This window comes from Mesorhizobium sp. BR1-1-2 (genome assembly GCF_020165435.1).
In the GTDB taxonomy this organism is placed as follows: Bacteria; Pseudomonadota; Alphaproteobacteria; order Rhizobiales; family Rhizobiaceae; genus Mesorhizobium.
The window spans coordinates 447,634-504,303 of sequence record NZ_JAIUID010000002.1 but is presented as its reverse complement, the minus strand read 5'-3'; the positions used below and the strand labels follow the sequence as shown (position 1 = coordinate 504,303).

The following is a 56,670-nucleotide window of genomic DNA, read 5'->3' as shown; positions in this document are numbered from 1 at the left end:
CCGTAAACCTGGCTGGAGAAGATCGTATAGGTCCAGCTTTGGCCGAGAGTCGGCAGCGCGGTCGACTTGCCTTCGTTGATGATCTGGATCAGCCCGCGCAGCAGGAAGTTCATGCCGAGCGTGGCGATCAGCGACGACAGGCTGCCATAGACGACCAGCACGCCGACCAGGAAGCCGAGCAGCATGCCGGTGGCGAGTGCCGCGACGATGCCGAGGAACGGATCGTAGCCGGCCTGAACGACCAGCGCGAAAACCCAGGAGGCAAAACCCATCGTTGCCGGAAACGACAGGTCGATCTCGCCGGCGGTGACGACAAAGACCAGCGGCACGACCACGAACAGCGCCACCGGCAGCGTGGTCAGCACGGAGCTGTAAAGAAACCAGGTGGTGAACACGGTCGGATTGGCGATGGTGAAGGCGACCATCATCACCACGAACACGCCGAGCGTGCCCAGCGCCGCGCGATTGTCGAGAACGAAGCCGCGCAGCAAATGATCGGACGGGTGCTTCCACGCCGCTTCACCCATTTCGGTATGGGGCGAGGGGGCTTGGCGATTGGGTTCGGCGATATTGCTCATGGCCTTGTGTCCTCCGCGCGCTGGGCTTCGCTCAAGCCGGGCAGTCCGCCGGGATGCGCGAGGTCTTCCATGAAATTGACGAGCGTGTCGGCCGACTTGATGTCGCGTTTGTCGACCTGAAGCGCCACAGTGCCACGATCGAGCACGACGAAACGGTCGGCGATGTCGAAGACATGGTGGATGTTGTGGCCGATGAACAGGATCGAGCGCCCGCTCGCCCGCACCTGGCGCACGAAGTGGAAGACCTTGGCGGTTTCGGTCAGCGACAGAGCCGTCGTCGGCTCGTCGAGGATGATCAGGTCGGCCTGCTTGTAGATGGCGCGCGCGATCGCCACGCCCTGGCGTTCGCCGCCGGAAAGCTGGCCGACGACGGACTGCGGCGTGAACACTTTCGAGGTGAAGCCGATCTCGCGCATCAGCCGGCTCGCCTCCTTGATTTCGGTGCCGACCTTCAGCCAGCCGAGGAAGCCGGTGAGTTCGCGTCCCATGAAGATATTGCGCACGATGGTCTGCTGCACGGCCAGCGCACGGTCCTGGAATACGGTCTCGATGCCGGCGTCGCGCGAGCGCGACGCGTTCCAGCCGGTGACCGGCTTGCCGCGAACGAGGATCTCGCCACTGGTGGGCTTGACCGCGCCGGCAAGAATCTTGATCAGCGTCGACTTGCCGGCGCCATTGTCGCCGATCAGTCCGACCACCTCGCCGCGGCCGACGCTGAGATTGACCCCGCCAAGCGCATAGACCTGGCCGTAGGATTTCGTGATATCGCGCAGTTCGATGATGCGTTCGGCCATCGGGTCCTCGCTTGCTTGTCGCATGCCGGCTCTCGCCGGCGGTCCCGCCGGCCGGGCCTGAGCCCCCCGGCCGGCGGCTTGGGAGGTCAGCGCAGTGCCTGCTTGGCCAGTTCGGCGACGATCTTGTAATTCTCAGGCGTGACGAAGCCGGCGCCGGTATCGACATTCATCGGTGCCAGCCCCAGCACCACTTGCTGGCAGAGGCTGAGGATCGGCAGATAGCCCTGCATGAACGGCTGCTGGTCGGCGGTCAGTTGCACCCAGCCGCCCTTGAAGGCCTCGACGATCTGCGGGCTGGTGTCGAAGCCGAAATTGAAGATGTCGCCCGGCTTCCGGCCCGCCGCCGTCATGTAGGTCTGGACGTTGCCGAGCATCTGCCCGCCGGGATAGCCGACGGCCTTCACGCCGGGATTGTTGAGCAAGGCGGCGGTGATCACCGGGATCGCCAGATTCGGATCGGCTGCCCACTCGGTCGCGGAATTGATTTGAACGACATCGATGCCGGCCTCTTTCAAGGCGGAGACGGTCCCACGTTCGCGCGCCCCGCGGCTCTCATTCTCGAACGGGCCGATCATGATCGCCTTGTCACCGGCCTTGAGCTTGGCGAGCTTGAAGGCTTCCGCGCCGAGCGCGCGGCCCTGCTGTTCCTGCTGGGCGCCGACATAGCCGCCGCCGAAGGCCGCCACCACCGTCGGCACCGGCACGTTCTGGTACATCATCTTGATGCCGTCCTTATGCGCCTGTTCGGCCAGCGGCATGATGGCGGCGTCGCCGGGGTGGCCCATCATGGCAATGCCGTTGGGCTTGACGGCGACCGCCTCGCGCAGCTGCTGGACCATCTTTTCGATGTCCCAGCCTGAGAAGATGTAGTCGACCTTCGGTCCGAGATCGGCCGCAGCCTGCTTGGCGCCATTGTAGACGATGGTGCCGAAGGCGTCGCCCTCGGCGCCGCCGACGAAGAAGCGAATGTGGACGTCCTTGCACCATTGCGCGTCGAGCGCCTGTGCCGGCAAGGTGGAGATGGCGGCGGCGAGCGCCGTGGCGGCCGCCACGACGCTCGTGCGCAGAAGTGTCGTTCTGTTGGCGATGCTCATGCACGTTCCTCCCTTTTGTCCTCGCGAGCGAGGGTTTCGACATCTGCTTCGGCAACCCTGGCCGGCTCCTCCCGCCGGCCAATCCTCACGTCGGGTTCGGCAGGTAGCTCACGCCTCCCCTGCATTGCTGGAGGTATTCCAGCGCGCGGACCTGGCCCGTCATTTCGAGATCGTCGCGGTAGACCGGGTCGTGCCAGCCTTCGATGTCGATGGCGCCGCGATAGCCGGCCAGGCGCAATTCGCTGATCACGCGCGTCCAGTCGCTGTCGCCGAAGCCGGGCGTGCGCATCTGCACGAAGGGCAGGCGGCCGAAAACGCCGTGCTCGCGGATGACATCCCAGCGCACCGTCGCGTCCTTGCCGTGGACGTGGAAGATGCGCGGCGCCCATTTGCGGATCTGCGGGATCGGGTCGATCAGATAGACCAACTGATGGCAGGGCTCCCATTCCAGGCCCAGATTCTCATCCGGCAATTCGTTGAACATCAGTTCCCAGGCGTCCGGATTGTGGGCGATGTTCCAGTCGCCGGCGGCCCAGTTGCCATCCATGGCGCAATTCTCGAAGGCGATGCGCACGCCCTTGTCGGCCGCGCGCCTGGCCAATTCTCCCCAGACTTCGCGGTAGCGCGGCAGGCTGTCTGTCAGCGGCTTGCCGCGGATGCGGCCGGTAAAACCGCTGACCAGATTGGTGCCGAACAGATGCGCGCTGTCGATCACCGTTTCCCAGGCCTTGAGCACGCCGCGGTCGGTGTCGCCGCTCTCGAGTGGATTGCCGAACACGCCGATCGAGCTGACGCTGACATCGGCATCGCCGATGGCGTCGCGGATTTCGCCGGCGAGCCGCCCCAGATCCTTGCCGCCCAGCGTCTGCCAGAAGAAGGGCTGGACGCTCTCGAAACCGAGCGGCAGGATCTGCCTGATATAGGCGGCCGGATCTTCGAGATTGGCCCGCACCATGGTGCCGATCCTGATGTCGAGAAGCGGGTTCGGCATGGTCATCCTTCCTGCCTGGGGATTTCGATCCGGCGCCCGGTCTCGGCGCTTTCGATCGCCGCGAAAACCATGGCCAGGCTCTTGATGTTGTCGGCGCCGCGCGTCTCCGGTTCGGTGCCGGTTTCCACGGCGCGGACGAAATCTTCTATGACGCCGAGATGCCCGCCGATGCGGTCGGCAGGGTCGAGCGGCGGCACCGCTACCGGCACGACCTTGTCGAGCAGGCCTTCGCGTTCCGGCAGCACGGCTTCGGCCTTCAAGTCGTCATGACCATCCCAGGTCAGGCTGCCGCGTTCGCCGACGATGCGCCAACTGCCTTCCCAACTGGTGCGGAAGCCGTCGGCGCACCAGCTGCCGCGATAGGTGAACATCTTGCCCTGGCCGAGTTCGAAGGTGGCGCTTGCCGACGATCCCTGCCTGTACCACGAATTGGCCGGCTCCCATTCCCGGCAATACACTTCGGTCGGCTCGCCATCGACCATGTAGCGGGCGGCGTCGAATGTATGGATTGCCATGTCGAGCAGCAGCACGTGGCGCATGTCTTCGCGGAAACCGCCGAAATGCGGCGCAACGAAAAAATCGGCATGGATGCTGGTCGCAGCGCCGATGGCGCCGGAATCGAGGAAGCGCCGGATGCGCCTGACATTGGCGACATACCGGCGGTTCTGCACGACGGCATGAACACGCCGGGCGCGCTGGGCCGCGCCGATGATGGCGCGCGCATTGTCCGGGCTGTCTGCGAGAGGCTTTTCCGTCAAAAGATGACAACGATGGGCGAAGGCGGAGTTGGCGACGTCGCGGCGGGCGGCGGGCACGACCACGTCGAACACTGCATCGGGTCTGGTCTGGTCGAGAATGGCGTCGAGATCGGTCCCGATCGCGACCCCGGCGAGGTCATATTCGCGGGCCCGCTGGCGCGCCCTGTCGGCGTCGAGGTCGACGAGGCCGACGATCCTGACGGCAGGGGATTGGCGGGCGGCCTCGAGCCAGGTTTTGCTCATGGCTCCGCACCCGACCAGGACGACGTGCATCATCCAGCGCTCCTCCGGCCAACCTCTCCTGGCTGGCACCACGGTAGTCCGTAAATGACTTCCGTAAACGTTTACGATGACACACCCGATGGCGTATATTGTCAATCGGATTTGTACCGTCGGTTCTGAAACGCCTTGGCCGCACGACCGGCTGGTGCTAGCCAGAAGCAGGAGGGGGAGGTCTTGGCATCCAGCATTCACGATCTTGCACGGCATCTGAATATTTCGATCGGCACGGTCTCGCGCGCGCTTAACGGGCGCGCCGACGTCAATGCCGAGACGCGCCAGCGCGTGCTAGACGCGGCGCGGCAACTCAACTATTCGCCGAACCAGTCGGGCAGGAACCTTCGTCGTGGCACCACGCATGCCGTGGCCTTCATGCTCCAGCCGCATCCGGGCGACCAGGAATATGGCGAGCCGTTTTTCATCCCGTTTTTGAGTGGGCTGCAAGCGGCACTGGCCGAACATGGGCTCGACCTGATCATCGTCATGGGCGCGCCGGGCGACTATCAGCAGGAGCGCCTGCGCCGTGTCGTCGAGACACGTCGTGCCGATGCCGTCGTGCTGGCCTGGACGCGGCGCGAGGACGATCGCATCGACTATCTGAGCAAGGCAGGCTTTCCCTTCGCGACGCTCGGCCGAAGCCGGTCCGGCGACGACAACTATCCTTCTCTGGACCTGGATTTCGAGAAGGCGGGCGCCGATGCAGTCGACCGACTGGTCGCGCGCGGCCACCGCCGCATCGCCGCCATCCGGCCGTCGCTTGACCTGAATTTCGGTTATCTGTTTCTGGAGGGCTATGGCAAGGCGCTGCGGCGGCACGGCATCGAAGTCGATCCCGCCCTGATTGTGGATGGTTTCATCAACGAAGCCGGTGGCTACGCGGTGACACCGCAAGTCATGCGGTCGAAGGATCCGCCGACCGCGATCATCTTCAACAACGACTCGATGGCGCTCGGCGGCTGCAAAGCGCTCGCCGAAATGGGGATCAAGCCCGGCCATGATGTCGCGGTGATCGTCATCGTCGACACGCCGCTCTGCCGTTATTTCTCGCCGGCGCTGACCGGCTTTCGTCCGAGCCTGGATCCGATGGGGCGGCGGCTTGGCGAAATCCTGCTCGCCTCGCTCCCGGCTTTCGCCGGCGCGAAAGGGCCAGAGATCATTCGCGAGGTCTGGCCGCTGGAACTGGTGGCACGCGATAGTGATTGACCATGCGAATGTATTGTTATAACAGAACATACATCGACCTTGCCTTGACGCTGCCTGCATCCTAGGCTGCGACTCGTGATGGTCCCCGCGCCGCAAGGCGAGGGGTGAAAAGGGAACATGGTGAGGCCCACCTTTCGGGTCGAAGCCATGGCTGCCCCCGCAACTGTAAGCGGCGAGCAAAATCCGAAAAAGCCACTGGCCGGCAAGGCTGGGAAGGCAGGATGGCGCAACGACCCGCGAGCCAGGAGACCTGCCATCTGCATGAGTTGACCGGACGGGGTGTGCCGGGAGGAGACGCGGGTTCGGTCTTGTCGACCGGTTCAAGCCAGCTTCCTTCCGTCGCCATTTTTGAAAGTGACGGAAGTTGGACGGCGCCATCGATCGCATTCACTGCATTCCCATGCATCGCATCGTCGTGTGCACGCTTTGCCGCGATATCGCCACCGAGGTGAATTCAGGCCAGCGTCCAGCAGGACTGGCAGGCAAGACGCTGGCCCGTATTCCGGCAGGCCCTGCAAGGAATTGCCCATGACCGCGCCGCTTCTCGAGGCCCGCGATCTGGCCGCGGCGGCGGATGGCCTGCATCTGGTGCATCCGGTCAGCCTTTCGGTGGCGGCGGGCGACCGTCTCGCCATCATCGGTCCCAACGGCGCCGGCAAGACGACATTGCTGCGCATGCTGTCGGGCATGCTGCGGCCGAGTTCGGGCGAAGTGAAGCTCACCGCGCGCCGGCTCGACAGGATTTCGACCGCCGAGCGGGCGCTGCACATCGCCGTCGTCGGCCAGACCGATCAACCCGATCCACGACTGGCGGTCATCGACTATGTCGAGCTCGGCCGGGTTCCGCATGCCGGCCGCAGGCACAGGAGCGAGGAACGCGACATTGTCGTCGAGGCGCTGCGCCGGACCGGGCTGTTGCCGCTGCTTGGCCGCACCATCGGCTCGCTGTCGGGCGGCGAGCGCCAGCGCGCCCAGCTTGCCCGCGCCATCGCGCAGGAGCCGAAGATCCTATTCCTCGACGAGCCGACCAACCATCTCGACCCGCGGGCGCGCAGCGAGTTGCTCGAACTGGTGGCAGGCCTCGGCATGACCGTGATCGCGGTGCTGCACGATCTGGCGCTGGTGACGCCTTTCGCCACCAGGGTCGCGGTGATGAGCCATGGCCGCTTGCATGTGCTGGCGCCGCCACGCGAAGCACTCACCCAGCAGCTGATCCGCGAGATCTTCGGTGTCGACGTCTTTAGGTTGCGCCACCCGACGGAGGACCGCGAGCTGACGGTGTTCGAGGTTCCGAACCGTGCCGCGCCATCTTCGTGATCGAAGCCATTTCCGGCAGATCCTGTTCAACAAAGGAGCAATATCCGTGAAACGCCTTGCCGTGTCTCTTGCCTTCTCCCTGCTGGCCTCTACGGCCTTCGCCTTTCCGGTGACGGTCGACAGCTGCGGAAAGCCGCTGACGTTCGACGCGCCGCCCAAGCGTGCCGTCATTCACGATCTCAACATGGCCGAGATGGCCTTCGCCCTGAAGCTGCAGCCGTCGATCGTCGGCCTGACCGGCATCACCGGATGGTACAAGGTCGGCCCCGAATTCAAGGCCGAGCAAGGCTCGATCCCGGAACTGGCGCCCAAATATCCGACGCTGGAAAACCTGGTCGCTGTCGAGCCCGACTTCTTCTTCGCCGGCTGGTACTACGGCATGAAGCCGGGCGGCGAGGTGACGCCCGATACGCTGGCGCAACACGGCATCAAGACACTGGTGCTGACGGAAAGCTGCGTCCATCTCGACAAGAACCGGCCTGCCGCTTCGATGGAGCTGCTCTATGGCGATGTCGAGAAGCTGGGCAAGATCTTCGGCAAGGAGGCCGAGGCGGATAAGCTCGTCTCCGGCTGGAAGGCGCAGCTCGCCGAAATCACGGCCAAGGTCGGCGACCGCAGGGGAACGCGCGTGTTCCTCTATGATTCCGGCGAGGACAAGCCGTTCACATCAGGCAAGTTCGCCATTCCCAACGCCATGATTTCCGCGGCCGGCGGCGACAACATCATGGCCGACATGAACACCAGCTGGGGCAACACGGATTGGGAGACGGTGGCCTCGCGCAATCCGCAATTCCTCATCCTGCTCGACTATCAGGATGGCGGCGGCTACCGGAAGCTGCTCGATTTCCTGAAAGCGCATCCGGCAATGAAGGAGACGGACGCGGTCAAGAACGAACGCTTCGTGGCGCTTCGCTATGCCGAACTGACACCCGGGCCGGCCAACATCGAAGCGATCGGCAAGATCGCCAGGGCGATGCATCCGGAAGCTTTTTGACCGGGAACATGACCTTGCGGCACAAGGCATTCCTATTGGCCATTACGGCGGCCGCGTTGGCAATCGCCGTGCTCGCGCTGCTGTCGATCGCCTATGGCTCGACGATGATCCCGCTGGGCGACGTCGTGGCAGCGCTTGGCCATGCGATCGGATTGAAGGGACATGACGTGTCCGGCCCGGTCGGCAGGATCGTCGTCGACCTCAGGCTGCCGCGCACCATCCTGGCCATCTGTGTCGGCGGCGGCCTGGGCGTGGTCGGCGCGCTGTTGCAGACGGTGACGCGCAACGATCTTGCCGATCCGTTCCTGTTCGGCCTCTCGTCGGGAGCCGCCGCCGGCGCGGTCTCCGTCATCACCGTCTTCGGCGACAGTTTCGGGATCTGGACGCTACCGGTCGCCGCATTCACCGGCGGTATTCTGGCGGCTTGCGTTGTGCTTTTGCTGGTTGCGCGGGTGAGGGGACAAGGCCCCGAACGGCTGATCCTCGCCGGACTTGCGGTCTCCTTCATGTTCACCGCATTGACCAATTACCTGGTCTTTGCCGGTGACCAGCGCGCCGCCCATTCGGTGCTGTTCTGGACGATGGGCGGTCTCGGCCTGGCACGGTGGGACAATATCTGGCTGGGGGCGCTTGGGGCCGGCACGATTGCGGCGTACGGGCTGTGGAATCATCGCCGGCTGGACGCTTTCCTGGCCGGCGAAAATGCCGCCGAAAGTCTTGGCGTGCCGGTGGCGCGAATGCGACGGACGACGTTTCTGGTCGCCGCGTTTTCGACCGCGATCCTGGTTTCGGTCGCCGGCGTCATCGGCTTCGTCGGCCTCATGATCCCGCATCTGTCGCGGCCGCTGGCCGGCGCGCTGCATCTGCGCCTGATCGTAAGTTGCGCGCTGTTCGGGGCGGTGCTGTTGCTGGCTAGCGATCTTCTGGCGCGCACATTGCTGCCGCCGCAGGAACTGCCGATCGGCATCATCACCAGCTCGCTCGGGGCTTTCTTCGTCGTCACCACGCTGATCCGCAACCGCCTGTGATGGGTGTGCGGCGCTGAAAATCATCCGACGCGGCCATGATTGTGCTGCACGGCTGCCATGCACGTTTGCCGGCTTCTGGAACAATGCCGGGCTTGAATAGTAAGCACGCTTATTATATATCCCACTCATGGTTTCCGAAGGCATAGACAGATTGGGATTTTTGATCCACGACGTGCAGCGGCTGATGCGAAAGCGCTTCGAAGCGCGCGCCAGCGGCCTTGGCCTGTCCTCGGCGCAATGGCGCCTGATGGTTCGCGTGGCCAAGGAAGCGGGCGTCTCGCAGGCGCGGCTTGCCGAACTGCTCGAAATCGAGCCGATCAGCGTCTCACGGCTGGTCGACCGGATGGAGGAGGGCGGCTGGATAGAGCGCCGCTCCGACGCCGCCGACCGCCGCGTGCGCATGATCTTCCCAACCCCCAAGGCAAGCGCCGCCTATGCGGAGGTCAAGAGCCTCGCCGGCGAAGTCTATGAGGAGTCGCTGACCGGCGTTTCGCCGGACGATCGCCGCGTCCTGATCAGGGCATTGGATGCGATGGCACAGAATCTCGCGGATGGCGATTCACCGTCCTGCGACAAGGTCAAGAATACGGAAGGCGCAGCAGCATGAACGCGGTAGCCAAGGTTGACGAAAACGCCGCCAAAGTGGAAATGGAAGCGCCGCAGCAGCCGGCCGCGGCCCCTGTTACAATGGCTCCTCCGGTGGAGCCGGCGCCGGCGCCAAAGAAGAAGCGCCGTCTCGGCCGCTTCTTGTTGATGTTCGCCCTGCCGGCGGCTCTGGTCATCGGTGGCGGCTATGTCTGGGTCACTGGGGGGCGCTACCAGGAGACGGAGAACGCCAACCTGCAGCAGGCCAAGGTATCGATCGCCTCGGATACGGCGGGCCGCATCGTTCAGGTCGCGATCTCGGACAATCAGAGGGTGAAGCAAGGCGATCTTCTCTTCGCCATCGACCCCGAGCCTTACCGGATCGCGCTTGCGCAGGCCGACGCGGCGGTGGCCGCCGCGCGGCTCAACGTCGAGCAGCTGCGCGCCGCCTACAGCCAGGCCATGGCACAGGAGAAATCCGCCAGCAGCGAAGTTGCCTATGCCCAGTCGCAATACGACCGTGCCGCCGATCTCGCCCAGAAAGGCATCAACGCCAAGTCTTCGCTCGATGAGGCCAGGAACGATCTCGACAAGGCAAAGCAGCAGCTTGCCGTTGCCGAACAGGGCATCGTCAGCGCCAAGGCCGCGCTTGGTGGCAATCCCGATATCGAGACCGACAAGCATCCGACCGTGATGTCGGCGCTCGCCGCGCGCGACAAGGCTGCCTACGACCTGGCGCAGACCACCGTGAAGGCGCCCGCCGATGGCGTCGTCTACCAGGCCGCGTCCTTCAAGGTCGGCCAGTATGTCGGCTCCGGCACGCCGCTGTTTTCGCTGGTCGAGACCGGCGATACCTGGATCGACGCCAATTTCAAGGAAACGCAGCTGACCAATATGAAGCCGGGCCAGAAGGCCGAAATCGTGGTCGACACCTATCCGGGCAGGACCTTCGAAGCGACGGTCAAGGCCATCGGCGCCGGCACTGGCGCGGATTTCTCGCTGCTGCCCGCGCAGAACGCCACCGGCAACTGGGTCAAGGTCACCCAGCGCATTCCGGTCCGTCTGGAGCTGAGCGATCCCGACGCCAAGATGATGCTGCGCACAGGCATGAGCGCGGCCGTCACCGTCGACACGGGCGTGGCGCGCGGCCTGCCTGGCATTTTCGGCCACGCCACGGCTGGCGAGCCCGCGAAGTAAATCAGCGGAAGCCCGGGTGGATCATGCGGGTGGACGCACAGAGCAGGGGATTGGTCTGATGGGAGGAGTGGAAGGGTCAGCCTTCGGGTCAAACCGCATCGCGGTTTGATCGAAAGCTGAGATCTTCGACACGGACCCGTCGGTCCTCATGTTTCCGGGCGGCAGGCATCCGCTCAATCGAGACTTTCGGTCGATGTAACCCCCACATCGATAATCGCGTCCCACCGCGATGAGGGTCTCTCAACGGAAGGCTTTGCCGCCCGGAAACCCTGTGTACACGTTTTTGTTACCGGCTGGAAGTTCCGCATCATGAGCACGCCAGAACCTTTCAAAGAAGTGCCGCATCGCGGCCTGATCACGGTTGCGCTCATGCTGGCGACGATCATGCAGGCGCTCGACACCACGATCGCCAACGTCGCGCTGCCGACCATGACGGGCGATCTCGGCGCCTCGCCCGACAACATCAACTGGGTGCTGACCTCCTACATCGTGGCGGCGGCGATCATGACGCCGGTCACCGGCTGGCTTGCGGACCGTTTCGGCCGCAAGGAACTGTTCCTGACGGCGGTGGTCGGCTTCACCATCTTCTCGATGCTGTGCGGTCTGGCCTGGAGCCTCGAAACCATTGTGTTGTTCCGGCTCATGCAAGGCGTGTTCGGCGCCGCGATCGTGCCGCTGTCGCAGACCTTCCTGCTCGACATCAACCCGAAGGAACGCCACGGCCAGGCAATGGCCATCTGGGGCGCCGGCATCATGCTGGGGCCGATTCTGGGTCCCACGCTCGGTGGGTGGCTGACCGAGAATTTCAGCTGGCGCTGGGTGTTCTTCATCAACCTGCCGGTCGGCATCGTCGCCTTCCTCGGCATGGCCGCCTATCTGCCGGCCATTGCGCGGCGGGTGCGAAGCTTCGATTTCTTCGGCTTCGCCATGATATCGCTCGGCGTCGGCGCGCTGCAGCTGCTGCTCGATCGTGGCGCCGAGGTCGACTGGTTCTCGTCAGTCGAGATCTGGATCGAGCTTGGCCTTTCGATAACCGGCTTCTGGGTGTTCATCATCCACACGATGACCGCGGAGCATCCCTTCATCGACCCCAAGATCTTCCTCGACCGCAATTTTGTGACAGGGCTGGCGTTCATCTTCGTCATGGGCGTGCTCATCCTAGCAAGCATGTCGCTGCTGCCGCCGATGCTGTCGACCATCTTCGGCTATCCGACCATCACCATCGGCATCGTGATTGGGCCGCGCGGCGTCGGCACGATGATCTCGATGCTCGTCGTCGGCCGGCTCATGAGCAAGGTCGACGCCAGAATCCTCGTCGTCATCGGCTTCCTCCTGACCGCGCAGTCGCTTTACACGATGGCCGGCTTCTCGCCCCAGATGGACAACTGGCTGATCATCACTTCCGGCATCATCCAGGGTCTGGGAATGGGAATGGTATTCGTGCCGCTGTCGACGGTGGCTTTCGCCACGCTTGACGTGCGCTTCCGCACCGATGCCACGGCTTTGTTCAGCCTTGTGCGCAACCTCGGCTCTTCCATCGGCGTATCGGTCGTGACGGTGCTCATGGTGCGCAATACACAGATAAATCACGCCGAGCTTTCCGCCTTTATCAATCCGTTCAACCCCAATCTGTGGGCGGTTTCGCCGGCGGCGGCCGGCGGCGACCAGATGGCATTGTCCCAGGTCGACAGGATGGTGAACATCCAGGCGATGATGATCTCCTACGTCAACGACTTCAAAATCCTGATGATCATGACGCTGGCCGCCATTCCGTTCGTGATCCTGCTGCGCAAGCCGAAGGCGGCGCCGGCCGGCGGCGCGCCGGCGGCACATATGGATTGATATTCGACGGCTGTCCGCTGCCGGCGATGGCTTTGCTACCTTCCGAGCACCAGGGCCCAGTAGCGCAGGCTGGGGTCGCGGCCGTCGCGGACATAGGCAAGCCCGAAACGGCTGAAGTCCGGGTCGAGTATGTTGCGCCGGTGGCCGGTCGAATGCATCCAGATATCGAACAGTTCCTGCTGGTCGAAGCGGCCTTCGGCGATGTTCTCGCCCGCCGCGCCGCGCACGCCATTGTCCTTCATGCGCGAGGCGAAATCCTTGCCCCAGCCGGTGGTATGACTCATGCGCGTCCGCGACGCCATGTAGCCGGCCTGCTGCAACGCCGCCTGTTCGAGCTGGGTGTCCGCGGTCAGCGGAGTCCGCCCGGCCGCGGCGCGCAAGTCGGCTAGGGTGGCCGTGGCGGAGGAAGAGACACCTGCGCCCTCACCGGTGGGCACGGAAACGGTGCTGCAGCCGGCAAGCCCGGCAATGGCCGCGAGACCGATCAGCAAGGAGCGCCTTGTCCGGCGCGGTTCTGGAGGGAGGTCGATGACAATGCTCATTCCTGCCTGCATAGTCGCGATCATGGCTTTTGACGGGCAAGCCGAAGAAACTGTCGAGGAAATTGATGCCTGGCCTTCGCTGATCGCACCGCGTAGTCTTCAAACGTTGCGTTTGGCCATCCAGCTTCGAATGGCCCATCATCCGAGAAATCCGATGCCGAAGATCGCGCGGCTTCTGCCGGGCAGGGATGACAATCCCGTGATGGCCTGTCCGGAACCATCGATTTGGCGACAGCCCCTGGCAAATCGGGTATGCTGTTACATCTACTAATGGCAGCTACGGGCGGCCATCACGGCGGTGACCGCCCCCGACAAAGGGAGGAAGCTTATGGCCAGCTTTCATGTCATGGCGGACGCGCGTGGAATGCATGTGCAGCCCATGGTGCGCCACATCACCACATCGGACCTCTGGGATGCGCTGCGGCTCGGTGCCGAGGATTTCTGGGCAAAACCGTCTCACTACGTTTTCCTGTGCCTGATCTATCCCGTCGTCGGCCTGATCCTGACGCAGTGGACGTCTGGCTCCAACGCCATTCAGCTCGTCTATCCCTTGATGTCGGGATTCGCCCTTGTCGGCCCTTTCGCCGCGCTCGGCCTCTACGAGATCAGCCGCCGGCGCGAACTCGGCATGAACACCAACTGGCGGCATGCCCTCGATGTCCGCCACTCGCCGGCGGTGCCTTCGATCGCGGTCATCGGCATCATGCTTTTCGTGCTGTTCCTGTTGTGGCTGTTCACCGCGCAGTCGATCTACACCAGCCTGTTCGGCGACCAGCCGCCGGCTTCGATCGGCGCCTTTGTCCGCGACGTGCTGACGACCAGCAAGGGCTGGACCTTGATCCTTCTCGGCAACGCTGCTGGCTTCGTTTTCGCCGTGATCGTGTTGGCCACCACTGTCGTCGCCTTCCCGCTGCTGCTCGACCGTGATGTCGGCGCCGTTTCGGCCATAGAAACCTCGGTGCGGGCGGTGACGGCAAACCCGCTGCAGATGGCTCTTTGGGGCCTGACGGTCGCGGTTCTGCTGGTGATCGGTTCGATCCCGCTGTTTGTCGGGCTCGCGGTCGTTATGCCTATCCTTGGCCATGCCACCTGGCACCTCTACCGCAAGGTGGTGGAACCGGAGCGGACCCAGCAGACAAGGCGGCCGATGTAGACCAACGCCGACGCCGCAGCCCGCCCTCAGCGCTGCGCATCGGTCGCCATCTTCAGCGCCAGCGCCGTCAGCACGCCTCCCATCATCCAGCGCTGGATGACCAGCCACAAAGGCCGCCCGGCGAGAAAGGCCGCGATCGAGCCGGCCGTCACGGCGATGATGGCATTCACGGTCAGGCTGATCGAAATCTGCGTCGCGCCGAGCACAAGAAGCTGAGACAGGACATGGCCTTTGCCAATGCTGATGAACTGCGGCAGCAGCGACAAATAGAGCACCGCCACCTTCGGATTGAGCAGATTGGTCATCAGGCCCATGGCGAACAGCTTGCGCGGCCCGTCTTTCGGCAGGTCGCGCACCTGGAATGGCGAGCGTCCGCCCGGTTTCACGGCCTGCCAGGCCAGCCACAGGAGATAGAGCACGCCGGCAAAGCGCAGCGCGTCATAGGCGAAGGGTACGGCCAGCAGCAGCGCCGTGATGCCGAATGCCGCCGACAGCACATAGAAGAGAAAACCGACGGCGACCCCGCCAAGCGAGATCAGTCCGGCCTTCGGCCCTTGCGAGAGCGAGCGCGAGATCAGGTAGATCATGTTTGGACCCGGCGTCAGCACCATGCCCAGGCAGACCAGCGCGAAGGCGAGGTGGTTTGCGGTATCGGGCATTGTTCGTCCCCAGGCGTGCCGCGATGGACGCGATCCAGCGTGCGGCCACTATGTGCCCGTTGCGGCAGGCGCCCACAAGGGCTTGGCGGCGCCAGGCGTTGCGCCAGAGTTGGGCTAACCGACGACGCGCAGGTTCGACAATTCGTTGCCGATTTCCTTGAAATCGTTCGACAGGCTGGCGCCCGTCGCGTTCCAGAACAGCTTGGCGGGTTTGCTCGGATCCGCCGGATCTTTGCGGAAGCGCGATTCCGACGAGCATGATTTCAGCGCATCGATGGCGTTCTTGTCGCTGGTCTTGGTCGTGGACAGGTCGAGAGCCACCGTCATCACCATGATGTTGGCCGCCTTGGCGTTGTTGCAAAGCGTCGTCATCTGCTCGTTGAGCGCGCTGGTGTAATTGCCGTTCGAATAGTCGAACTGGCCGATGGCGCTGGATGTGCCCATGAACAGGCGCCCGACCGAGGTGCCGGCATAGCCGGGCTTGAGATAGCCATAGGACGCGTAGGTCGACTTCGAATCGGCGGGGTCGGAATAGCTGAGCGAGGAAGGCGTGTAATAGGTGTTGGCGCCGTCGGTCAGCACGATCACCACCTTGTCGTTGCCTTTTTCTGTTTCCGGACGCCCCTGCGTGAACGGCTCGCCGCTCGAGACCACCCGCCAGCCCCAGCCCATGCCCTCGGGAACATTGGTGCCGCCATTTGGCTGCATCAGGTCGATCGCGGCCTTGATCGTGGCGAGCCCATCGGCGACGCTGACGTCGGTCAGCGGCGTGATCGGGTTGGTGGTGCAGCTGTAGTTCGGGCCGTTGCCTGCGGGCAATACCGGCGCATCGATCGGCCGCGGCTGGAAATATTTGGCCATGTTGCGCAGCCGGGCTTGGCCGCTGCTGCTCGAAGGATCGTCGTTCCACCAGCTGTTGATGGCGCCGTAGGTCTTTGGCGCGGCTTCGTTGGGATCCTGGGTGATCTTCCAGTGATTGCCGGGTTCATCCGGGGCGAACATCGGCACGAACATCGTCGCCGGATCGCCCACGCCTATCCCGGTGTTGGCCGAGCCGCCGGAGGGCGGGGCGTCGTTGACATTATAGGGGTAGGGCCGGGCTTCGACACAGCCTTGCCAACTGGCGAACGGACCGTAGGAATCGACATAGTCGTATGCGTCGTAACTGCGCTTGCAGGTATTGTTCCAGTTGTATTCAGCACAAACAACGTGCTTGCTGTTTTTAACACGCTCATGGCTGGTGACGACCTTCATGTCGCGGTAGAGCGAAAACCGGGTCAGCATCTGGCCTTCCTCGTCGCCCCAGCCGGTGCCGCGTTTGTACCAGATGCCGTTGGTCTGCTGGGCGTATTTGTTGGCGGCGTTCAGCGTCGACCAATCGAAATTCTCGTTCGACACCGGTGACAGGCCCTCGGTGTCCATCCAGGACGCGTTGCCGTTGCCAGGACCGACATTGACCGAGGCGGCAAAGGGTACGAGGCCGAACTGCACCGGCTTGTCGACCTGCTTGATCATCGCGGCCTGCTGGGCAAGCGTGTCGACCAACTGCTTCGCCGCGGTCTTGAGGAGATCGATGCGCTTCTGCCCCGAGCCGGTTCCGGGCGTGACCATCGATCCGGAATTGTCCAGCACCAGCGCTACTTCGAGCGTGTTCTTCAGCCGCACCTCCGAGCATGCGGTGAAGCCGATATTGGTGGCGCCGGTGCCGCCGAGCAGCATCTTCGCCGTCGGCAGGAAGTAAGGATTATAGGTCAGGGTGCCGCAAAGCTTCATTGTTCCGCCGCCAGCGGCGTTGCTGGGCAAAGTGAGGTTGAGCGTCGTGTTGGCGGGATCGACATCGTTCAGATTGGCGTTGAAGAAGTCGAGCGCATAGGCCCTCAGCTGGGCGTCGGTGGCGCCTTCCGTCAGGCGGCGCGCCGTGGCGAAGTTGGCGGCGTCGAGCGCGTTCAACATCGTCTGCTTTTCGCGGTTCATTTCCGTGAAGTCGACCGCGAGCGCAAGCCCGCCCATCAGAGGGACCATCGCGAAGGCCGTCATGAGAGCATAGTTGCCGCGCCTGTCGCGGCGGAACTGACGCCAGATTTCACGCATGTCTTGCAGCGGCCCCCGCCGGCGGATTCTCGATCGACGCCAGCTTTCCACAAAACGCTGAAGGACGGGTTTGGGAAACCGCTCGATTGCTTGGTTCGCGCTTCACCAAGCACTAACCAATCTGGAGCGGCCCCCGGTGACGTCCAGAACGACGCCCCGCCGGATGCAGGGCGTCGACGTGGAATTCGTCGGATCAGCTGACGATGCGCAGGTTGGACAGCTCGTTGCCGATCGCCTTGAAATCGTCGGACAGCGTTGCGCCCGTCGAATTCCAGAACAGCTTCATCGGCTTGCTCGGATCGGTCTTGTCCTTGCTGAAGCGGGAATCAGAAGAACAGGCCTTCAGCGCATCCATCTGCGTTTTCTCCGCCGTCTTGGTGGCGTCCAGATCAAGCGCGATGGTCATGACCATGACCCCGGCGGCCTTGGCGTTGTTGCAGAGCGCGGCGAAATGCTCGTTCATCGCCTTGGTGTAGTTGGCGTTGCTGTAGTCGTCCTTGGTGACATCCGTTCCGAGGAACATGCGACCATAGCTGTAGCCGTTGCTGTAGGGGACGACGTAACCGAGAGCCGAATAGATCGCCTTGCTCCCAGCCAGGTCGTTGCCGCCATAATTCCAATTGGTTCCGGAGTAGGTCTGCGCCGTTACCGAGGTCGGCGTGTAGTAGGTGTTGGCGCCGTCGGTCAGCACGATCAGTACTTTGTCGTTGCCTCTTTCCGTTTCGGGCCGGCCCTCGGTGAAGGGTGCCGTGCTGGAAAGGGTCCGCCAGCCCCAGGCCATGCCTTCCGGCACGTTGGTGGCGCCGTCGTCGGCCATGGCATCGATGGCGTTCTTGATCAAAGTTGCGCCGGCTGTCGTGGAAACATCGGTCAGTGGCGTGATTGCCGTCGTGCTGCAGCTTGTGTTCGGCCCGGCGTCCATGCCGTAGGCCGGCGTGACCTTGTTCACCCAGTCGAAATATTTTGGCATGTAGCGCTGGCGTGCGGCGTCGGACGCGCCTGAACTCACTGGGGCGTCGACATCCCAATTGTTATTGGCTGGCCTTGAAGAGCTATCGACGCGGTCAGTTTCGTCGGGCGCGAACATAGGCACGAAAAGCGTTGCAGGCAGTGTCGTCGATGCAGCTGTGTCCTGGATATTGTATGGATATGGGCGCGACTCGACGCAGCCACCCCAACTCGCGACCGGCGCATAGGTGAAGGTCGCGTTCGATGCACAGGTACCGTCCCAATTCTTGAGACTGCACGCTGAAATGCGTTTCATCTGTTTGTAGATCGAGAACCGGGTCAGCGGCTGGTCTTTCTGGCTCGCGTCCCAGCCGGTGCCTTTCGCGTACCAGATGCCGGCAATCTTCTCTGCGTATTTGGTGGACGAAAAGGACGAACTCATGGTCGTCCAGTCGAAATTCTCATGATGGATAGGCGAGATGCCGGTCGTGTCCATCCACGCCGCCGAGGCGTTGCCAGCACCGACATTCACGGAGGCGGCGAAGGGAACGAGGCTGAACTGGACCGGTTTGGTGACCTGCCTCATCTGCTGGGCCTGGCCGGCCAACTGGTCGACCAGCTGCTTGGCGGCGCTCTTGAGAAGGTCGAACCTCACCTTGTTCGAGCCTTTGCCGAGCTCCTTCATCGAACCGGAATTATCGAGCACCAGCGACACTTCCAGCGTGTTCTTGAGGCGCACTTCGGAGCAGGTGCTGAAGCCGATATCGGTGCTGCCGGCGCTGCCGCCCAGCAGCAATTTAGCCGTCGGCTCGAAATAGGGCTTGTAGACCAAGGTAGCGCAGAGCTTCAGCGTCCCGCCGCCCGTGTTGTTGTTGGGCAGCGTCACGGCCAGCGTGGTGTTGGCCGGATCGATATGCGCGAGATTGGCTTCGAAGAAATTCTTGGCATAGGCCACCGCGTCGGCGTCGCTGGCGCCGGCAACGATCTGCTGGGCCGTGGCGAAGCCTGCCGCGTCCAAGGCATTCAAGGCGTTTTGCCTTTGACCCACCATTTCCGTATAGTCGACGGCGATAGCCACGGCACCCATCAGCGGCACCATGGCGAGCACGGTCATCAGCGCATAATTGCCACGCCGGTCGCGTCCGAATCTTCGGATCATTGTCACAGCTGCCCCCGCGAAATCGATTGCCAGTGGGGACGGTGTCATAAATCGTTAAATTTCAGGTTTCTGGAATATATCCAAGGTCAGGCCTCACCTTCAAAGCTCGTTAACCAACCGGTGAACGGTGGCGGATGTCCGGTTAAGGGCGAAAGCTGGTGACAGGCTGGGCCGGTTCGGATAATTCCAACCGGCTGCGGCGAACCGTCGGCTGCGGCACCGCAACGATCATGACTGAAGGATACGGCATGGCGGCCTCGCCTGACATTATCGGTTCGCTCGAAGACGTGTCGAAGAACTATTCGGCCATTCTCTGCGATGTCTGGGGCGTGGTGCACAATGGCGAGACGCATTTTCCGGCGGCGGCTTCGGCGCTGACGGCAGCCCGTTCGGCCGGCATTCCCGTCGTCCTGATCACCAATTCGCCGCGCCGCAGCGCCGACGTCGTGGCCCAGATGAACGCCATCGGCGTTCCCCCATCGGCCTACGACCGCGTGGTCACCTCGGGCGACGTGACCCGCGACCTGATCGTGGAAGGCCCGCGAAAGATCTTCCATGTCGGCGCCGAGCGAGACTTCACCCTCTATGACGGGCTCGACGTCGATCTCGTCGAGGAGTTCGAGGCATCCGGCGTCGTCTGCACCGGCCTGTTCGATGACGAAGTGGAGAAGCCCGAGGACTATGCGGAGCTGCTGCGGCGGCTGCGCGCCAGGAACCTGCCTTTCATCTGCGCCAACCCGGATATCATGGTCGAGCGCGGCGAACGCATCATCTGGTGCGCCGGCGCCCTGGCACGCGACTACGCGCAACTCGGCGGCCGCACGCTGATCGCCGGAAAGCCTTATGCGCCGGTCTATGATGTGGCGATGAAGGAGGTGGCGGAGATCCTTGGCCGGCCGGTCGAGCGCCGCCAGGTGCTGGCCATCGGCGACGGCATGCTGACCGATATCAAGGGCGCGGCCGACAACGGTTTCGACGTTCTCTATGTCTCGGGCGGCATCCACGCCCGCGACTATGGCGACGCATCGCAGCCGGATCCCGCACGGCTCGCCGCGTTTCTTGACAGGCACGGCTATCATCCAGTGGCCGTCATTCCCAGGCTGCGTTAGATGGCGATGGACGCTTTCCAGCACCTTTCGGCAACCGCGCCGCTGCCCGCCGGTTTGCGCGGCGGCGTTGTCGCGATCGGCAATTTCGACGGTGTCCATCGCGGTCATCAGGCGGTGCTCGAACGGGCATTGGCGGAGGCGCGGCGGCGTGGCGTGCCGGCGCTGGTGCTGACTTTCGAACCGCACCCGCGAAAGATATTCAGGCCCGACATACCGCTGTTCGTGCTGACGCCGCCGCCGATGAAGGCGCGGCTCCTGTCGCTGCTGGGCTTTGCCGCGCTCGTCGAACAGCCTTTCACGCGCGACTTCGCCTCGTTGTCGGCGGAAGCCTTCGTGACCGACGTGCTTGAGAGAACGCTTGGCATCACCCATGCCGTGACCGGCTTCGATTTCCATTTCGGCAAGGACCGCCAGGGCGGGCCGGCCTATCTGATGGCGGCTGGCGAGCGCCACGGCTTCGGCGTCACGCTGGTCGATGCATTTCGGGACGAGAGCGCCGAGGTGGTTTCATCGAGCCGCATCCGCGCCTTGCTTTGCGATGGTGAGGTGGCCGAGGCCGCCGGCCTGCTCGGCTATCGCTTCACGGTGGAGAGCGAAGTCGTGGACGGCCAGAAACTGGGGCGAACGCTCGGCTTTCCGACCGCGAACATGAGGCTTCCCGCCGAGGCCGCCCTCAGGGAAGGCATCTATGCCGTTCGCTTTCGCCGCGCCGACGGAAGGCTGCATGACGGGGTCGCCAGCTTTGGCCGCCGTCCGACAGTCGACGATGATGGCGCGCCGCTTCTGGAAACCTTCGTCTTCGATTTTTCCGGTGATCTCTATGGCGAGATCTGCCAGGTGTCGTTCTTCGGTTACCTGCGCAGCGAGATCAAGTTCGACGGGCTTGACGCACTGGTCACGCAGATGAAGCGCGACGAGGCCGAGGCGAGGGCACTGCTGGCCGGCGTCAAGCCGCTTTCGCAACTCGACGCGGCCATGGCTTTTTGAAGCATGATCCCGAAAAGTGGAGCCCGGTTTTCGGGCAAGATCATGCTTTAACAAAATGAGCATGATCCCGAAAAGTGGAGCCCGGTTTTCGGGCAAGATCATGCTTTAACAAAATGACCATGATCCCGAAAAGTGGAGCCCGGTTTTCGGAAGATCATGCTCGAATCAGACGTTACTTTTTCAGCGCCAGACCGACGGCGATGAAGGTCCAGCCCTGGAAGATCAGGTCGATTGCAAGGAACAGGCCGAGCACCCATACGCTGTTGACCGGCCAGCCCATGGCTATGATCAACCCTGCGATCGCGCTGATGGCGCCGGCCGCGACGATCCAGCCCCAGCCGCGCTCAGGTCGGTGGCTGTAGCCGACCCAGGCGCGCAGCACGCCGGAAGCGACGAGCGCGACGGCCAGCAGGAAGGTCAGCACCGCCGAGGCCAGCAGCGGGTTGTCGAAGGCGAAAAAGCCTGCGACCGCGTAGAGCAATCCGCTGAGCAGCCAATAGAAGAAGCGGCCCCACGTCTTCACCCCGAAGGCATGCATGATCTCGATGATGCCGGCCACCAGCATGAGCCACCCCACGACATAGACGGAAGCCACCGTGGCGATGAAGAGGTTGCCGAAGGCAATGCCGCCGAGGATCAGCAGCAACACGCCCAGGCCAACAAACCACCCCCACTTTGCTCGCGTCTGCCCGATCGCGTTCTTCAGTGCATCGCCGTGCAAGGTCATGTCGCCATCTCCATCGAGGACCGCCAGCAGGGTATGAAGTTACCCTTGGTGCCGACCCGCGTCCAGCCGACGGCGGCCGGATGGTGCAAGCAATGCGAGCCGGACGTCTCGACCTTAAATCAAATTTTACCAAAGCCTCTTCAAAGCTGTGACCGAAAGACAGTCGTATCGTGTTAGTGGGGTAGTCATGAGTCCGGTCGGGAAAATTTCTGCAGCCTTGGCTACCGTCATGCTGGCTACCTCGGGTGCGGCCGATGCCGGCGAGGGCGCCTTCGGCTGGCTGTCCGGCGATTGGTATCTGACGGTGGGCGCCACCGGCATGGTGGCGCCCAATTTCGAGGGCGGCAAGAAGTACCTGCTCAGCGCTTCGCCGATCATCTCCTTGGGCAAGGCTGGCCCGGCGGCCCGCTTCACCTCGCGCAACGACAACATTTCGCTGGCGCTGGTCGACGATGGCGGCGTCCGCGCCGGCCTGACCGGCAAGTTCCTGTTCTCGCGCGACGACGGCGATGCGGATGAGCTGAAAGGCCTCGATCCGGTCCGCTGGGGCGGCGAGGTGGGCGGCTTCTTCGAATTCTATCCAACGGACTGGATACGTGCGCGTGCCGAGCTGCGGCACGGTATCCGCGCCCATAACGGCTTCGTCGCCGACATCGCCGCCGACGCCTTCTACGACGTGACGCCAACCGTCAGGATTTCTGGCGGGCCGCGCGTCTCGTTCGCCTCCGCCAAATATTTCGACGCCTATTACGGCGTCAACGCACAGGAAGCCGTGGCCTCGGGGTTGAACCAGTATAATCCCGGCAGCGGCCTGAAATCGGTCGGCCTCGGCGGTGCGGTGACGTGGAAGGTGACCGACCCGATGACCGCCAGCCTGTTCGGCGAATATTCGCGCCTCGAGGGCCCGGCCGCCGATTCCAGCCTGGTCAAGGAGCGCGGCGACCGCAACCAGTTCATGATCGGCGTATCGACGACCTATCGCTTCGATTTCAAGATGTAGGTGAATCGAACGAGACGCTTTATTCCTGCGCTCATCTCCGCTAAAAGCCCACCAATGACGAGCTTTTCGCGTTCCGTCGCGATTACGATACGAATTACCAGCCCGGTGTTCCGGACGGCCTGAGAGCTGTCGGAGCCGCCGGGAATCTTGCGCGCGACCCCTCGCGCTTTTTCCAGATCATGATAGTTCAGGCCCGAGCTCCTTTGCCGCCGGGCAATCCACAATGGCAGACCAATGACCGATACAGCTGAGACGATCGACTATTCCAAGACGCTTTACCTGCCGCAGACGGATTTCCCGATGCGTGCCGGTTTGCCCGAGAAGGAACCGGTGCTGGTCAAGCGCTGGCAGGAGATGGATCTCTACCGCAAGCTGCGCGAGGCCTCCGCCGGCCGCCCGAAATACGTGCTGCATGACGGTCCGCCCTATGCCAACGGCAACATCCATATCGGCCATGCGCTGAACAAGATCCTCAAGGACGTCATCAACCGCTCCTTCCAGATGCGCGGCCGCGACGCCAATTACGTGCCCGGCTGGGACTGCCACGGCCTGCCGATCGAATGGAAGATCGAGGAGCAGTACCGCGCCAAGGGCAAGAACAAGGATGAGGTGCCGGTCAACGAGTTCCGCAAGGAATGCCGGGATTTCGCCGCTCACTGGATCGGCGTTCAGGGGGCGGAATTCCAGCGCCTTGGCGTCATCGGCGACTTCAAGAACCCGTATACGACCATGGCCTTCCACGCCGAGGCGCGCATCGCCGGCGAACTTTTGAAATTCGCAATGTCGGGCCAGCTCTATCGCGGCTCCAAGCCGGTGATGTGGAGCGTCGTCGAGCGCACCGCGCTGGCCGAGGCCGAAATCGAATACCAGGACTACGAGTCGGATACGATCTGGGCGAAGTTCCCGGTCGCCAGTCTGGTGCGCCCCGTCGCTGACGGGGAAACCGCACTGACCGAGGGCGCTCTCGATCTGCTGCAGGCCCATGTCGTCATCTGGACGACGACGCCCTGGACGATCCCCGGCAACCGTGCCGTCAACTATTCGCCGCGTATCAACTACGGTCTCTACGAGGTCACGGCAGCTGAGAACGCCTTCGGCCCGCAGCCGGGCGAAAAGTTGATCTTTGCCGATACACTGGCCGAAGAGGCTTCGGCCAAGGCCAAAGTCACCTTGAATCGTCTTCGCAGCGTGTCGGCGCAAGAGCTTGGAAGTCTTACGCTTTCGCATCCCTTCAAGGGTCTTGGCGGCGGTTACGGGTTTCCGGTGCCCATGCTTGCCGGCGACCATGTCACCGATGATGCGGGCACCGGGTTCGTTCACACGGCGCCGGGCCATGGCCGCGAGGATTTCGACGCCTGGATGGATGCGGCACAGGACCTGCGTGCGCGCGGCGTCGATACCGCGATCCCGTTCACCGTCGATGATGCCGGCTTTTTCACCAAGGACGCCCCGGGCTTCGGACCGGATCGCGAGGGTGGCGCGGCGCGCGTTCTCGACGACAACGGCAAGAAGGGCAATGCCAATCAGGCGGTCATCGACGAGTTGATCAAGCGCAACGCCCTGTTTGCCCGCGGTCGCCTCAAGCACAGCTATCCGCATTCCTGGCGGTCGAAGAAACCGGTCATCTTCCGCAACACGCCGCAATGGTTCGTCTACATGGACAAGGACCTCGGCGACGGCACGACGCTGCGCAGCCGTGCGCTGAAGGCGATCGACGACACCCGTTTCGTGCCAGGGGCGGGGCAGAACCGCATCCGGGCCATGATCGAGGAGCGGCCCGACTGGGTGCTGTCGCGCCAGCGCGCCTGGGGCGTGCCGATCGCGGTCTTCGCCGACGCCGACGGCAATGTGCTCCAGGACGAGGCGGTCAACCAGCGCATCATGGACGCTTTCGAGAAAGAGGGCGCCGATGCCTGGTTCGCCGCCGGTGCCAAGGAACGTTTCCTCGGCAATCACGATGCCTCCAGATGGAAGCAGGTGACGGATATCCTCGACGTCTGGTTCGATTCAGGCTCGACCCACGTTTTCACGTTGGAGGATCGTCCGGACCTCAAATGGCCGGCCGATGTCTATCTCGAAGGCTCCGACCAGCATCGCGGCTGGTTCCACTCCTCGCTGCTCGAAAGCTGCGGCACCAGGGGCAGGGCGCCCTACGATACCGTCGTCACCCATGGTTTCACCATGGACGAGGACGGCCGCAAGATGTCGAAGTCACTCGGCAACACCGTCGTGCCGCAGGACGTGATCAAGCAGTCCGGCGCGGACATCCTGCGCCTGTGGGTGGTGACGACCGATTATTGGGAAGACCAGCGGCTCGGCAAGAACGTGCTGCAGACCAACATCGACGCCTACCGCAAGCTGCGCAACACCATCCGCTGGATGCTGGGCACGCTCGCCCATGACGATGGCGAGGAGGTGCCGCTGGAAGGGATGCCGGAGCTGGAACGGCTGATGCTGCATCGCCTCGCCGAACTCGATGAGGTGGTGCGCCAGGGCTACGATGCGTTCGAGTTCAAGCGCATCACCCGTGCGCTCCTCGATTTCATGGTGGTCGAGCTGTCGGCCTTCTATTTCGACATCCGCAAGGACGCGCTTTACTGCGATGCGCCGTCGAGCGCGAAGCGCAAGGCCTCGGTGCAGGTGGTACGCCACCTTTTCGACTGCCTGGTGAGATGGCTGGCGCCGATGCTGCCCTTCACCATGGAAGAGGCCTGGCTCGACCGCCATCCCGATGCCGTCTCGGTGCATCTCGACCAGTTCCCGGCGATCCCGGAAAACTGGAAGAACGAGGCGCTAGCGGAGAAATGGCGTAAGGTGCGGCAGGTGCGCCGTGTCGTCACCGGTGCGCTGGAAATCGCGCGTGCCCAGAAAGTGATCGGCTCGTCATTGGAAGCGGTGCCGGTCGTTACCATCGACGATGCGGCGCTCGAAGCCGCGATATCGGATGTCGACATGGCCGAGATGGCGATCACCAGCGATCTCGTCATCGCCCATGGCGAGGCGCAACAAGGCGCCTTTACGCTCGACGACGTCAAAGGCGTCGCCGTGGTGATCGAAAAGGCCGAGGACCGCGGCCTGGTCAAATGCGCGCGGTCGTGGCGTTACACCGCCGATGTCGGGCAGGATCCTGCCTTTCCCGATGTCTCGGCGCGCGACGCCGCCGTGCTGCATGAGCTGAAGGCGCTGGGAAGGCTCTAGATGCATGTCGCCCAAAAGTGTGCCGCGGTTTTGGGACAACGACATGCATCAAGCAAAATGCATGTCGCCCAAAAGTGTGCCGCGGTTTTGGGACAACGACATGCATCAATGAAATAGTGCACAAATGCCACGCCGGACGGGCCAAACCCGTCCGTGCGTTGCCCTTAACGAGTGGTTGAGGTAAACACGCGAAACTCCGGAAGACAAATTGTCGCCGGATTTCCGTCGCAAGTGCTTGGACGATGGGGGCCGGACCTTGGGACCGGCGGCGATCGAGAGGCTGTCTAGAGTGGGACTTTTTGGCATGACCGAGAGATTTAACGCGCGCCTCGCGCTGTTGGCGCCGCTTGTCGCATCGGGACTCGCTCTGTCCGGCTGTGTCGGTTCTCCGACCTACGGCACCGACAAGACCGCCGGCGAACAGCTGGCCGGCGATCTCACCGGCGCTTTTTCGTTCGCCCCCAAGCGCAAGGAACACATCGATTACAAGCCGCGTCCCACCCTGGTGAAGCCGGCGCCTGGTCAGAAGGAAGCGCTGCCGGCGCCACAGGAGAGCATCGAGACCGCAAGCGCCGAATGGCCCGAATCGCCCGAGCAGCGCCGTGCCCGCCTGCGCGCCGACGCCACCGCACACCAGGATGATCCGTCCTACCAGTCGCAGATCGTCGATGACGTGCAGACGGATCCCGCCTCGGTAAAGAAGGCGATGGAGGAATCCGGCTCAAGTCACCCGCCGCGCTGGACGCCTGCCGATTCCGACAAGGGCCGCGCCGCCGACATCCAGCGCCGCCTCGCCGAAAGCAAGCAGGGCGATCCGAATACCCGCAAATATCTGAGCGAACCGCCCCTTGCCTATCGCGTCGCATCCGACACGGCGCCGCAAAACGAACTCGGCGAAGACGAGTATAAAAAGGAACGCCGCCTCAAGAGGGAGGCGGAAGGCAAGAAGGGCAGCGGCTGGTTCGACTGGCTGCCGTCTCTGTAAAAAGTGGGCCGCGTTTGCTTGCCTACGGGTATTGCCTCGGTTCAGTCCCGGCGCTCCCGAAAGAAATCCCTCAGTAGCAGGGCTGCTTCGGCCTCTGCCATGCCCGCATAGATGTCGGGCGTGTGATGGCAGGTCGGCGAAGCGAAGAAGCGCACGCCATTGACCACCGCGCCGCCCTTTTCGTCCGCGGCGCCAAAGTAGAGCCGGCGCAGTCTGGCGAAGGAGATGGCGCCGGCGCACATGGCGCAAGGCTCCAGCGTCACATAGAGATCGTGTCCGGTGAGCCGCTCGCTCGAGAGCCTGCGACAGGCTTCGCGGATGGCCAGCATCTCGGCATGGGCCGTTGGATCGGCAAGCTCGCGGGTGCGGTTGCCGGCACTGGCCACGACCGTGCCGGCGCTGGCGATGACGGCGCCGACCGGCACTTCGCCACGCGAGGCTGCCGCTTGCGCCTCCTCCAGCGCCAGCGCCATGAAATCAGGCCGCTTCACGCGGGTTTCCATTCCGATTATCTCCTCGCCACTCGACGGTGATCCTGTTATTGAGCGCATAACCTCGAAAATCGGGTACGGTTTTCGGAAATGATCATGCGCCAAATCAAAAATGCTACAGCGTTCGTTGCGCGCCCGAAAGGATGCGCCACGCTGTAGCAGCGCAAACGGGCAAAGGCCACATGGACGACAACGACAAGAAATCTCCGCGCCAGAAGGGTCCGGACAAAAGTGGTCCGAAACCGGCGGCGGCGCGTGGGCGCGATACCGGCAAAGGCGGCAAGCCGGCCTTCGGCGCCAAGAAACCATTTGCCAATCGTGGCGACGGCGGCAAGCCCTTCGAAAAGCGCGAAGGGCCGCGCAAGCCCTACGCGCCGCGTGGCGAGCGGCCAATGGCGGCCGATGGCGAACGGCCGCAGAAGCGCGAGTACAAACCGCGCGAGGGCGGCGAAGGCGGGCGCTCGGAGCGGCCGTTCAACAAGGGTCCGCGTCCGCAAGGCAAGCCCTTCGAAAAGCGCGAAGGGCCGCGCAAGCCCTACGCGCCGCGTGGCGAGCGGCCAATGGCAGCCGAAGGCGAACGGCCCCAGAAGCGCGAGTACAAGCCGCGCGAGGGCGGCGAAGCCGGGCGTTCGGAGCGGCCGTTCAACAAGGCCCCGCGTCCGCAAGGCAAGCCTTATGAGAACCGCGAAGGGCCGCGCAAGCCCTATGCGCCGCGCGGCCGCCCGGCTGAAGGTGCGGCGGGCGAAAGACGCTTCGATCGACCTAAGCGTGATTTTGCCGATCGGCCCAAACCCGACTTCTCTGACCGTCCAAAGCGCGATTTCGCTGCCGACCGGCCGCAAGGCGGTTTCAAGCCCCGTCCACGTCCTGCGGAGGCGCCCGAGGAAGCCGGCGAGCGGATCGCCAAGCGGCTGGCTCGCGCCGGGCTTGCCTCGCGCCGCGACGCCGAGGAGTTGATCGCGGCCGGCCGCGTCAAGGTCAACGGCCGAGTTCTGTCTTCGCCGGCCTTCAATGTGATGCCCGACGACATCATCCATCTAGACGGCATGGAGATCCCGCCGATCGAGCGCACTCGGCTGTTCCTGTTCCACAAGCCTGCCGGGGTCGTGACCACCAACCGAGATCCCGAGGGCCGCAAGACCGTCTTCGACGTGCTGCCGGCTGAATTGCCCCGACTGATGACCATCGGCCGGCTCGACATCAACACCGAAGGCCTGCTGCTACTGACCAATGATGGCGGCCTGTCTCGCGTGCTCGAACTGCCGGCCACCGGCTGGCTGCGCCGCTACCGCGTGCGCGTCCATGGCAAGGTCGAGGAAAGTGCGCTTGCGGGCCTGCGCGAAGGCATTGCCGTGGACGGCGTCTTCTATGGCGCCATCGAGGCGGGCCTCGACCGCGAGCAAGGCTCGAATGCCTGGCTGACGATCGGCTTGCGCGAAGGCAAGAACCGCGAGGTCAAGAACATCCTCGGCGCGCTCGGCCTCGACGTGACGCGGCTGATCCGCATCTCCTACGGTCCGTTCCAGCTCGAGGATCTTCCCGAAGGCCATGTGCTGGAGATCAAGGGCAAGGTTTTGCGCGATCAGCTCGGCGAACGCCTGATAGAGGAATCCGGCGCCAATTTCGATGCCGAGATAACAAAGCCGTTTTCCAACCTGCCGGTGCGGCGGGTCGAGCCGCGCCGCGAGGAGGCCGAGCGGCCGAAATTTTCGCGCGAGGGTGACCACCGGCCGGCCGGCGAGGGCGGCCTGATCAAGAACCGCAAGCGCCGCGAAGGCAGCCGCGACGAAGCGCTGGGCAAACTGTCGACCAGTCCCGACAGAAGCGCTAGGTCGGAAAAAAGCTTTGGCGACCGCGGCCCGCGACCCGAGCGCGGTGGCTTCGGCGACAAGCCGCGCAGCGGTTTTGGCGGCAAGCCGGGCGGCAAGAAATCCGAGCGCGAGCAGCGGCCGATCGAACCGCCGGGCCAGCGCAAGGCCAATGTCTGGATGGCGCCGGGCGCACGGCCAATCGGCAAGGGCAGGGCGGAAGCGGATGCTGCCAAAGCCGCTGAAGCCAAGGCCCGCAAGGCGTCTTTCAAGCCGGCTTATGGCAAGCCGGGCGGGTCAAAGCCGTTCGGCAAGCCGCGTGGCGAGCGTTCGGGTGGCGGCGAGCGGCCGCGCGGCGGTCCCAAGGGTCCCAGGGCGAAATGAGGATCGTCGGCGGCGAGTTTCGCGGGCGCCCGCTGGCGACGCCCCGCGGCAGCGCCATCCGCCCCACGACCGACCGCACCCGCGAGGCTGTTTTCAATGTGCTGGCGCATCGCTTTGCCGATCGGTTGCAGCGCGCGCGTGTGCTCGACCTGTTCGCCGGAACGGGCGCGCTCGGTCTCGAGGCGCTGTCGCGCGGTGCGTCCTATGGCGTCTTCATCGAGGAATCGGCGGAAGGCCGCGGCCTGATCCGCGACAATGTCCAGGCCTTCGGGCTGACCGGCCGCACCAAGATCTTCCGGCGCGACGCAACGGCTCTGGGCGAGGCCGGCACGCTGGCGCCGTTCGACCTCGTTTTCGCCGATCCACCCTACGGCAAGGGTCTTGGCGAGCGCGCGCTGAGGTCGGCCAGGCAAGGCGGCTGGCTGCGTCCCGGCGCGCTGTGCGTCGTCGAGGAGGCAGCGGCGGCGCCTTTCGAGCCGGGACCGGGATTTTCGGTTGCCGACGAGCGCCACTATGGCGAGACGCTGATCCGGTTTGTCGAGGCCGCCTGAGTTAAGCTTCATTTGCCGGCGAGGATGGAATGCGCCCCCTTCTTCCCAGGGAGCAGGTTGTGCCATGCCAATGATCAACAATTCACTTTCCCAACATCGGCTCGCCGCCTATCGTCCGTCATGAGAAACCGGAGCCATTGATGACATTTCAGGCTGAACGGCTGCGCAAGACCCTCTTGGCGACATCGCTGGCTTTCGTCATTGCCGGGCCGGCCCCGGCGGCCTTCGCCGCCGACAAACGGCCGGCCGAATTCAAGGTGACGGATTTCCTGCTCGACAACGGCATGGAAGTGGTCGTCATTCCCGACCATCGCTCGCCGATCGTCACCCATATGGTGTGGTATAAGGTGGGCAGCGCCGACGAACCGCCAGGCAAATCCGGCATCGCCCATTTCTTCGAGCATCTGATGTTCAAGGCGACTGCCAATCACGCCGCCGGCGAGTTCGACCGCGCCGTCTCCGACATAGGCGGCTCCAACAACGCCTTCACCTCCTACGACTACACCGCCTTCTACGAGACGGTGGCGCCCTCGGCGCTCGAGCTGATGATGAGCTTCGAGGCCGACCGCATGCGCAACCTCATCCTCACCGACGATGTCATCAAGACCGAGCGCGACGTCATCCTGGAGGAGCGCCGCTCGCGCATCGACAATAGTCCCGAGGCCGTGCTCGACGAGGAACTCGACGCCACGCTGTGGCAGAACCAGCCCTACCGAATTCCGGTCATTGGCTGGATGCAGGAGATGGAGCAGTTGAACCGCACCGACGCCATCGCCTTCTACAACAAATACTACCAGCCCAACAACGCGGTGCTGATCGTGGCCGGTGACGTCGAGCCCGACACGGTCAAGGCGCTGGCCGAGAAAACCTACGGCAAGATCGCGCGCGGGCCCGACCTGCCGCCGCGCGTGCGCCCGGTCGAACCGGAGCAGAACACCAGGCGCACGGTGACGCTTTCCGACGCCCGCGTCAGCGTGCCGAATTTCTCCACCCAATGGGTGGTGCCGTCCTACCACACGGCCAAGCCCGGCGAAGCCGAGGCGCTCGACCTGCTGGCGGAAATACTGGGCGGCGGCAACCGCAGCCGGCTCTACCAGGCACTGGTGGTCAGGCAAGGCATCGCTTCCAACGCCGGCGCCTATTTCCAGGGCACCATGCTGGACGACACCAACTTCACCGTCTATGGCACGCCGCGCGGCGACGCCAAGCTCGTCGACGTCGAGGCGGCCGTCGACGCGGAGGTCGCGCGCATCGCCAGGGATGGCGTTAGCGTCAAGGAGTTGGACAAGGCCAAGGACCGCTATGTCCGCTCGATGGTTTTCGCCCGCGACAAGCAGGATTCGATGGCCAATATCTATGGCGCCGAGCTCGCCACCGGCGGCAATGTGCAGGACATAGAGCAATGGCCGGAGCGCATCCGCAAGATCACCGCGGGCGAGATCAAGGCCGTCGCCGCGCGCTATCTGGTGCTGGCCCACGCGACCACCGGTTATCTCTTGCCGCAGCAACAGGCGGGGAATTGACGATGAATAGCGAGCACCACGGCTTTCTCCCTTCTCCCGCAAGGGGAGAAGGGAAGGCACGCGCTGCGCTTGTCACTTTGCTCCTCACCATCTTCTTCCTTGTCCTGCCGGCGCTTGCCGCCCGCGCCATGGAGATCCAGCAGGTCACCTCGCCCAAGGGCGTCACCGCCTGGCTGGTCGAAGACTATTCGGTGCCGATGGTGGCCGTCCGTTTCGTCTTTGGCGGCGGCTCGACGCAGGATCCGCCGGGCAAGGAGGGGCTGGCCAATCTGATGACCGGCCTGTTCGACGAAGGCGCAGGCCCTCTGGACAGCGACGCCTTCCAGGTGAAGCTCGACGACGCCGGCGCCGAGATGAGCTTCGAGGAGACCCGCGACGGCATCTACGGTTCCATGCGCATGTTGGCCGAGCAGCGAGACGAGGCGTTCGACCTGCTGCGGCTGGCGGTCAACGAGCCGCGTTTCGACCAGGCGCCGATTGATCGCATCGGCGCCCAGATCCTGTCCGGCATCATCGCCGGAGAGAACGACCCCGACACGATCGCGCAGGACAGATGGGCGCGCGCTCTCTATGGCGATCACCCCTATTCGCGCTCCGACCAGGGCACCAGGCAGAGCATCGCCGCCATCACGCGGGACGATTTGAAGGCGCTGCACAAGGCGGTCTTCGCGCGGAGCGGGCTGCATGTCGCGGTGGTCGGCGCCATCGACCCGGAAACGCTGAAGAAGAAACTGGACATGGTGTTCGGCGACCTGCCGCGGAACCAGGCGCTCGCGCCGGTCGCCGATGTCGAGCCGCATCTGGCGCGGCATGTCGAGGTCGACTACGACCTGCCGCAGACCTCGTTGCAGCTTGCCTGGCCCGGCGTGAGGCGCAAGGCGGCCGATTTCTTCCCCGCGGTTCTGATGAACGAGATCCTCGGCGGCGGCACTTTCACCTCGCGCCTGTTCCAGGAGGTGCGCGAGAAGCGCGGGCTGGCCTACAGCGTCAACTCCTCGCTGATCAACCAGGACCATGCCGACGCGCTGATCGTCACCACCGGCACGCGCTCGGACCGCGCCGCCGAAACCCTCGGCATCGTGCGCGACGTGGTCAGGCGGCTTGCCGAGGACGGCCCTACCGAGGCGGAACTGGCGGCGACCAAGAAATACCTGATCGGCGCCTACGCCATCAGCAACCTGGACTCCTCCAGCGCGATCGCCGCGACCCTGGTCGAGCTGCAGGTCGACGACCTCGGCATCGATTACATTCAGCGCCGCACCGGCCTCATCAACGCGGTGACACTCGACCAGGTCAAGGCCGCGGCGAAGAAGCTTTTGTCGGCCGAGCCGACCATCATGGTCGTCGGACCGCCCTTGGCCGGAGCCAATAAGGGATGAGCCTGACCTTCGGCATCGCCTTTGGCGGCGGCGGCGCGCGCGGTCTGGCGCATATCCATGTCATCGAGGCGCTGGACGAACTGGGCATCAGGCCGGTCGCGATCGCCGGCTCGTCGATCGGCGCCATCGTGGGCGCCTGCATGGCCTCCGGCATGACCGGCAAGGACATCCATGACTATGCCCGCTCGATCCTCGGCCGCCGCGCCGAGGTGGCGAGCCGCATGTGGCGGGCGCGGCCCGGCACGATCGCCGAGGCCATGCAGGCCGGCATCCGCGTCAGCCAGTTCAATGTCGAACGCATCCTCAAAGCCTTCCTGCCCGGCGCCATCCCCGAAACCTTCGCCGAGCTGAAAATTCCGCTGAAGGTGACGGCGACGGACTATTTCGGCCACAAGCTGGCCGTGCTCGCCGATGGCGACCTGCATTCCGCGCTCGCGGCTTCAGCGGCCATTCCCGCCGTGTTCCGCCCGGTGATGCGCGACGGCCGGTTGCTGATCGACGGCGGCATCTACAACCCCGTGCCCTTCGACCTGGTCGAGGAGGATGCCGACATCATCATCGGCGTCGATGTGGTCGGCGCGCCGGAAGAGGCCGACCGCAGGCGGCCGACCTCCGTCGACCTGATGTTCGGCGCCACCCAACTGATGATGCAGTCGATCATCGCCAACAAGCTGAAGCAGTGCCAGCCCGATATCCTGATCCGCCCGGCGGTATCGAAATACCGCGTGCTCGACTTCCTGAAGATCGAGGTCCTGATGACCGAGACGGCGGATATCAAGGACCAGCTCAAGCGCGAGGTGGAGCGTGTTGTGGAGGCGAGGGAAAGTGCTGCCGTAGAGCGAAGACGGGGAAAGCAGACCGGGTGACGCGAGGTCCATAGATTGCCTCACGTCACGCTATAGCTTTGATCCCGAAAGCCAGGCGCCCCCCAGTCCTCTCTGGAAGAAGGGCACTCTAACCGATTACGATTTCGCCAGCACCGGCGCATACTCCAGCGCCACCACGCCGTTGCTGAATGGCTTGGCGTAAATCAACTCGAGCGACACCGGATCGCCGGCCGGAAACAGTTTTTTGCCTTGGCCGACGGTGCCGGCATAGCTCAGCAGCCTGACGCGGTCGACCAGACCATGGCGCAACAGTTCCTGCGCGACGCTGAGGCTGCCATGCACATAGATGTTGCCGCCGCTACCTTGCTTCAGTGTCCTGACCGCCTCCGGCAGCGGCCCCCTGAGCAGCTCGGCCGGTTTCCAGTCGAGCACCTTCAAACTGCTGGACGCGACATATTTCGGCAGCGCGTTGAACCGGTCGGCGAAGTCTCCGGTTTCGCTCGGCCACGAGCCGGCGAAGGTCTCGTAGGTCGTGCGCCCCAAAAGCATGGCGCCGCTGTCGGCGAGCTCTTCTTCCTTGAACCTGTTCATCTCGTCGTTCCAGGTCACACCGGGAAGTTTCTCGACCTCGGCGATGCCATCGACGCTGATGAATTCGGTGACGATAAGCTTTCTCATTGGCGTTCTCCTTTCCACAAGGACGAACGATGATGGCTTTGTGCGACACGCTTCTGGAAATAACGCTGCGCTTGTTGTTTGGCCGGGCAGCGTCGGCCTCGGCCGGCGCCAATTGGCGATGCCGCCGCTCATCGTCAGCGGCTAAAAAATAGGGTCCGGCTGAAAAGCTCGCGACGCTAGCCCCTCAGTCCTTCGCCCGCTCCACATAGGACCCATCGGCCGTCATCACCACCACGCGGGTGCCTGGAGCGATGTGCGGCGGCACGGCGGTGCGCACGCCGTTGGAGAGCAGGGCGGGCTTGTAGGAAGAGGACGCCGTCTGGCCCTTGGTCGTCGGCTCGGTCTCGACCACTTCGAAGGTAGCGCGCTGCGGCAGCACCAGGGAGATGGCGATGCCGTTGAACTGCGAGACCTGAACCGGCATGCCTTCCTGCAAATAGGGGGCGGCATCGCCGACAACGGCTTCCGACACCGCCACCTGGTCGTAGGTCTCGGGGTTCATGAAGTGATAGCCTTCGCCGTCGGCGTAGAGGAAGGTGTGCTCGCGCTCCTCGACATAGGCGCGCTCCACCTGTTCGGTGGTGCGGTAGCGCTCCGAAACCTTCACCCCGTCCCCAATGCGGCGCATGTCGAGCTGCGTCACGGGCGTGCCCTTGCCTGGGTGGATGTTTTCGGCAAAGAGGATCACATAAAGCTTGCCGTCCTTGTCGACGACATTGCCTTTGCGGAGCGAACTGGCGATGACTTTCACCACGGTTTTTCATCCTGCGAGAGTTGACGGGCGTTTGCCGGCTTGCGCGGCGCTGGATGGGGGCCTAGCGCATCTCGGCGCGAACCGCCAGCCCCCAACGCGAACCAGCGCGCCTTCAAACCGCCCATGACCGCCGCTTCGCCCTGGTGGACGCCGCATGTCCATGCCGATCGCCGCCCGCGCCTGATGCTGCGCAACGGCCTTGCCGCTGCCTTGCGTGACTGGTTCGCCCGCCGCGATTTCATCGAGGTGCAGGCATCGGCCCTGCAGATATCGCCTGGCAACGAGGCGCATCTGGCGGCCTTCGCAACCGAGGCGGTCGCGCCGGACGGGCAGCGCAAGCCGCTCTATCTGCACACGTCGCCGGAATTCGCCTGCAAGAAGCTGCTCGCCGCCGGCGAGACCAGGATCTTCAGCTTCGGCCCGGTCTACCGCAACCGCGAGCGTGGCCCTTTGCACCATCCCGAATTCACCATGCTCGAATGGTATAGGGTGGGGGAAACCTATGAGAGCCTGATGCGGGATTGCGCGGATCTGCTGGCGCTGGCCGCGACAAGGGCAGGGGCCACGCGTTTCAGCTTTCGCGGCCGCGACTGCGATCCTTTCGCAGAGCCAGAGCGGCTGACGGTGGCGGACGCCTTCGCCCGCCATGCCGGCATCGATCTGCTTGCGACGGTCAGCGCCGATGGCGTCACCGACCGCGATTCGCTCCATCAGGCCCTGACCGGTGCCGGCCTGCGTACCGCGCCCGACGACGGCTGGGCCGACCTGTTCAGCCGGGTGATGGTGGAGAAGATCGAGCCCAACCTCGGTATCGGCCGCGCGACCATCCTGTGCGAGTATCCGGTCGCCGAGGCGGCTCTGGCGCGACCGAGCCCACGCGACCCCCGCGTTGCCGAGCGCTTCGAGCTCTATTGCTGCGGCGTCGAACTCGCCAACGGCTTTGGCGAGTTGACGGACGCCGAAGAGCAGCGCCGGCGCTTCATCATGGAAATGGACGAGAAAGAGCGAGTCTATGGCGAGCGCTATCCGCTGGACGAGGATTTTCTCGCCGCACTTGCGGTGATGCCACAGGCCAGCGGCATCGCGCTCGGCTTCGACCGGCTGGCGATGCTGGCCACGGGCGCGCAAAAAATCGAGGATGTGATCTGGACGCCTGTTGCCGAGTCCTGAGTCCGCGCGCCACGGCTTGCGCCGTCTCAATGCGCGAAAATCTGCTCCAGCGAACGAAAACCCTTGAATTCCAATGCATTGCCCGAGGGATCGCGGATGAACAGCGTCGCCTGTTCGCCGGGCTCTCCCTTGAAGCGGATCATCGGCCGCTCCAGCCAGTCTATGTCGGCGCGTGCCTCCAGCCGCGCGGCAAGCCGCTGCCAGTCGTCCATCAGAAGCACGGCGCCGAAATGCGGGATCGGCACCGCCATGCCGTCGACCTTCCCGTCACTGGCGGCCGGCGCGGCCCGTGGCCGCAGATGCGCCGACATCTGGTGGCCGAACAGATCGAAATCGACCCAGGTCTCCGAAGAGCGGCCGATGGCGCAACCCAGCACCTCGCCATAGAAAGCGCGTGTTTCATCGAGATCACGGACCGGGAAGGCAAGATGGAAAGGCGTCATTGGAAATGCTCCGTGCTGGCGATGCGGTGCCGCGCTTCGCGATGGGCGGCTGAACCGATGCATTCTGATTGAAGCTTGTGCCATTGCACAAGCCGGACCGGAACAATAGATGGGGGACGGCGGCTTCCGGGCCGGCCGCAACAGCAGGATCACGCGCATGAGCGATATATCGGACGCATCAAGATTGACCGACCGCGTCGCGGCCTTGGTCGAGGCTGCCAAAAAAGCCGGCGCCGATGCCGCCGATGCCGTCGCGGTGCGTGGCCGCTCGACCGGCGTGTCGGTGCGGCTGGGCAAGGTCGAAAACACCGAGGCGTCGGAAGGCGACGACGTTTCACTGCGCGTCTTTGTCGGCCAGCGGGTGGCAAGTGTTTCCGCGACTGCCGCGTCCGACCCGAAGGCGCTTGCCGAACGTGCCGTCGCCATGGCCAGGGTCTCTCCCGAAGATCCCAACCAGGGCCTCGCGGATCCGGCGCTGCTGGCCAGGCAGACGCGCGATCTCGACCTGTTCGATACAACAGAAGTATCGGCCGACCAGTTGAAGGAAGCGGCATTGGCCGCGGAAGCGGCGGCTCTGGCCGTCAAAGGCGTGACCAATTCGGCGGGCAGCAATGCCAGCGCTGGGCTCGGAGGGCTGGTATTGGCTACCTCGCACGGCTTCCTCGGCCATTATGTCGCCTCGCGCTTCTCGCGCTCCACAAGCGTCATCGCCGGCGAGGGTACCGGGATGGAACGCGATTATGAATTCTCCTCGCGCCAGCATTTTGCCGACCTGGACGCGCCGGAAGACATAGGCCGCAAAGCCGGGGAACGCGCCGTGCGCCGCCTCGGCGCGCGCAAGGCCGCGACCGGACCGGTCGACGTGGTGTTCGATCCGCGCGTGGCGCGCGGCATTGCCGGCCATCTCGCGGGCGCCATCAACGGCGCTGCCGTCGCACGCAAGACGTCGTTCCTGCGCGACATGATGGGCAAAAAGGTGGCTGCATCGGCCATTACCGTCACCGACGAGCCGCTGAGGCGGCGCGGCCAGGCCTCGCGTCCGTTCGACGGCGAAGGTGTCGAAGGCGACAAGCTTTTGATGGTCGAGAACGGCGTGCTCAACCACTGGTTCCTGTCGACCTCGGCGGCGCGGGAACTGGGTCTCGTCACCAATGGACGCGGTTCGCGCAGCGGCTCCTCCGTCTCGCCGTCTTCGACCAATCTTGCCATCGAGCCGGGTGAGCGCTCGCCGGAAGAACTGATTGCGTCGCTCAAGACCGGCTTCTACGTCACCGAGGTGTTCGGGCAAGGTGTCGACATGGTGACCGGCGAATACAGCCGCGGCGCTTCCGGTTTCTGGATCGACAACGGCCAGCTTGCCTATCCCGTCGCCGAAGTCACGATCGCCTCCAACCTGAAGACGATGTTCCTCAACATGGTGCCGGCAAGCGACCTCGATCGCAATTTCGGCACCGCTGCCCCCACGCTGCTCATCGAAGGCATGACCCTTGCCGGAGCATGATCTGACCACGACCGGCGCCACGGAGGATCTGCCGCTGCTGCGCGACGCTGCCCGCGAGGCGGGCGCCATCGCGATGCGCTACTTCGGCAACAGTCCGCAAGTCTGGATGAAGGGCGGCACCTCACCGGTCAGCGAGGCCGATCATGCCGCCGATGCGTATCTTCGCCAGACCCTGCTTGCGGCGCGGCCGGATTATGGCTGGCTGTCCGAGGAGACGGTCGACGATCCAGTGCGGCTTTCGGCGCGCCGAACCTTTGTCGTCGATCCGATCGACGGAACGCGCGGCTTCCTGGAAGGCCAGCGCACCTGGTGCGTCAGCGTTGCGGTCGTCGAGCATGGCCGCTCGCTTGCCGGCGTACTCGAATGTCCGGCGCTCAACGAGACTTACTGGGCGCTGCCTGGCCAGGGTGCCTTCCGCAACGGCAGGCGCATCACGGTGCGCCAGCCCGGCGACAAGGCCGAAATTTCCGGGTTGAAGCAGTTGCTCGACAGGATACCGACCGGCTGGCAGGAACGGTTGAAGCGGGCGCCTTACAGTCCTTCGCTTGCCTACCGCCTGGCGATGATCGCCAATGGCACGCTCGACGCCACTTTCGTCAAGCCGAACGCGCACGACTGGGATATCGCCGCCGCCGACCTTATCCTGCGCGAGGCGGGCGGCCAGTTGCTCGACCCGCATGGCCGCGCGCCGCTCTATGCCGGCGAGGTGACCCGCCACGGCGCGCTCGCCGCCGGCAGCGGTGAACTGCTGGCGGTGCTCGTGGGTGTCATTGCCGGACTAGATGATTGAAAGCGCTATCGAAGGTTCCAAAGTCGGCGGCTTTGGTCTAGACCTGTCACAAACTCACAATATGTGAAGGACCGAAATGGCCGCGGAAGACGGAAAGAAACAGCTTTTGCACCTGGTGTTCGGTGGCGAACTGAAGAAGCTTGGCGGCACCGAATTCCGCGATCTCGACGCGCTCGACATCGTCGGCATCTATCCCGACTATCAATCCGCCCATACGGTATGGAAAGCCAAGGCGCAGGCCAGCGTGGACAATGCCCATATGCGTTATTTCGTCGTGCACCTGCATCGGCTCCTGGACCCCGACCACAAGGCTGTCGGTTGACTTCGATGGACAATGACCTGGCGAAAGCGCCGCCCGGCCAGGCTACGCCGACGGGCAGGGGCCGCAGCCGCGCCACCAAGGCCTTCTGGCGCAGGATCCGCAAGCCGCTGGCGCAGTCGCGATTCGTCAAGAACATCATTGTCGGCCTGCTGGCGCAGTTCGTTCGGCTGGTGCGCCTGACCAACCGCGTCGTCGACGGCTCGGCGAAATTGACCGGCGGTGCCTATGCCCAGTTCGAGCCGGGCATCATTGCGCTTTGGCACGGCCAGCATCTGTTGACGCCGGCCTACTACCCCAAGGGCAGGCCGTTGGTCGCCATGGTGTCGCGCAGCGCCGATGCCGAGCTCAACGCCCTGATGATCGAGAGATTCGGCATTGAAGCCGTACGCGGGTCCGGCGGGCGCGATAACGCCAAACATCTCGACAAGGGCGGCGCCAAGGCACTGATCGCCCTGAAAAAGTCGCTCGTCGCCGGCAAAAACGTTGCCATGATCGCTGACATCCCCCATGGCACGCCGCGCGATGCGGGGCTTGGCATCGTGCTCCTGGCGCGGCTCTCCGGCCGACCGATCCTGCCGGCGGCCATTGCCACCAGCCGCCGCAAGGTGCTGGAGAAGAGCTGGGACAAGACGACCATCAACCTGCCGTTCGGCCGCTCGTCCATCATCATCGGTACACCGGTTTTCGTGCCGGCCAATGCCGATGACGCCGAAATGGAGCGCAAGCGCCTGGAAGTGACGGCCGCGCTCAATGCCGCGACCGCCGAGGCGTACCGTCTCGTGGATGCCCCGCGATGAGCGGTCGCTGGGCGCGCACCATGCTGTCGGCATATCGTTTGGCGGGCGCTGTCGCCTATCCGCTGGTCGGACCCTATGTTGCCTGGCGCACCTCGCGCGGCAAGGAAGACCGCAACCGCCGCCGCGAACGCTACGGCGTCGCCGGCCGGCCTCGCCCCGATGGGCCCGTTATCTGGATCCATGCCGCGAGCGTCGGCGAAACCATAGCTGTCGTTCCCCTGGTCGAGAGCATACTCGACTACGGCGTCAATATCGTGCTGACGACCGGCACCGTAACGTCGGCAAAGGTCGCCGATGAGAGATTGGGCGACCGCATCATCCACCAATATGTGCCGCTCGACCTCAAGCCGGCGGTCAGCCGTTTCCTCGACCATTGGAAGCCGGATCTGGCGATCATCGCTGAATCCGAGATCTGGCCGATGACGATTCTCGAGCTTGGCGCCCGCCACGTGCCGCAGGTTCTGGTCAATGGCAGGCTGTCCGACCGCTCCTTCACGTCCTGGAAGAAGCGCCCCAACATCGCCGAGGCGCTGTTCGAGAACCTTGCCCATGTCGTTGCCCAGTCCGATGTCGACGGCGAGCGTTTCCGCGCGCTCGGCGCCCGGCCGGTAACCGTCTCCGGCAATCTCAAGGTCGACACCAACCCGCCGCCGGTCGACGAACGGGCGCTGGCCATCTTGCAGCGGCAGATTGGCGGCCGTCCGACCTGGGCGGCGATCTCGACCCATGACGGCGAGGAAGTCGCCGCCGCCGAGGTTCATGCGATGCTGCACAAGCGTCACCATGGCCTGCTGACGATCGTCGTCCCGCGCCATCCCGCCCGTGCAGAGGCCCTGGCCGAGCAGATTTCCAGCATGGGCCTCAAGGTCGCGCGGCGCAGCAAGGCCGACAGGATCGGGGCCGATGTCGACATCCTGCTCGGGGATACGATCGGCGAGATGGGGCTCTACCTCAGGCTGACCGAGATTGCCTTTGTCGGCCGTTCGCTCACCTCCGAAGGCGGCCAGAACCCGCTCGAACCGGCCATGCTCGAGACGGCGGTCCTTGCCGGACGCAACGTGCAGAATTTCCGCGAGGCCTACCAGCGCCTGCTCGACAGCGGCGGCGCCAAGCTGGTGCGCGACCGCGACATGCTGGCCGGTGCCGTCAACTTCCTGCTCACCAACGAAGTGGCGCGCCATGAGATGATGGCTGCCGGCGCCGCGACCGTCGATGAGATGCGCGGCGCGCTGGCGTGCACGCTGAAATCGCTTGAGCCCTACATCCAGCCACTGGTCGTCAAGGCGCGCCTGAAGGGCGCGAACGGGCGCTAAGATGGCCTCCGAAGCACCGCCATTCTGGTGGGAGGAGCCGGACTGGCGCGTTTTCGCGCTGTCGCCGCTGTCGGCCGCCTATGCATTTGTCGCCGGCCGTGGCATGCGAAGGGCGAGGCGCGAGAAGATCGAAGCGCCGGTTCTGTGCATCGGCAATTTCACCGTCGGCGGGACGGGCAAGACGCCGGTGGCGATCGCCATGGCCGAACACGCCAGGCGCATGCGGCTCAAACCCGGTTTTCTGTCGCGCGGCCATGGCGGCTCCTTCGCCGAGCCGCATATCGTCGACATCAAACACGACAGCGCCAGGCATGTCGGTGACGAGCCGCTGCTGCTGGCCGAACACGCGCCCGTGGCAGTGACGCCGCACCGCGCCGCCGGCGCCCGACTGCTCATGGAAAACCATGGCTGCGATTTTCTGATCATGGATGATGGCTTCCAGAGCGCTCGCATCCATATCGACTATGCGCTGGTCGTCGTCGATGCGCGCTACGGCATCGGCAACGGCCGTGTCATCCCGGGCGGACCGCTCAGGGCCAGGGTCGTCGATCAACTGGTCTTCACCAGCGGGTTGTTGAAGATGGGCCACGGCACCGCCGCCGACGCGGTGGTGCGCCAGGCGGCGCGCGCCGGGCGGCCGATCTTCGAGGCTCACAGCGAGCCGAGCGGCAAGGAGCGCCTCGCCGGCAAACGCTATCTTGCCTTCGCCGGCATCGGCCATCCCGAAAAATTCTTCGACACGGTAGAGGAGGCCGGTGGCGAGGTGGCTTTGAAGCGGCCGTTTCCGGATCATCATTTCTATGCCGAGGATGAGCTTGCCGAACTGGTGGCCACCGCGCGCGCCGGAGGGCTCGGGCTGATCACGACCGCCAAGGACGCAGCCCGGCTGCGCCATGGCGCTTCGCAGGACTTTCTCGATCGCCTCGACGTGCTGGAAATCGACGCGGTCTTCGAGCTCGACCACGTTCCAGAACGTATCATCGAGGAGACGCTCGATGCCTGGCGCCAGCGTAAGCTTAAGCGTTAGCTTCGCTTGCGCAATTCCGGGTGCGCCTCGATCTCGCGGCGCAACGAGGCCGCGGCGTTGATGTAGGGCTCCTGCCTCTCGACGCTCCAGTATTTCAGCTCGTCGAGCGGAATGCTTTCGCCGGTCACGGCGCAGCGCACGAACGCGCCGGGACTCGTCACCTGGAAGTCGCCGTCGAGATAGCGGATACGGGCTTCCTTGCCGCCGGGGCCTTCGAAACGGTTCATCATGGTTTAGTGCCGAGCTTCATGCCGAGTTCATCGCCACAAATTGCCGGCAAGGTCAAGCATGGGACAAGCTCGAGGCAATGCTGATATCCTATTTGATGAGCCGAAGAGTACCATTGGTGGGAACATGATGGACGTTTCTTCCGCTCGGCTGGCTTCCTTGCTTAAGGAGGCGATGACGCCGCAGGCGGTGCCGTTGGCGAAACCCGATGCGGTCAGCGCGGCGCTGGTCAAGGTGGCGTTGCGACCGCCGCTGCCGGCCTTGCGCGCGCAACCGGCCGTGGAAACGCTGGCGGCCTTGCCGCCCGCGCCGGCCGCGACGTCGCAGCAATTGGCCGCACAGCAGATCGTAAGGGCCTACCAGGCCGTGATGGAGCCGGACATGGACACCGCCGGAAAGACCGTTCCCGAGATTGCGGCGCGCAAGCAGGCGTCGCCAGGTGACGAGGCTCAGCGCGTCGTGCCGGTGGCCGTGACAAAATCCGAAGACGCCGGCGCTGCCCGGCCCGCACTGCTCTCATGGCTGGCGTTCGTCTCGCCGCAGATTTCTGTGGTGCAAAAGGCGTCGGCCGACAATGCGGTGCCCGGGCGCATGGCCGGCCAACCAAAGGACGCCGCACCAGGGAATCGCGAACAAGGCGCGGTCGGCATCGGCCCCATCGCAACGGGCCTGCTGGTTGCCGCGCTCATCGCATTTGCCTGGCTGGCCATTCGCTGAAACCTACGTGTCGGCTTCGATGAAGTGTTCGATCCTTTCCGCCGATACGCCGGCATGCGCCGCGATGCGGCGCGACAGGTCGGCGGCAGCGGCGCGGGGCCTCCCGGCGGGACGATCGAGCCAGTAGGAAACGGGATTGAGAACAACGCGGTCGTCGACGGCCACGACGCGCCCCGACCGTATCTGGTGTTCGGTGAGCGGCGGCCGTGCCAGCGCGATGCCCAGGCCGTGTGCGGCGGCGTCGAGCACCAGATTGTAGTCTTCGAAGCGGCGATCCTGCGGGCGCGGCCGGTAATCCATGTCCTGCGCGGCGAACCAGGCGCGCCAGCCGGATGCGTCGGAATCGTTGATCAGCGGGAATTTGAGCAGCCGGGCCGGATCGCCGCCGCCGATCTCCTGCGCGAGGCTCGGCGAGGCGATGGGAAAAAGATATTCCTCGAACAACTGCATCGAAACGCGGCCCGGGATGCGGCCGCGTCCGCAGCGAACCGACAGATCGATGCCCTCGTCGGCGAGGTCGGCCTGGCGGTTGTCGACGTCCAGCACGATGCGCAGGCGGGTGGGATCGTTCTCAAGCGCCGCCATGCGTGGCATCAGCCAAAGGCCACTCACCGAGGGGATCGAGGCCAGCCGCACCACTGCGGTGCCGCGTGGTTCAACCCAACGATCCGAATTGACCGAGATCAACGCAAAGGCTTCGGTGGTCCTGAGATGCAGGCGATTGCCTTCGTTCGTCAGCGTTACGCCGCGCGCCCCGCGTTCGAAAACCTTCAGGCCGAGCCAGTCCTCCAGCTTGGCAATCTGCCGGCTGACAGCGCCATGGGTGAGGTTTAGCCTCTGCGCGGCTGCCGAAAAACTCCCCGTGCGTGCCGCAGCATCGAAGGCGCGCAGTGTCTCGAGCGGCAAGATGCCGTCTAAGCTGTGATCCATAGTCACAGCTGACCCTCGATTTGGTCGTTTGTCAATTGGTCCGAAAAGGCGTTTTCTCCGCGTCGAGAGGCGAAAGAACGGGAGACCGGTGAGATGAGGGCGATGACGAGCACGTTGAATCCAGCACAGCGGATGGACACCACAGCCGCCATAGCGGTGGCGCTGACGGTGGTTGGCTGGGCCTCGGCCTTTCCGGCGATCCGGGCTGGTCTCGCCGCTTTCGGGCCGCTCGAACTCGGCGCCCTGCGCTTTGCCATCGCCGCGGTACCTGCGGCGATCTTCCTTGCCGTCAGGCGGCCGACGCTGCCATGCATAGGCGAGTTGTGGCGCCTGGCCTTTGGCGGCGCCGTTTTCGTCGCGCTCTACACCGCCATGCTCAATTTCGGCGAGCTGACGGTTTCGGCCGGTGCTGCCGGCTTCATCATCAATGTCAGCCCGATCTTCACCGCCATCATGGCGATGGCGCTGCTCGGCGAACGATTCTCGGCCATGGCCTGGGTCGGCACCGCCATTTCCTTCAGCGGCATCGGCATTATCGCGATGGCCGACGGACAGGGCCTGCATTTCGACACGGGTGCGCTTCTGGTGCTGGGATCGGCGCTCTGTTCGGCCGTCAACACCATTGTCCAGAAGCCGCTGTTTGCCCGCCATCATCCACTGACCATCGCGGCCTCGAACATGGTGCTCGGCGCGCTCTGCCTGGCGCCCTTCCTGCCGGCAGCTTTTTCGCAGGCGGCGGTCGCCGATACGGCGGGGCTGGGCGCGGTCGTCTATCTCGGCGTCGTGCCGAGCCTGATCGCCTACGCCGCCTGGGCGACGGCGCTTTCGCGCCTGCCTGCGGCGCGTGCCTCGAACTTCCTTTATCTGGTCTCTCCCATGTCCGCCCTGATCGGCTTCTTCTGGCTGGGCGAAGTCCCGACGCTGCTCGGCCTGCTTGGCGGCGCGCTGGCACTGGGGGGCGTCATCGTGGTGAATTTGAAGAGATGAATCACTGCTCCCTTGCTCCTGTCCGACCGGCTGAGACGCGGCGTGATCATCCCGAACGCCGCTTTGTCCGAAGTTCGGTCCATACCGGCCGCCCGCACCATTGATGCCGGAACGTTTCCCAGTTGAAGGCGTTTAGCCGGTGTTTATTCGACGGAGGCCCGAATGGTGGGTGCAACGACGCACCGACGCATGCAACTGTGTGATATATCCATTTTTTACCGCGAGGCAGGGCCACCCGAAGCACCTGTCTTGCTCTTGCCGCACGGCTATCCCTGCTCCTCATTCCAGTTCCGCCGACTGATGCCCGCGCTCGCGGACCGCTGGCGGACGATTGCGTTCGACTGGCCCGGCTTCGGATACAGCGGCACGCCCGACCCTGCCGCCTTCGGCTATGATTTCGACGCCTATGCCGACCTGCTTGCCAAACTTGCCGACGCCTTCGGTCTCGAGCGCTACGCCTTATGGCTGCATGACTATGGCTCCCAGATAGGACTCCGGCACGCGATCTCGCATTCGGAGCGGATCAGCGCGCTCGTTATCCAGAACGGCGACATCTACGAGGATGTGCTCGGCCCCAAATACGCGGCAATCAAGGCCTGGTGGGCCGACAAGACGCCCGACAAGCACCGTCCGCTCGAGGCGGCGGTGAGCGAGGATGGGTTCCGAGCCGAGTTCATCGGTGAAGTTGCGGACGACGTCGCCACGCGCGTACCTCCCGATCTGTGGAGCCTTCACTGGCCATTGATGAACACACCGATTCGTCGGCGGATCGCCGTCGGTCTGATGGAGAAGCTGGAGGCCAATCTCGGCTGGTTTTCGCGCTATCAGGCCTATTTGCGCGCTCACCATCCGCCCACGCTGATCGTCTGGGGGCCAGAGGACGGCTATATGCCCGCAGCGTCAGCGCTTGCCTATTATCGCGATCTGCCCGATGCGGACCTGCATCTGATCGATGGCGCCGGTCACTGGCTGCTCGAGACGCATTTTGACCACGCGCTGCCACTGGTTCGCGATTTCCTGGCGCGTGTCCACGGCTGACTGCCAGCCTAGGCTCGGGCCTGCTGTGCTCATTTTCTGTCAGCCTGTCTGAAGGAGACTATCATGCCGACCAATCCGACCATCGCGCGCATCTGGCGCGGTCGCACCCGCCGCGATGTCGCCGACGCCTATGAGCCGTATCTGCGCGCCGAGGGTATTCCGCCGCTCGAGAAGACGGCGCTCGGCGTCCAATTGCTGCGCGAAGATCGTGGTGACGAGACGTGGTTCACAACCATCTCGTATTGGGCGGACATGCAGGCGATGACCGCCTTTACCAAAGGCGAACCGACCAAAGTCCACCATCTTGACCGCGATTCCGAGTTCCTGATCGAACTGCCGGAGCGGATCGAAATTCACCGGATACTTGTCGATCGTCAGGGACTGCGCTGAGGCGATGCTCTCCGCAGTCAGCTATCGCCGCCCGAACAGCCGCTCGATATCCGCCAGCTTGAGTTCGATATAGGTCGGGCGGCCGTGGTTGCAGGTGCCGGAGCCGGGCGTCGCCTCCATCTGGCGCAGCAGCGCGTTCATCTCCTCGGCCTTGAGCAGCCGGCCCGAACGCACCGAGCCATGACAGGCCATGGTGGCGGCGATCTTGTCCAGCCGTTCCTTCAGCGTGTCGACCGTGTCGTTGTCGGCGATCTCGTCGGCAAGGTCGCGCACCAGTTGCTGGACGTTTGTTTCGCCCAACATCGAGGGCGTCTCGCGCACGGCGACCGCACCCGGGCCGAAACGCTCGATGCCGAGTCCGAAGCGGGCGAGCGTGTCCGAATGCAGCGCGAGCCGCTCGGCATCCTCTTCCGGCAGGTCGACGATCTCCGGTAGCAGCAGCATCTGCGAGGGTATCGCGCGGGAATGCAACGCATTCTTCAACGCCTCATAGACCAGCCGTTCATGCGCCGCGTGCTGGTCGACGATCACGAGTGAGTCCCTGGTCTGGGCGACGATGTAGTTCTCATGCACCTGCGCCCGTGCCGCACCGAGCACCGTGCCAAGCAGCGTCTCCGCCGCTTCGCCCTGTCCTGCCCGGGCGTCGGCGCTGGCGATCGGGCCGGCATCGAACGCCGCCTGCTCGTTTTCGCCGAACCCGCCGTTTCCTGTACGCGCGCGTTCGAATCCTGAACCCTGGAACTCCATGTCGAGTGGCCGTTGCGGCGAGCGTGCGGGGTCGAAACGGGCAGAGCCCGAGGCGTGGTAGGCCGCTTCGTAGCTGCGGTGACCATTGGCCGGGCCGCCATGGGCGTATGACGCCGCTCCCGGCCGGAACGCCGCCATCATGCCGGAGGCACCGGAAGTGGCAGCGCGGATGCCGGCTTCGGCAAGCGCCTGGCGGATGGCGCCGACGATCAGTCCGCGCACCAGGCCGGGGTCGCGGAAGCGGACGTCGGCCTTGGCCGGGTGGACATTGACGTCGACGATCGCCGGATCGAGCGTCAGGAACAGCACCGTAACCGCATGCCGGTCGCGCGGCAGGACGTCGGCGAAGGCGCCTCTGATAGCGCCGGCGATGAGCTTGTCGCGCACCGGCCGGCCATTGACATAGGCATATTGCTGCAACGCGTTGGCTCGGGTGAAGGACGGGATCGACACATGACCGGTCAGGCGCACGCCTTCGCGTATCGCATCGATGGCAATGGAATTGTCGGGAAACTCGGCCCCCATCACCTGGGCGATGCGGCGCAGGCTGCCTTCCGCGCTGTCCTCGGTCGCCGGCAATTCCAGCGTCGAGCGGTCGGAACCGGTGAGCGTGAAGCGAACGGTGGGAAAGGCGATCGCGATGCGCTTGACCACGTCGCTGGTCGCCGAGCTTTCGGCGCGCTCGCCTTTCATGAATTTCAGCCTCGCCGGGGTGGCGAAGAAAAGGTCGCGCACCTCCACCGTGGTGCCGCGATTGGCCGCTGCCGGCCTGACGGGCGAGATCCTGCCGCCCTCGATGCCGATCTCGGCGGCGCTGTCGCTTGCCGCCGTGCGCGAGCGGATCGACAGCCGCGATACCGAGCCGATCGACGGCAGCGCCTCGCCGCGAAAGCCGAGCGAGCGGATGTCGTGGATGTCTTCGGCAAGCTTGGAGGTGCAATGGCGTGCGATTGCCAGCGAAAGCTCCTGTTCGGGGATGCCGAAGCCGTCATCGGTGACACGGATCAGGTTCAACCCGCCGCCCGACGTGACGACCTCGACCTTTCCCGCACCGGCATCAAGCGCGTTCTCGACCAGTTCCTTCACCACGCTTGCCGGACGCTCGATGACTTCGCCGGCGGCGATCTGGTTGATCATCGTTTCGGAAAGCTGGCGTATGGGCATGGTGACAGTATAGGCGGATTCGTGCCGAGCGGGCGAGGGTGAAGTACGGCGAAAACAGTGAACGGCCTCACGCTTGCGCTGCCAGCCAATCCCGTACCTTGCGGGCGTTCTCGCTAAGCTCCCGGTTCTTCGGCCAGATGACATAGAACGCCTTGCCGGTCTTGAGCACATGGTCCGTCACCGGCACCAACAGTCCCGTCGCCAGCATCCGCTCGGCAAGGTGGCGCCAGCCGAGCGCGATGCCTTGCCCTTCCATGACGCCCTGGATTACCAGCCCGTAGTCGTTGATGCGCAGGCCGCGCGCGGTATCGCCGAGACGGGCGCCGGCCGATTCGAACCACTCATTCCAGCTCGCCGCCTCGCGATAGGGCTCCTCGAGATGGATGAGACGGTGCGTGGCCAGTTCCGCGACCGATTTGGGCAGGCCGAACTTCGCCGCGTAGCTGGTGCCGGCGACGGGAAATATCTCCTCGTCGGCAAGCGGCAGCGAATGATAGTCCTGCCAGTCCCTCGGTTCGCCGCCGCGCACGGCAAGCGGGATGCCCTCTGCGATGATGTCAAGATCGCGGTCGGCGGTCTGGATGCGCAGATCAATGCCCGGCAGTTCGTCGCGGAACTGCTGCAGCCGCGGCATCATCCAGAAGGAACCGAAGGCGGTTGAGGCGGCAAGCGTCACGTGGCCTCCGGTCGCCTGCAGGCGCAGATCCTCCGCCGACTTGCGGATGTGGGACAGGCCCAGCGAAACGTCGGCGTGGAAACGCTCGCCGGCCTCCGTCAGGCTGACCTGCCGGTGACGGCGCTGGAACAGCTTGGCGCCGAGCTGTTCCTCCAGCCCGCGCACCGCGTAGGAGACGGCGGCCTGGGTCATGCCGAGCTCTCGCCCGGCGGCGGTGAAGCTCGACAGGCGGCCCGCCGCCTCGAAGACGATCAGGCTGCCCGCCGAGGGAAGGAGGTGGCGCAGGTTTCGCATAAGCAGAGCTTATACAAGAGATCAGGATTTTCCAGCGTCACATTCCTGTTTTGTGCGTCTAGGCTGCGAGGTATAAGAGGAATGGAGTTGCCATGAACGCACCGGCCGCTGTGACAGAACACGCCAATCGTCGAGCCGGCGGCCGCCTGGGGCGCAAGGCGCTGCGGGGAGCTCCGGTAACGTCGTTTCCGACACTGGTCCGCCAAATCCCCGTCTATCAGATGGTGCCGGACGAGGCAGTGGAACTCATACACCAGGAATCGCTCGCCATCCTGGAGGACGTCGGATGCGAGTTCCGCGACGATGAGGCCATCGAAATGTGGAAGGCCGCCGGCGCGGACGTCTCCGAGACGAGAGTGCGGATCGACCGCGCCTTGCTGATGGATCTCGTCTCGAAGGTGCCGTCGGAGTTCACGCTCAACGCGCGCAACCCTGAGCGTACGGTGCGCGTGGGCGGGAAGAATTCCATCTTCGTGCCGATGTATGGCGCGCCTTATGTGCGTGACCTCGACAATGTCAGACGCTACGGCACGCTCGCCGACCTCAACAATTTCCACAAGCTCGCCTACATGGCGCCGGCCCTGCATTCCTCCAGCTCGATCATCTGCGAGCCGATGGAAATAGCGGTGCCCAAGCGTCACCTCCACATCATCCATTCGGCGCTGAAGCATTCCGACAAACCGTTCATGGGCATCGTGACGTCGAAGGATCGGGCGGAAGACACGATGGCGATGGCGGGCATCGTGTTCGGTGACGATTACGTGCGCGATAACCCTGTGCTGGTGTCGATCACCAACTGCAATTCACCGCTGGTATGGGATGCCACCATGCTGGATGCGATGAAGGTCTATGCCCGTCACAATCAGCCGCTGATCCTGGCGCCCTTCGCGCTCTGCGGCGCCTCGACCTCCGCCTCGGCCGTGGGCGCGGTGGCGCAGGTCAATGCCGAGGCGCTTGCCGGTGTAGCGTTCACCCAGCTCCTGCGTCCGGGCTCGCCTCAAATCTACGGCCAGTTCATGGTCACGGTCGACATGAAGACCGGCGCTCCGATGGGCGGCACGCCGGAGGCCGCGCAGATGATGTACCTGATGGGTGCGCTGGCGCGGAAATACGGACTGCCGTGGCGCACGTCCGGCTTCCATGTCGGCTCGAAGCTGAACGATGCCCAGGCCGGTTACGAGGCGAACATGCTCATGCATGCCGCCATCCTTGCCGGCGCCAACTACATCTGGCATTCGGCCGGATGGCTCGAGGCGGGTCTCACCTGCGGCTATTCGAAGTTCGCGACCGACTGCGAACAGCTCGTCGGCTGGTACAAATATGCCGGCGGGCTGCCGTTCGACGATTTCAAGGAAGCCATGGCCGCCATTCGCGAGGTGGGGCCGCAGGGCCATTTCCTCGGCACACAGCACACGCTCGATCATTTCGAGCGGGCCTTCTTCATGCCCAGCATCATGGATTTCAATTCCTACGAACAGTGGAAGGCAGAAGGGGCGAAGGACCATGACACGCGCGGCCGCGAGAAAGCGCGCAACATGCTGGCCGATTATGAGGAGCCGAAGCTCGATGAGGGCATCGCGGACGGGCTCCGGGATTTTATCGCGCTGCGCGAGGAGAAACTGCCGGACAGCGTCAGCTGACAGGACGAAGACCTTAAGGGAACCACAAGGGAGGAAAAAATGACGCTTTTCAAAAGCAATGGTGATCGTGTTCCAGCCGCCATCGAGGCGATGGCAAAGGAGGCGCGTGCGGGCCGGGTCGACCGGCGCGAATTCCTGGCGCTGGCAAGCGCCTTCGGGGCATCGACGGCTCTGGCCTATGGCATGATCGGCCTTGCCGCGCCGACAAACGCCTTGGCCGAGGAGCCCAAGAAGGGCGGAACGCTGCATGTCTCGATGTCGGTCAAGGCGCAGAAGGATCCGCGCACCTATGACTGGGTTGAGCTTGCCAACATCTCGCGCACCTGGCTGGAGCCGCTTGTGCGCTATACCAGGCAGTTCACCTTCGAGCCGGTGCTGCTCGAAAGCTGGGACATCAACGACGACGCCACCGAATATACGTTGCATGTGCGCAAGGGCGTCACCTGGAACAATGGCGATGTCTTCAACGCCGATGACGTGGTGCACAATGTGACGCGCTGGTGCGAGAAGGGCGTCGCCGGCAACTCCATGGCCGCGCGCGTCGGCGCGCTGATCGACGCCAAGACCGGCAAGGCGAGGGACGGCGCGATCACCAAGGTCGACGACAACACGGTCAAGCTGAAGCTCTCCGAGCCCGACATTTCGCTGATCCCGAACTTCACCGACTATCCGGCACTCGTCGTCCACCGCAACTTCGATGCCGATGGCGCCGATCCGATCAAGAAGCCGATCGGCACCGGACCCTTCGAACTGGTCTCTTACGATGTCGGCCAGAAGGCCGTCGTCAAGCGCCGCGAGAATGGCAAATGGTGGGGCGGCGAGGCTCCGCTCGACGGCGTCGAATTCATCGATTACGGCACCGACTTCAACGCCACGGTGAATGCCTTCGATTCCGGCGAGATCGACCTCAATTTCGAGTCGCCCGCCGATTTTGTCGACATCCTCGACAAGATGGGGCTGGAGAAATCGGAGGTGGCGACCGCGACCACCCTGGTTGCGCGCACCAACGTCACGCACAAACCCTATGACGACAAGCGTGTCCGCAATGCGCTCCAGATGGCGGTCGACAACAACGCGGTGCTGCAGCTCGGCTACAGCGGTCGCGGCACGGTCGGCGAAAACCACCATGTCAGCCCCATCCATCCGGAATATTATCCGCTGCCCAAGAAGGAGCGTGATGCCGCCGGCGCCAAGAAGCTGATGGCGGAGGCGGGTCAGGCCGACTTCGAGCATGAGCTGATCACCATCGAGGATGATTGGCAAAAGAACACCGGCGATGCCATCGCGGGCCAGCTGCGCGAGGCCGGCATCAAGGTGAAGCGCACGGTGCTGCCGGGCTCTACCTTCTGGAACGACTGGACGAAATATCCCTATTCGATGACGATCTGGTACATGCGCCCGCTCGGCGTCCAGGTGTTGGCGCTCGGCTATCGCACCGGCGAGGCCTGGAATGAATCGGCCTATTCGAATCCCGAGTTCGACGCCAAGCTCAAGCAGGCGCTATCTCTGATCGACGTCGCCAAGCGCAAGGAGGTGATGAAAGACGTCGAGCAGATCCTGCAGGATTCCGGCGTCATCATCCAGCCGTTCTGGCAGAAGCTCTACAGTCATACGAGCAAGAAGGTGAAGAACTACGGCGTCCACCAGACCTTCGAAATGGACCTCCAGAACGTCTGGCTGGACGCCTAGCTGCAATGACTGGCGAATGCCGGCACCCTTTCAGGTGCCGGCTGTCCGGCAAAATCGAGTTTGGCTGCGGGCGCTGGCGCTCGGGTGCTGCCGCTAAGGCTTTTTGAGGAGCGGTACATGTCTGGGCAGGTCTTCAACCGGTTGTTCACGCCGATTGCCCTGCGCGGCAGGACCTTACGCAACAGGATCGTGTTCGGAGCCCATACCGCGAACATGGCGGTAGAGGGACTGCCGACAGAACGGCATGTCGGCTATTATGCCGAACGCGCTATCGGCGGCGCCGGCATGATCGTCGTCGAGCCAATGCCGGTACACCGGGCCGCCGTTCTTACCCGCGGCAACTTCCGTCCTTCCGACGACAGCGTGATCCCCCATTTCCGCAAAGTGACGGAAGCGATCCGCGGCAACGGCGCCGTCGCCATCCAGCAGCTCTACCATGTCGGTCAGCACGCGGACGCCGACAACTCGTTCCATGCCGGCTGGTCCCCTTCCGGACTGCCGAGTTATCACGACTCTGACGGTTCGCATCGAATGTCCGAAGCCGAGATCGAAGAAACGATCGACGGTTTCGTACAGGCGGCGCGCCGTTGCCGCGAGGCCGGTTTCGACGGCGTCGAGGTCTGGGCGGCCTATCATTCGATGCTGGACCAGTTCTGGACGCCCTGGTCGAACCGCCGCGACGACCGATGGGGTGGCAGCCTTCAAAATCCCACCCGGATGAGCCGTGAGGTGATGAGCAGAATTCGCCGGGAATGCGGCGACGATTTCATCATCGGCCTTGCGGTCAACGACGAACCGGAAGTCGAAGTGGCGCTGAAGCGCGAAGCATTGGCCGAGATAATCGACCTCCACGACCGCGATTCCTTGATGGATTATGTGACTTGTGGAACGGGCTCCTACTTCGATTTCTACAAGATCATCCCGACCTTTGTTTATCCGGAAAAGCTCGGCGCCGACCTGGCGTCCGTGCTCAAATCCACCGTGCGCCACGCGTTGATCACCGCCGAGAGCCACATTCGCACGCCGCAGAACGCCGAAAGCGTGCTGAGCGAAGGCCACGCTGATCTGGTTTCCATCGTGCGTGGGCAGATCGCCGATCCGCACCTGGCCGCAAAGGCCGCCGCCGGAAGGCCGGAAGACATTCGCGGGTGCCTGTCCTGCAACCAGATGTGCTGGGGCCGACGCAGCCGCGACTACTGGATCAGCTGCGTCATCAATCCCTCGGCGGGGCGGGAATGGGAGTGGGGCGGAGATCGCTTCGCCCCGGCTAGCCAACCCAAGCGCGTGCTGGTCGTCGGCGGCGGTCCCGCCGGCCTCGAAGCGGCGCGTGTAGCAGCCGAACGCGGTCACCGTGTTGCGCTGGCCGAGGCTTCCGACCGCCTTGGGGGGCAGTTCCGCCTTGCGGGGCTGCAACCGCGCCGTGCCCAGATTCTGGATCTGATCGACTGGTACCAGCGCCAGCTCAGCCAGCTCCAGGTCGACGTCCGGTACGGACAGTTTGTCGAGGCGGAGGATGTCGAGCGCGAAGGCGCGGATCACGTCATCATCGCAACCGGCTCGATGCCGCCGGACGGCGCTTTCCAACGGGCATTGCCGCAGTGGGAAAGCATTCCGGGGGGCGGGCTGGTTTTCTCGGCCGAAGCCGTGATGGCCCGTGAGGCGAGGCCAGGCAAAAATGTTATCTTGCTCGACGATGGCGGCAATTGGAAAGGGTGCGGCACCGCCTGGAAACTGGCCGAGGACGGTCACAATGTGACGCTTGTGACACCTGACGCCCTGGTTGGCAAAGAGCTTCAGCGAATGGCCGTCGACGCGCCGCTGCGCCGGGCACTCGCCAGGCTGCGGGTGCGGTTTCTGACCGAGAGCGCCATCGTTCATTGGGACGGCAAGGCGGCCAGGGTCGCTTCCCTGCTCGACGGAACCGAGCAGGACGTCGAAGCCGATGCATTGGTCTTCGCCACGACGAGTATGGCAGCCGACATGCTTTCCATCGAACTCGACAGGCGCAAGATTGCCCACACTTCGATTGGTGATTGCACCGCCTCAAGGCAGGCGGCTTTTGCAATCCATGATGGCCGCAAGGTGGCGCTTGGTCTCTGATCGCAGTCTTGGCACGCGCGCCTGTCGGATGACCTGCACCGGCGGCGAGCCGCCCTCGGGCTTCATGAGCCGCAAAAAAGCCGATATGCAGGATGCGTGCTACTGGATTGCGCCAAGCCATCAAAAGCCGGAGATTCTGCATGAGACTGACAGTGCTCCTTGCCGCCCTTTCGACGGCCTTTCCCGCCGTCGCCCTGGCCGGTCCGGCGTCGGACGCCGTGAGGTTCTTCTATGTTCCGGAGGTCAAGTTCGAGGCCGACGCAAAATACCGGGATCGCTTCACCGAGCCGGTGACGAAACTGTTCGACCTCAACGATCAGGCAACGAGGAAGAATCCGGACCAGGTCGCCTGCATCGATTTCGATCCGGGCCTCGATGCGCAGGATTTCGACCAGAAGACCGTCTCCAAGACCCTGAAAGTATCCGAGATGGTGGATGGCGACACCGCCCAGGTGGTGGCGAGCTTCAGTCTCTTTCCGGAAGGAGACGATGCACAACGCGAAATGCACTGGTCGCTGAAGAAGATCGACGGCAAGTGGAGGATATCGGACATCGCATCGAAGACCAGCGACTGGACGCTGAGCCAGCTCGAATGCCTGGCGGGCCAAGATCCGGAGTGATCCGATGGCCCGCCGCCGGTTCTTGGCACTGTCGGCCGTGTGCATGATGATGGCGGCGGACTTGAGTAGCGGCGCTGCGCAGGGGCTGCTCGGCGCGCCGCCGGCAAACGCTCCGGCGGCCACCGCGCCCGATGACAACGAGTCGCCGCCACCTCGCGGAGCCGCCGAGCCGGCAACGCCACCGGCTGCCTCGCCGAGCGAACCCGCCGTCCCAATTCAGCCGGGCTCGCCGACAGCGGTGGTCCGGCCATTCTACGACCAGGTCGGCTTGGAGGTCGATCCGTCGCAGCGCCGCCATTTCGTCGATCCGGCGAAAACGGTGCTCGACAAGAGCGATGCGCTGCGCAAATCCGGGCAGGGCGAGTGCCTCGACCCCAACATGGCGCTCGACAATGCCGACTATGACAAGGACGAGATCGACAAGAGCCTGAAGACTATCGAGGCGATCAATGGCGACCAGGCCAAGGTCATCGT

At 64.1% G+C, this 56,670-nt stretch carries 53 protein-coding genes and 1 riboswitch (2 of these 54 cut by a window edge); of the genes, 35 read left to right on the top strand and 18 right to left on the bottom strand.

Features of this window, described 5'->3' with window-relative positions:
- The 5 genes from LB551_RS05795 to LB551_RS05775 form a co-directional block, all read right to left on the bottom strand.
- Nucleotides 1-578 carry the 5' portion of an ABC transporter permease gene (locus LB551_RS05795; RefSeq protein ID WP_140557115.1) on the bottom strand. The gene continues 466 nt to the left of window position 1, outside the view, so 578 of the gene's 1,044 nt are visible here — the first part of the coding sequence; the start codon lies at nt 576-578; the stop codon falls past the left edge of the window.
- Nucleotides 575-1,372, bottom strand: a complete 798-nt coding sequence (locus tag LB551_RS05790; protein ID WP_318012722.1) for an ATP-binding cassette domain-containing protein — start codon at nt 1,370-1,372, stop codon at nt 575-577. The genes LB551_RS05795 and LB551_RS05790 overlap by 4 nt, the downstream gene beginning before the upstream one ends.
- 86 nt (nt 1,373-1,458) lie before the next feature.
- Nucleotides 1,459-2,466 carry a substrate-binding domain-containing protein gene (locus tag LB551_RS05785; protein ID WP_224658497.1) on the bottom strand — a complete coding sequence of 336 codons (1,008 nt, stop codon included), beginning with the start codon at nt 2,464-2,466 and terminating at the stop codon, nt 1,459-1,461.
- Nucleotides 2,467-2,551: 85 nt separating this feature from the next.
- Nucleotides 2,552-3,457, bottom strand: a complete 906-nt coding sequence (locus tag LB551_RS05780; RefSeq protein WP_181172352.1) for a sugar phosphate isomerase/epimerase family protein — start codon at nt 3,455-3,457, stop codon at nt 2,552-2,554.
- A 2-nt stretch (nt 3,458-3,459) separates the two neighbouring features.
- Nucleotides 3,460-4,491 (bottom strand): Gfo/Idh/MocA family protein, encoded by a 1,032-nt coding sequence (locus LB551_RS05775; RefSeq protein ID WP_140549196.1) that lies wholly within the window; start codon nt 4,489-4,491, stop codon nt 3,460-3,462.
- Nucleotides 4,492-4,671: 180 nt separating this feature from the next.
- Between LB551_RS05775 and LB551_RS05770 the strand changes: the two genes are divergently transcribed.
- From LB551_RS05770 to LB551_RS05740, 7 genes are all read left to right on the top strand, one after another.
- Nucleotides 4,672-5,697, top strand: coding sequence for a LacI family DNA-binding transcriptional regulator (locus LB551_RS05770; RefSeq protein WP_140549195.1), 1,026 nt, complete (start codon nt 4,672-4,674; stop codon nt 5,695-5,697).
- Nucleotides 5,698-5,759: 62 nt separating this feature from the next.
- A riboswitch (cobalamin riboswitch) is annotated at nt 5,760-5,970 on the top strand.
- Between the two features lie 255 nt (nt 5,971-6,225).
- Entirely contained in the window at nt 6,226-7,014 is a 789-nt protein-coding gene (locus LB551_RS05765) for an ABC transporter ATP-binding protein (RefSeq protein ID WP_224622693.1), read from the top strand.
- A 46-nt stretch (nt 7,015-7,060) separates the two neighbouring features.
- On the top strand, nt 7,061-8,008 hold the full coding sequence (locus LB551_RS05760) for an ABC transporter substrate-binding protein (protein ID WP_224622691.1): 948 nt from the start codon (nt 7,061-7,063) through the stop codon (nt 8,006-8,008).
- An 8-nt stretch (nt 8,009-8,016) separates the two neighbouring features.
- Nucleotides 8,017-9,036: a FecCD family ABC transporter permease gene (locus tag LB551_RS05755; RefSeq protein ID WP_224623617.1), complete on the top strand. Its 1,020-nt coding sequence runs from the start codon at nt 8,017-8,019 to the stop codon at nt 9,034-9,036.
- 127 nt (nt 9,037-9,163) lie between these two features.
- Nucleotides 9,164-9,643, top strand: coding sequence for a MarR family winged helix-turn-helix transcriptional regulator (locus tag LB551_RS05750; RefSeq protein ID WP_224622689.1), 480 nt, complete (start codon nt 9,164-9,166; stop codon nt 9,641-9,643).
- Nucleotides 9,640-10,818, top strand: a complete 1,179-nt coding sequence (locus LB551_RS05745; protein ID WP_140549191.1) for an HlyD family secretion protein — start codon at nt 9,640-9,642, stop codon at nt 10,816-10,818. The genes LB551_RS05750 and LB551_RS05745 overlap by 4 nt, the downstream gene beginning before the upstream one ends.
- A 309-nt stretch (nt 10,819-11,127) precedes the next feature.
- Nucleotides 11,128-12,660, top strand: a complete 1,533-nt coding sequence (locus LB551_RS05740; RefSeq protein WP_140549190.1) for a DHA2 family efflux MFS transporter permease subunit — start codon at nt 11,128-11,130, stop codon at nt 12,658-12,660.
- A gap of 35 nt (nt 12,661-12,695) precedes the next feature.
- Here the strand turns inward: LB551_RS05740 and LB551_RS05735 are convergent, their stop codons facing one another.
- Nucleotides 12,696-13,202: a CAP domain-containing protein gene (locus tag LB551_RS05735; protein ID WP_224658496.1), complete on the bottom strand. Its 507-nt coding sequence runs from the start codon at nt 13,200-13,202 to the stop codon at nt 12,696-12,698.
- Between LB551_RS05735 and LB551_RS05730 the strand changes: the two genes are divergently transcribed.
- Nucleotides 13,189-13,473 (top strand): hypothetical protein, encoded by a 285-nt coding sequence (locus LB551_RS05730; protein ID WP_224658495.1) that lies wholly within the window; start codon nt 13,189-13,191, stop codon nt 13,471-13,473. The genes LB551_RS05735 and LB551_RS05730 overlap by 14 nt on opposite strands.
- Before the next feature lie 57 nt (nt 13,474-13,530).
- A complete protein-coding gene (locus LB551_RS05725; protein ID WP_140549187.1) occupies nt 13,531-14,355 on the top strand; it encodes a DUF2189 domain-containing protein in 825 nt (274 codons plus the stop codon).
- 26 nt (nt 14,356-14,381) lie between these two features.
- Here the strand turns inward: LB551_RS05725 and LB551_RS05720 are convergent, their stop codons facing one another.
- The 3 genes from LB551_RS05720 to LB551_RS05710 form a co-directional block, all read right to left on the bottom strand.
- Complete coding sequence (locus LB551_RS05720) at nt 14,382-15,014, bottom strand: LysE family translocator (protein ID WP_140494241.1); 633 nt, start codon at nt 15,012-15,014, stop codon at nt 14,382-14,384.
- 114 nt (nt 15,015-15,128) lie between these two features.
- A complete protein-coding gene (locus tag LB551_RS05715; protein ID WP_224658494.1) occupies nt 15,129-17,105 on the bottom strand; it encodes a TadE/TadG family type IV pilus assembly protein in 1,977 nt (658 codons plus the stop codon).
- 193 nt (nt 17,106-17,298) lie between these two features.
- On the bottom strand, nt 17,299-19,212 hold the full coding sequence (locus LB551_RS05710) for a pilus assembly protein (RefSeq protein WP_140549186.1): 1,914 nt from the start codon (nt 19,210-19,212) through the stop codon (nt 17,299-17,301).
- Between the two features lie 248 nt (nt 19,213-19,460).
- On the opposite strand from LB551_RS05710, the gene LB551_RS05705 reads away from it, so the two are divergent.
- Both LB551_RS05705 and LB551_RS05700 read left to right on the top strand, forming a co-directional pair.
- The gene (locus LB551_RS05705) at nt 19,461-20,321 is read left to right on the top strand and encodes a TIGR01459 family HAD-type hydrolase (protein WP_140549391.1); all 861 of its coding nucleotides are present in this window, start codon (nt 19,461-19,463) and stop codon (nt 20,319-20,321) included.
- Nucleotides 20,322-20,327: 6 nt separating this feature from the next.
- A complete protein-coding gene (locus tag LB551_RS05700) occupies nt 20,328-21,308 on the top strand; it encodes a bifunctional riboflavin kinase/FAD synthetase (protein ID WP_224658585.1) in 981 nt (326 codons plus the stop codon).
- Between the two features lie 172 nt (nt 21,309-21,480).
- Here LB551_RS05700 and LB551_RS05695 read toward each other — a convergent pair whose 3' ends face one another.
- Entirely contained in the window at nt 21,481-22,035 is a 555-nt protein-coding gene (locus LB551_RS05695; RefSeq protein WP_140494237.1) for an HdeD family acid-resistance protein, read from the bottom strand.
- Nucleotides 22,036-22,264: 229 nt separating this feature from the next.
- Between LB551_RS05695 and LB551_RS05690 the strand changes: the two genes are divergently transcribed.
- From LB551_RS05690 to LB551_RS05680, 3 genes are all read left to right on the top strand, one after another.
- Entirely contained in the window at nt 22,265-23,035 is a 771-nt protein-coding gene (locus LB551_RS05690) for a MipA/OmpV family protein (RefSeq protein ID WP_224658493.1), read from the top strand.
- 234 nt (nt 23,036-23,269) lie between these two features.
- On the top strand, nt 23,270-26,233 hold the full coding sequence (gene ileS, locus LB551_RS05685) for an isoleucine--tRNA ligase (protein ID WP_224658492.1): 2,964 nt from the start codon (nt 23,270-23,272) through the stop codon (nt 26,231-26,233).
- A gap of 304 nt (nt 26,234-26,537) precedes the next feature.
- The gene (locus LB551_RS05680) at nt 26,538-27,218 is read left to right on the top strand and encodes a hypothetical protein (protein ID WP_140637714.1); all 681 of its coding nucleotides are present in this window, start codon (nt 26,538-26,540) and stop codon (nt 27,216-27,218) included.
- A gap of 41 nt (nt 27,219-27,259) precedes the next feature.
- On the opposite strand, the gene LB551_RS05675 is transcribed toward LB551_RS05680, so the two are convergent.
- On the bottom strand, nt 27,260-27,709 hold the full coding sequence (locus tag LB551_RS05675; protein ID WP_224623614.1) for a nucleoside deaminase: 450 nt from the start codon (nt 27,707-27,709) through the stop codon (nt 27,260-27,262).
- A 182-nt stretch (nt 27,710-27,891) separates the two neighbouring features.
- On the opposite strand from LB551_RS05675, the gene LB551_RS05670 reads away from it, so the two are divergent.
- The 5 genes from LB551_RS05670 to LB551_RS05650 all read left to right on the top strand — a co-directional run bounded on the left by LB551_RS05670 (nt 27,892) and on the right by LB551_RS05650 (nt 34,220).
- On the top strand, nt 27,892-29,901 hold the full coding sequence (locus LB551_RS05670; protein ID WP_224658491.1) for a pseudouridine synthase: 2,010 nt from the start codon (nt 27,892-27,894) through the stop codon (nt 29,899-29,901).
- Entirely contained in the window at nt 29,898-30,452 is a 555-nt protein-coding gene (rsmD, locus tag LB551_RS05665) for a 16S rRNA (guanine(966)-N(2))-methyltransferase RsmD (protein WP_224658490.1), read from the top strand. Before LB551_RS05670 ends, rsmD begins: the two co-directional genes overlap by 4 nt.
- Nucleotides 30,453-30,592: 140 nt before the next feature.
- Nucleotides 30,593-31,975: a M16 family metallopeptidase gene (locus tag LB551_RS05660; RefSeq protein WP_224658489.1), complete on the top strand. Its 1,383-nt coding sequence runs from the start codon at nt 30,593-30,595 to the stop codon at nt 31,973-31,975.
- Between the two features lie 2 nt (nt 31,976-31,977).
- Nucleotides 31,978-33,354 carry a M16 family metallopeptidase gene (locus LB551_RS05655; protein ID WP_224658488.1) on the top strand — a complete coding sequence of 459 codons (1,377 nt, stop codon included), beginning with the start codon at nt 31,978-31,980 and terminating at the stop codon, nt 33,352-33,354.
- A complete protein-coding gene (locus tag LB551_RS05650) occupies nt 33,351-34,220 on the top strand; it encodes a patatin-like phospholipase family protein (protein WP_224658487.1) in 870 nt (289 codons plus the stop codon). Before LB551_RS05655 ends, LB551_RS05650 begins: the two co-directional genes overlap by 4 nt.
- A 96-nt stretch (nt 34,221-34,316) precedes the next feature.
- Here LB551_RS05650 and LB551_RS05645 read toward each other — a convergent pair whose 3' ends face one another.
- On the bottom strand, nt 34,317-34,859 hold the full coding sequence (locus LB551_RS05645) for a dihydrofolate reductase family protein (protein WP_224658486.1): 543 nt from the start codon (nt 34,857-34,859) through the stop codon (nt 34,317-34,319).
- Nucleotides 34,860-35,043: 184 nt separating this feature from the next.
- Nucleotides 35,044-35,613 (bottom strand): elongation factor P, encoded by a 570-nt coding sequence (gene efp / locus LB551_RS05640; RefSeq protein ID WP_140494213.1) that lies wholly within the window; start codon nt 35,611-35,613, stop codon nt 35,044-35,046.
- A 123-nt stretch (nt 35,614-35,736) separates the two neighbouring features.
- Between efp and epmA the strand changes: the two genes are divergently transcribed.
- Nucleotides 35,737-36,783 carry an EF-P lysine aminoacylase EpmA gene (epmA, locus tag LB551_RS05635; RefSeq protein ID WP_224658485.1) on the top strand — a complete coding sequence of 349 codons (1,047 nt, stop codon included), beginning with the start codon at nt 35,737-35,739 and terminating at the stop codon, nt 36,781-36,783.
- A gap of 26 nt (nt 36,784-36,809) precedes the next feature.
- On the opposite strand, the gene LB551_RS05630 is transcribed toward epmA, so the two are convergent.
- Nucleotides 36,810-37,226, bottom strand: coding sequence for a VOC family protein (locus LB551_RS05630; RefSeq protein ID WP_140549176.1), 417 nt, complete (start codon nt 37,224-37,226; stop codon nt 36,810-36,812).
- A 157-nt stretch (nt 37,227-37,383) separates the two neighbouring features.
- Here LB551_RS05630 and LB551_RS05625 point away from each other — a divergent pair, with 157 nt between their 5' ends.
- The 6 genes from LB551_RS05625 to lpxK all read left to right on the top strand — a co-directional run bounded on the left by LB551_RS05625 (nt 37,384) and on the right by lpxK (nt 42,976).
- Entirely contained in the window at nt 37,384-38,727 is a 1,344-nt protein-coding gene (locus tag LB551_RS05625; RefSeq protein WP_224622664.1) for a TldD/PmbA family protein, read from the top strand.
- Entirely contained in the window at nt 38,714-39,517 is an 804-nt protein-coding gene (locus tag LB551_RS05620) for a 3'(2'),5'-bisphosphate nucleotidase CysQ (protein WP_224658484.1), read from the top strand. The genes LB551_RS05625 and LB551_RS05620 overlap by 14 nt, the downstream gene beginning before the upstream one ends.
- A gap of 76 nt (nt 39,518-39,593) precedes the next feature.
- On the top strand, nt 39,594-39,839 hold the full coding sequence (locus LB551_RS05615) for a DUF4170 domain-containing protein (RefSeq protein WP_140549173.1): 246 nt from the start codon (nt 39,594-39,596) through the stop codon (nt 39,837-39,839).
- A gap of 5 nt (nt 39,840-39,844) precedes the next feature.
- On the top strand, nt 39,845-40,636 hold the full coding sequence (locus LB551_RS05610) for a lysophospholipid acyltransferase family protein (protein WP_140549172.1): 792 nt from the start codon (nt 39,845-39,847) through the stop codon (nt 40,634-40,636).
- Nucleotides 40,633-41,949 carry a lipid IV(A) 3-deoxy-D-manno-octulosonic acid transferase gene (waaA, locus tag LB551_RS05605; protein WP_224658483.1) on the top strand — a complete coding sequence of 439 codons (1,317 nt, stop codon included), beginning with the start codon at nt 40,633-40,635 and terminating at the stop codon, nt 41,947-41,949. The genes LB551_RS05610 and waaA overlap by 4 nt, the downstream gene beginning before the upstream one ends.
- A gap of 1 nt (nt 41,950) precedes the next feature.
- Nucleotides 41,951-42,976: a tetraacyldisaccharide 4'-kinase gene (gene lpxK / locus LB551_RS05600; protein ID WP_224658482.1), complete on the top strand. Its 1,026-nt coding sequence runs from the start codon at nt 41,951-41,953 to the stop codon at nt 42,974-42,976.
- Here lpxK and LB551_RS05595 read toward each other — a convergent pair.
- Nucleotides 42,973-43,206, bottom strand: coding sequence for a DUF2093 domain-containing protein (locus tag LB551_RS05595; RefSeq protein WP_140494196.1), 234 nt, complete (start codon nt 43,204-43,206; stop codon nt 42,973-42,975). The genes lpxK and LB551_RS05595 overlap by 4 nt on opposite strands.
- Nucleotides 43,207-43,378: 172 nt before the next feature.
- Here LB551_RS05595 and LB551_RS05590 point away from each other — a divergent pair, with 172 nt between their 5' ends.
- On the top strand, nt 43,379-43,921 hold the full coding sequence (locus tag LB551_RS05590; RefSeq protein WP_140549169.1) for a hypothetical protein: 543 nt from the start codon (nt 43,379-43,381) through the stop codon (nt 43,919-43,921).
- Between the two features lie 3 nt (nt 43,922-43,924).
- Here LB551_RS05590 and LB551_RS05585 read toward each other — a convergent pair whose 3' ends face one another.
- A complete protein-coding gene (locus tag LB551_RS05585; protein WP_224622659.1) occupies nt 43,925-44,851 on the bottom strand; it encodes a LysR substrate-binding domain-containing protein in 927 nt (308 codons plus the stop codon).
- Nucleotides 44,852-44,944: 93 nt separating this feature from the next.
- Here LB551_RS05585 and LB551_RS05580 point away from each other — a divergent pair, with 93 nt between their 5' ends.
- The 3 genes from LB551_RS05580 to LB551_RS05570 all read left to right on the top strand — a co-directional run bounded on the left by LB551_RS05580 (nt 44,945) and on the right by LB551_RS05570 (nt 47,266).
- Nucleotides 44,945-45,838, top strand: coding sequence for a DMT family transporter (locus tag LB551_RS05580; protein ID WP_224658481.1), 894 nt, complete (start codon nt 44,945-44,947; stop codon nt 45,836-45,838).
- A 162-nt stretch (nt 45,839-46,000) separates the two neighbouring features.
- Entirely contained in the window at nt 46,001-46,876 is an 876-nt protein-coding gene (locus tag LB551_RS05575; protein WP_224622658.1) for an alpha/beta fold hydrolase, read from the top strand.
- Nucleotides 46,877-46,939: 63 nt separating this feature from the next.
- Nucleotides 46,940-47,266 carry an antibiotic biosynthesis monooxygenase family protein gene (locus tag LB551_RS05570; protein WP_140549165.1) on the top strand — a complete coding sequence of 109 codons (327 nt, stop codon included), beginning with the start codon at nt 46,940-46,942 and terminating at the stop codon, nt 47,264-47,266.
- Between the two features lie 21 nt (nt 47,267-47,287).
- Here LB551_RS05570 and mutL read toward each other — a convergent pair whose 3' ends face one another.
- Both mutL and LB551_RS05560 read right to left on the bottom strand, forming a co-directional pair.
- Nucleotides 47,288-49,177: a DNA mismatch repair endonuclease MutL gene (mutL, locus tag LB551_RS05565; protein ID WP_224622657.1), complete on the bottom strand. Its 1,890-nt coding sequence runs from the start codon at nt 49,175-49,177 to the stop codon at nt 47,288-47,290.
- Between the two features lie 67 nt (nt 49,178-49,244).
- Nucleotides 49,245-50,147 carry a LysR substrate-binding domain-containing protein gene (locus tag LB551_RS05560; RefSeq protein ID WP_140549163.1) on the bottom strand — a complete coding sequence of 301 codons (903 nt, stop codon included), beginning with the start codon at nt 50,145-50,147 and terminating at the stop codon, nt 49,245-49,247.
- Between the two features lie 92 nt (nt 50,148-50,239).
- Here LB551_RS05560 and LB551_RS05555 point away from each other — a divergent pair, with 92 nt between their 5' ends.
- The 5 genes from LB551_RS05555 to LB551_RS05535 all read left to right on the top strand — a co-directional run.
- Nucleotides 50,240-51,787, top strand: coding sequence for a trimethylamine methyltransferase family protein (locus tag LB551_RS05555; RefSeq protein ID WP_224622656.1), 1,548 nt, complete (start codon nt 50,240-50,242; stop codon nt 51,785-51,787).
- 39 nt (nt 51,788-51,826) lie between these two features.
- On the top strand, nt 51,827-53,476 hold the full coding sequence (locus tag LB551_RS05550) for an ABC transporter substrate-binding protein (protein WP_224658480.1): 1,650 nt from the start codon (nt 51,827-51,829) through the stop codon (nt 53,474-53,476).
- Between the two features lie 117 nt (nt 53,477-53,593).
- A complete protein-coding gene (locus LB551_RS05545; protein ID WP_224658479.1) occupies nt 53,594-55,576 on the top strand; it encodes an FAD-dependent oxidoreductase in 1,983 nt (660 codons plus the stop codon).
- Nucleotides 55,577-55,716: 140 nt separating this feature from the next.
- The gene (locus LB551_RS05540) at nt 55,717-56,196 is read left to right on the top strand and encodes a DUF3828 domain-containing protein (protein WP_224622650.1); all 480 of its coding nucleotides are present in this window, start codon (nt 55,717-55,719) and stop codon (nt 56,194-56,196) included.
- Nucleotides 56,197-56,200: 4 nt separating this feature from the next.
- Nucleotides 56,201-56,670, top strand: the 5' portion of a protein-coding gene (locus tag LB551_RS05535) for a hypothetical protein (protein WP_140549158.1). The gene runs 130 nt beyond the window's last position; 470 of the gene's 600 nt are visible here — the first part of the coding sequence; it begins with the start codon at nt 56,201-56,203; the stop codon falls past the right edge of the window.

Bases quoted from the DNA above. Each gene is read 5' to 3' on its own strand.
- LB551_RS05790 (WP_318012722.1), bottom strand. From the start codon at position 1,372: ATGGCCGAACGCATCATCGAACTGCGCGATATCACGAAATCCTACGGC.
- LB551_RS05785 (WP_224658497.1), bottom strand. From the start codon at position 2,466: ATGAGCATCGCCAACAGAACGACACTTCTGCGCACGAGCGTCGTGGCG.
- LB551_RS05780 (WP_181172352.1), bottom strand. From the start codon at position 3,457: ATGCCGAACCCGCTTCTCGACATCAGGATCGGCACCATGGTGCGGGCC.
- LB551_RS05775 (WP_140549196.1), bottom strand. From the start codon at position 4,491: ATGATGCACGTCGTCCTGGTCGGGTGCGGAGCCATGAGCAAAACCTGG.
- LB551_RS05765 (WP_224622693.1), top strand. From the start codon at position 6,226: ATGACCGCGCCGCTTCTCGAGGCCCGCGATCTGGCCGCGGCGGCGGAT.
- LB551_RS05755 (WP_224623617.1), top strand. From the start codon at position 8,017: ATGACCTTGCGGCACAAGGCATTCCTATTGGCCATTACGGCGGCCGCG.
- LB551_RS05750 (WP_224622689.1), top strand. From the start codon at position 9,164: ATGGTTTCCGAAGGCATAGACAGATTGGGATTTTTGATCCACGACGTG.
- LB551_RS05745 (WP_140549191.1), top strand. From the start codon at position 9,640: ATGAACGCGGTAGCCAAGGTTGACGAAAACGCCGCCAAAGTGGAAATG.
- LB551_RS05740 (WP_140549190.1), top strand. From the start codon at position 11,128: ATGAGCACGCCAGAACCTTTCAAAGAAGTGCCGCATCGCGGCCTGATC.
- LB551_RS05730 (WP_224658495.1), top strand. From the start codon at position 13,189: ATGACAATGCTCATTCCTGCCTGCATAGTCGCGATCATGGCTTTTGAC.
- LB551_RS05735 (WP_224658496.1), bottom strand. From the start codon at position 13,202: ATGAGCATTGTCATCGACCTCCCTCCAGAACCGCGCCGGACAAGGCGC.
- LB551_RS05725 (WP_140549187.1), top strand. From the start codon at position 13,531: ATGGCCAGCTTTCATGTCATGGCGGACGCGCGTGGAATGCATGTGCAG.
- LB551_RS05720 (WP_140494241.1), bottom strand. From the start codon at position 15,014: ATGCCCGATACCGCAAACCACCTCGCCTTCGCGCTGGTCTGCCTGGGC.
- LB551_RS05715 (WP_224658494.1), bottom strand. From the start codon at position 17,105: ATGCGTGAAATCTGGCGTCAGTTCCGCCGCGACAGGCGCGGCAACTAT.
- LB551_RS05710 (WP_140549186.1), bottom strand. From the start codon at position 19,212: ATGATCCGAAGATTCGGACGCGACCGGCGTGGCAATTATGCGCTGATG.
- LB551_RS05705 (WP_140549391.1), top strand. From the start codon at position 19,461: ATGGCGGCCTCGCCTGACATTATCGGTTCGCTCGAAGACGTGTCGAAG.
- LB551_RS05700 (WP_224658585.1), top strand. From the start codon at position 20,328: ATGGACGCTTTCCAGCACCTTTCGGCAACCGCGCCGCTGCCCGCCGGT.
- LB551_RS05695 (WP_140494237.1), bottom strand. From the start codon at position 22,035: ATGACCTTGCACGGCGATGCACTGAAGAACGCGATCGGGCAGACGCGA.
- LB551_RS05690 (WP_224658493.1), top strand. From the start codon at position 22,265: ATGCTGGCTACCTCGGGTGCGGCCGATGCCGGCGAGGGCGCCTTCGGC.
- ileS (WP_224658492.1), top strand. From the start codon at position 23,270: ATGACCGATACAGCTGAGACGATCGACTATTCCAAGACGCTTTACCTG.
- LB551_RS05680 (WP_140637714.1), top strand. From the start codon at position 26,538: ATGACCGAGAGATTTAACGCGCGCCTCGCGCTGTTGGCGCCGCTTGTC.
- LB551_RS05670 (WP_224658491.1), top strand. From the start codon at position 27,892: ATGGACGACAACGACAAGAAATCTCCGCGCCAGAAGGGTCCGGACAAA.
- rsmD (WP_224658490.1), top strand. From the start codon at position 29,898: ATGAGGATCGTCGGCGGCGAGTTTCGCGGGCGCCCGCTGGCGACGCCC.
- LB551_RS05660 (WP_224658489.1), top strand. From the start codon at position 30,593: ATGACATTTCAGGCTGAACGGCTGCGCAAGACCCTCTTGGCGACATCG.
- LB551_RS05655 (WP_224658488.1), top strand. From the start codon at position 31,978: ATGAATAGCGAGCACCACGGCTTTCTCCCTTCTCCCGCAAGGGGAGAA.
- LB551_RS05650 (WP_224658487.1), top strand. From the start codon at position 33,351: ATGAGCCTGACCTTCGGCATCGCCTTTGGCGGCGGCGGCGCGCGCGGT.
- LB551_RS05645 (WP_224658486.1), bottom strand. From the start codon at position 34,859: ATGAGAAAGCTTATCGTCACCGAATTCATCAGCGTCGATGGCATCGCC.
- epmA (WP_224658485.1), top strand. From the start codon at position 35,737: ATGACCGCCGCTTCGCCCTGGTGGACGCCGCATGTCCATGCCGATCGC.
- LB551_RS05630 (WP_140549176.1), bottom strand. From the start codon at position 37,226: ATGACGCCTTTCCATCTTGCCTTCCCGGTCCGTGATCTCGATGAAACA.
- LB551_RS05625 (WP_224622664.1), top strand. From the start codon at position 37,384: ATGAGCGATATATCGGACGCATCAAGATTGACCGACCGCGTCGCGGCC.
- LB551_RS05615 (WP_140549173.1), top strand. From the start codon at position 39,594: ATGGCCGCGGAAGACGGAAAGAAACAGCTTTTGCACCTGGTGTTCGGT.
- LB551_RS05610 (WP_140549172.1), top strand. From the start codon at position 39,845: ATGGACAATGACCTGGCGAAAGCGCCGCCCGGCCAGGCTACGCCGACG.
- waaA (WP_224658483.1), top strand. From the start codon at position 40,633: ATGAGCGGTCGCTGGGCGCGCACCATGCTGTCGGCATATCGTTTGGCG.
- lpxK (WP_224658482.1), top strand. From the start codon at position 41,951: ATGGCCTCCGAAGCACCGCCATTCTGGTGGGAGGAGCCGGACTGGCGC.
- LB551_RS05595 (WP_140494196.1), bottom strand. From the start codon at position 43,206: ATGATGAACCGTTTCGAAGGCCCCGGCGGCAAGGAAGCCCGTATCCGC.
- LB551_RS05590 (WP_140549169.1), top strand. From the start codon at position 43,379: ATGACGCCGCAGGCGGTGCCGTTGGCGAAACCCGATGCGGTCAGCGCG.
- LB551_RS05585 (WP_224622659.1), bottom strand. From the start codon at position 44,851: ATGGATCACAGCTTAGACGGCATCTTGCCGCTCGAGACACTGCGCGCC.
- LB551_RS05580 (WP_224658481.1), top strand. From the start codon at position 44,945: ATGAGGGCGATGACGAGCACGTTGAATCCAGCACAGCGGATGGACACC.
- LB551_RS05575 (WP_224622658.1), top strand. From the start codon at position 46,001: ATGGTGGGTGCAACGACGCACCGACGCATGCAACTGTGTGATATATCC.
- LB551_RS05570 (WP_140549165.1), top strand. From the start codon at position 46,940: ATGCCGACCAATCCGACCATCGCGCGCATCTGGCGCGGTCGCACCCGC.
- mutL (WP_224622657.1), bottom strand. From the start codon at position 49,177: ATGCCCATACGCCAGCTTTCCGAAACGATGATCAACCAGATCGCCGCC.
- LB551_RS05560 (WP_140549163.1), bottom strand. From the start codon at position 50,147: ATGCGAAACCTGCGCCACCTCCTTCCCTCGGCGGGCAGCCTGATCGTC.
- LB551_RS05555 (WP_224622656.1), top strand. From the start codon at position 50,240: ATGAACGCACCGGCCGCTGTGACAGAACACGCCAATCGTCGAGCCGGC.
- LB551_RS05550 (WP_224658480.1), top strand. From the start codon at position 51,827: ATGACGCTTTTCAAAAGCAATGGTGATCGTGTTCCAGCCGCCATCGAG.
- LB551_RS05545 (WP_224658479.1), top strand. From the start codon at position 53,594: ATGTCTGGGCAGGTCTTCAACCGGTTGTTCACGCCGATTGCCCTGCGC.
- LB551_RS05540 (WP_224622650.1), top strand. From the start codon at position 55,717: ATGAGACTGACAGTGCTCCTTGCCGCCCTTTCGACGGCCTTTCCCGCC.